The organism is Paenarthrobacter sp. TYUT067 (assembly GCF_023656375.1).
Classification (GTDB): domain Bacteria; phylum Actinomycetota; class Actinomycetes; order Actinomycetales; family Micrococcaceae; genus Arthrobacter.
The window spans coordinates 57672-114296 of the sequence record NZ_JAMOIT010000001.1; the positions used below are offsets into that span (position 1 = coordinate 57672).

General features: G+C 60.4%; 60 protein-coding genes and 1 tRNA gene (2 of these 61 running past the window's edge). 31 read left to right on the plus strand and 30 right to left on the minus strand.

The window, feature by feature from the left end; all coding sequences use genetic code 11:
* Positions 1–15 carry the 3' end of a type 1 glutamine amidotransferase domain-containing protein gene (locus tag MOD31_RS00225; RefSeq protein ID WP_250819544.1) on the plus strand. Its footprint begins 687 nt before the window's first position, so 15 of the gene's 702 nt are visible here — the last part of the coding sequence; the start codon falls outside the window, past its left edge; the stop codon is at positions 13–15.
* Between the two features lie 195 nt (positions 16–210).
* Entirely contained in the window at positions 211–1989 is a 1779-nt protein-coding gene (locus MOD31_RS00230) for a GAF domain-containing protein (RefSeq protein ID WP_250819545.1), read from the plus strand.
* 24 nt (positions 1990–2013) lie between these two features.
* Here the strand turns inward: MOD31_RS00230 and MOD31_RS00235 are convergent, their stop codons facing one another.
* Entirely contained in the window at positions 2014–2460 is a 447-nt protein-coding gene (locus tag MOD31_RS00235; protein ID WP_250819546.1) for a MarR family winged helix-turn-helix transcriptional regulator, read from the minus strand.
* 146 nt (positions 2461–2606) lie between these two features.
* On the opposite strand from MOD31_RS00235, the gene MOD31_RS00240 reads away from it, so the two are divergent.
* The gene (locus MOD31_RS00240) at positions 2607–3830 is read left to right on the plus strand and encodes an MFS transporter (RefSeq protein WP_250819547.1); all 1224 of its coding nucleotides are present in this window, start codon (positions 2607–2609) and stop codon (positions 3828–3830) included.
* A 25-nt stretch (positions 3831–3855) separates the two neighbouring features.
* On the plus strand, positions 3856–4821 hold the full coding sequence (locus MOD31_RS00245) for an LLM class oxidoreductase (RefSeq protein WP_250819548.1): 966 nt from the start codon (positions 3856–3858) through the stop codon (positions 4819–4821).
* Here MOD31_RS00245 and MOD31_RS00250 read toward each other — a convergent pair.
* Complete coding sequence (locus tag MOD31_RS00250) at positions 4818–5612, minus strand: SDR family NAD(P)-dependent oxidoreductase (RefSeq protein WP_250819549.1); 795 nt, start codon at positions 5610–5612, stop codon at positions 4818–4820. The genes MOD31_RS00245 and MOD31_RS00250 overlap by 4 nt on opposite strands.
* Before the next feature lie 141 nt (positions 5613–5753).
* Here MOD31_RS00250 and MOD31_RS00255 point away from each other — a divergent pair, with 141 nt between their 5' ends.
* Both MOD31_RS00255 and MOD31_RS00260 read left to right on the plus strand, forming a co-directional pair.
* Positions 5754–6539, plus strand: a complete 786-nt coding sequence (locus MOD31_RS00255; RefSeq protein ID WP_250819550.1) for an SDR family NAD(P)-dependent oxidoreductase — start codon at positions 5754–5756, stop codon at positions 6537–6539.
* A 210-nt stretch (positions 6540–6749) separates the two neighbouring features.
* Positions 6750–7142: a hypothetical protein gene (locus tag MOD31_RS00260; protein WP_250819551.1), complete on the plus strand. Its 393-nt coding sequence runs from the start codon at positions 6750–6752 to the stop codon at positions 7140–7142.
* Positions 7143–7228: 86 nt separating this feature from the next.
* Here the strand turns inward: MOD31_RS00260 and MOD31_RS00265 are convergent, their stop codons facing one another.
* The 6 genes from MOD31_RS00265 to MOD31_RS00290 form a co-directional block, all read right to left on the minus strand.
* The gene (locus tag MOD31_RS00265; RefSeq protein ID WP_250819552.1) at positions 7229–8263 is read right to left on the minus strand and encodes an ABC transporter permease; all 1035 of its coding nucleotides are present in this window, start codon (positions 8261–8263) and stop codon (positions 7229–7231) included.
* Between the two features lie 35 nt (positions 8264–8298).
* Entirely contained in the window at positions 8299–9828 is a 1530-nt protein-coding gene (locus MOD31_RS00270; RefSeq protein WP_250819553.1) for a sugar ABC transporter ATP-binding protein, read from the minus strand.
* A 61-nt stretch (positions 9829–9889) separates the two neighbouring features.
* Entirely contained in the window at positions 9890–10924 is a 1035-nt protein-coding gene (locus MOD31_RS00275; protein WP_250819554.1) for a substrate-binding domain-containing protein, read from the minus strand.
* 224 nt (positions 10925–11148) lie between these two features.
* On the minus strand, positions 11149–11925 hold the full coding sequence (locus MOD31_RS00280) for an SDR family oxidoreductase (protein ID WP_250819555.1): 777 nt from the start codon (positions 11923–11925) through the stop codon (positions 11149–11151).
* A 1-nt stretch (position 11926) separates the two neighbouring features.
* On the minus strand, positions 11927–12325 hold the full coding sequence (locus MOD31_RS00285) for a NifU family protein (RefSeq protein ID WP_250819683.1): 399 nt from the start codon (positions 12323–12325) through the stop codon (positions 11927–11929).
* A gap of 2 nt (positions 12326–12327) precedes the next feature.
* The gene (locus MOD31_RS00290) at positions 12328–13335 is read right to left on the minus strand and encodes an amidohydrolase family protein (protein ID WP_250819556.1); all 1008 of its coding nucleotides are present in this window, start codon (positions 13333–13335) and stop codon (positions 12328–12330) included.
* A gap of 172 nt (positions 13336–13507) precedes the next feature.
* Between MOD31_RS00290 and MOD31_RS00295 the strand changes: the two genes are divergently transcribed.
* The 7 genes from MOD31_RS00295 to MOD31_RS00325 all read left to right on the plus strand — a co-directional run bounded on the left by MOD31_RS00295 (position 13508) and on the right by MOD31_RS00325 (position 19598).
* On the plus strand, positions 13508–14473 hold the full coding sequence (locus MOD31_RS00295) for a LysR family transcriptional regulator (RefSeq protein WP_250819557.1): 966 nt from the start codon (positions 13508–13510) through the stop codon (positions 14471–14473).
* Positions 14474–14598: 125 nt separating this feature from the next.
* A complete protein-coding gene (locus MOD31_RS00300; protein WP_250819558.1) occupies positions 14599–15486 on the plus strand; it encodes an NAD-dependent epimerase/dehydratase family protein in 888 nt (295 codons plus the stop codon).
* A 272-nt stretch (positions 15487–15758) separates the two neighbouring features.
* The gene (locus MOD31_RS00305) at positions 15759–16553 is read left to right on the plus strand and encodes an SDR family NAD(P)-dependent oxidoreductase (protein ID WP_250819559.1); all 795 of its coding nucleotides are present in this window, start codon (positions 15759–15761) and stop codon (positions 16551–16553) included.
* A gap of 32 nt (positions 16554–16585) precedes the next feature.
* Positions 16586–17035, plus strand: coding sequence for a hypothetical protein (locus tag MOD31_RS00310; RefSeq protein ID WP_250819560.1), 450 nt, complete (start codon positions 16586–16588; stop codon positions 17033–17035).
* A gap of 15 nt (positions 17036–17050) precedes the next feature.
* On the plus strand, positions 17051–17389 hold the full coding sequence (locus tag MOD31_RS00315; RefSeq protein WP_250819561.1) for a Dabb family protein: 339 nt from the start codon (positions 17051–17053) through the stop codon (positions 17387–17389).
* A gap of 40 nt (positions 17390–17429) precedes the next feature.
* Complete coding sequence (locus MOD31_RS00320; protein WP_250819562.1) at positions 17430–18395, plus strand: NAD-dependent epimerase/dehydratase family protein; 966 nt, start codon at positions 17430–17432, stop codon at positions 18393–18395.
* A gap of 126 nt (positions 18396–18521) precedes the next feature.
* Positions 18522–19598 (plus strand): SDR family oxidoreductase, encoded by a 1077-nt coding sequence (locus tag MOD31_RS00325; RefSeq protein WP_250819563.1) that lies wholly within the window; start codon positions 18522–18524, stop codon positions 19596–19598.
* A gap of 85 nt (positions 19599–19683) precedes the next feature.
* On the opposite strand, the gene MOD31_RS00330 is transcribed toward MOD31_RS00325, so the two are convergent.
* From MOD31_RS00330 to MOD31_RS00350, 5 genes are all read right to left on the minus strand, one after another.
* Positions 19684–20736 carry a 1-phosphofructokinase family hexose kinase gene (locus MOD31_RS00330; protein ID WP_250819564.1) on the minus strand — a complete coding sequence of 351 codons (1053 nt, stop codon included), beginning with the start codon at positions 20734–20736 and terminating at the stop codon, positions 19684–19686.
* A gap of 12 nt (positions 20737–20748) precedes the next feature.
* Positions 20749–21690, minus strand: a complete 942-nt coding sequence (locus MOD31_RS22020; protein ID WP_250819565.1) for a transketolase family protein — start codon at positions 21688–21690, stop codon at positions 20749–20751.
* Positions 21687–22574: a transketolase gene (locus tag MOD31_RS00340; protein WP_250819566.1), complete on the minus strand. Its 888-nt coding sequence runs from the start codon at positions 22572–22574 to the stop codon at positions 21687–21689. Before MOD31_RS00340 ends, MOD31_RS22020 begins: the two co-directional genes overlap by 4 nt.
* 218 nt (positions 22575–22792) lie before the next feature.
* Entirely contained in the window at positions 22793–23539 is a 747-nt protein-coding gene (locus MOD31_RS00345; protein WP_250819567.1) for an IclR family transcriptional regulator, read from the minus strand.
* On the minus strand, positions 23511–24332 hold the full coding sequence (locus MOD31_RS00350) for an IclR family transcriptional regulator (RefSeq protein ID WP_250819568.1): 822 nt from the start codon (positions 24330–24332) through the stop codon (positions 23511–23513). The genes MOD31_RS00345 and MOD31_RS00350 overlap by 29 nt, the downstream gene beginning before the upstream one ends.
* 148 nt (positions 24333–24480) lie before the next feature.
* On the opposite strand from MOD31_RS00350, the gene MOD31_RS00355 reads away from it, so the two are divergent.
* The 7 genes from MOD31_RS00355 (at position 24481) to MOD31_RS00380 (ending at position 31038) form a co-directional block, all read left to right on the plus strand.
* Positions 24481–25959, plus strand: a complete 1479-nt coding sequence (locus tag MOD31_RS00355) for an NAD-dependent succinate-semialdehyde dehydrogenase (protein ID WP_250819569.1) — start codon at positions 24481–24483, stop codon at positions 25957–25959.
* 403 nt (positions 25960–26362) lie between these two features.
* Complete coding sequence (locus MOD31_RS00360) at positions 26363–26584, plus strand: hypothetical protein (protein ID WP_250819570.1); 222 nt, start codon at positions 26363–26365, stop codon at positions 26582–26584.
* Positions 26585–26865: 281 nt separating this feature from the next.
* Positions 26866–27498 carry a DUF433 domain-containing protein gene (locus MOD31_RS00365; RefSeq protein WP_250819571.1) on the plus strand — a complete coding sequence of 211 codons (633 nt, stop codon included), beginning with the start codon at positions 26866–26868 and terminating at the stop codon, positions 27496–27498.
* Positions 27495–27908: a hypothetical protein gene (locus tag MOD31_RS22100; RefSeq protein ID WP_374206949.1), complete on the plus strand. Its 414-nt coding sequence runs from the start codon at positions 27495–27497 to the stop codon at positions 27906–27908. The genes MOD31_RS00365 and MOD31_RS22100 overlap by 4 nt, the downstream gene beginning before the upstream one ends.
* Before the next feature lie 165 nt (positions 27909–28073).
* Complete coding sequence (locus tag MOD31_RS00370) at positions 28074–28865, plus strand: DUF4145 domain-containing protein (RefSeq protein ID WP_250819572.1); 792 nt, start codon at positions 28074–28076, stop codon at positions 28863–28865.
* 383 nt (positions 28866–29248) lie between these two features.
* The gene (locus MOD31_RS00375; protein ID WP_250819573.1) at positions 29249–29458 is read left to right on the plus strand and encodes a hypothetical protein; all 210 of its coding nucleotides are present in this window, start codon (positions 29249–29251) and stop codon (positions 29456–29458) included.
* Positions 29459–30453: 995 nt separating this feature from the next.
* Positions 30454–31038 carry an HNH endonuclease gene (locus MOD31_RS00380; protein WP_250819574.1) on the plus strand — a complete coding sequence of 195 codons (585 nt, stop codon included), beginning with the start codon at positions 30454–30456 and terminating at the stop codon, positions 31036–31038.
* A 96-nt stretch (positions 31039–31134) separates the two neighbouring features.
* Here the strand turns inward: MOD31_RS00380 and MOD31_RS22105 are convergent, their stop codons facing one another.
* Positions 31135–31458, minus strand: a complete 324-nt coding sequence (locus MOD31_RS22105; protein ID WP_374206950.1) for a helix-turn-helix domain-containing protein — start codon at positions 31456–31458, stop codon at positions 31135–31137.
* A gap of 610 nt (positions 31459–32068) precedes the next feature.
* On the minus strand, positions 32069–32281 hold the full coding sequence (locus tag MOD31_RS00385) for a hypothetical protein (protein ID WP_250819575.1): 213 nt from the start codon (positions 32279–32281) through the stop codon (positions 32069–32071).
* Positions 32282–32494: 213 nt separating this feature from the next.
* Between MOD31_RS00385 and MOD31_RS22110 the strand changes: the two genes are divergently transcribed.
* On the plus strand, positions 32495–32812 hold the full coding sequence (locus MOD31_RS22110) for an endonuclease domain-containing protein (protein ID WP_374206958.1): 318 nt from the start codon (positions 32495–32497) through the stop codon (positions 32810–32812).
* 1310 nt (positions 32813–34122) lie between these two features.
* Here the strand turns inward: MOD31_RS22110 and MOD31_RS22115 are convergent.
* The 3 genes from MOD31_RS22115 to MOD31_RS00395 all read right to left on the minus strand — a co-directional run bounded on the left by MOD31_RS22115 (position 34123) and on the right by MOD31_RS00395 (position 35290).
* Positions 34123–34548 (minus strand): helix-turn-helix domain-containing protein, encoded by a 426-nt coding sequence (locus MOD31_RS22115; RefSeq protein WP_374206951.1) that lies wholly within the window; start codon positions 34546–34548, stop codon positions 34123–34125.
* Positions 34515–34814, minus strand: a complete 300-nt coding sequence (locus MOD31_RS00390) for a hypothetical protein (RefSeq protein ID WP_250819576.1) — start codon at positions 34812–34814, stop codon at positions 34515–34517. The genes MOD31_RS22115 and MOD31_RS00390 overlap by 34 nt, the downstream gene beginning before the upstream one ends.
* 248 nt (positions 34815–35062) lie before the next feature.
* Positions 35063–35290: an AlpA family transcriptional regulator gene (locus MOD31_RS00395; protein ID WP_250819577.1), complete on the minus strand. Its 228-nt coding sequence runs from the start codon at positions 35288–35290 to the stop codon at positions 35063–35065.
* Between the two features lie 177 nt (positions 35291–35467).
* Here MOD31_RS00395 and MOD31_RS00400 point away from each other — a divergent pair, with 177 nt between their 5' ends.
* The 4 genes from MOD31_RS00400 (at position 35468) to MOD31_RS00415 (ending at position 39059) form a co-directional block, all read left to right on the plus strand.
* Positions 35468–36133 carry a hypothetical protein gene (locus tag MOD31_RS00400; protein WP_250819578.1) on the plus strand — a complete coding sequence of 222 codons (666 nt, stop codon included), beginning with the start codon at positions 35468–35470 and terminating at the stop codon, positions 36131–36133.
* The gene (locus tag MOD31_RS00405) at positions 36120–37265 is read left to right on the plus strand and encodes a site-specific integrase (protein WP_250819579.1); all 1146 of its coding nucleotides are present in this window, start codon (positions 36120–36122) and stop codon (positions 37263–37265) included. Before MOD31_RS00400 ends, MOD31_RS00405 begins: the two co-directional genes overlap by 14 nt.
* A gap of 274 nt (positions 37266–37539) precedes the next feature.
* On the plus strand, positions 37540–37800 hold the full coding sequence (locus tag MOD31_RS00410; protein ID WP_142936577.1) for a helix-turn-helix transcriptional regulator: 261 nt from the start codon (positions 37540–37542) through the stop codon (positions 37798–37800).
* The gene (locus tag MOD31_RS00415; RefSeq protein WP_250819580.1) at positions 37797–39059 is read left to right on the plus strand and encodes a type II toxin-antitoxin system HipA family toxin; all 1263 of its coding nucleotides are present in this window, start codon (positions 37797–37799) and stop codon (positions 39057–39059) included. Before MOD31_RS00410 ends, MOD31_RS00415 begins: the two co-directional genes overlap by 4 nt.
* Here MOD31_RS00415 and MOD31_RS00420 read toward each other — a convergent pair.
* From MOD31_RS00420 to MOD31_RS00435, 4 genes are read right to left on the minus strand one after another with little or no spacing between them, the layout of a single operon-like run.
* On the minus strand, positions 39028–40254 hold the full coding sequence (locus MOD31_RS00420; protein ID WP_250819581.1) for a DUF6226 family protein: 1227 nt from the start codon (positions 40252–40254) through the stop codon (positions 39028–39030). The two genes, MOD31_RS00415 and MOD31_RS00420, sit on opposite strands and share 32 nt — an antisense overlap.
* 28 nt (positions 40255–40282) lie before the next feature.
* Positions 40283–41512 (minus strand): amidohydrolase, encoded by a 1230-nt coding sequence (locus MOD31_RS00425; RefSeq protein WP_250819582.1) that lies wholly within the window; start codon positions 41510–41512, stop codon positions 40283–40285.
* Positions 41513–41555: 43 nt separating this feature from the next.
* The gene (locus MOD31_RS00430; protein ID WP_142936581.1) at positions 41556–42290 is read right to left on the minus strand and encodes a hypothetical protein; all 735 of its coding nucleotides are present in this window, start codon (positions 42288–42290) and stop codon (positions 41556–41558) included.
* Between the two features lie 46 nt (positions 42291–42336).
* On the minus strand, positions 42337–43086 hold the full coding sequence (locus MOD31_RS00435) for a DUF5058 family protein (protein ID WP_142936582.1): 750 nt from the start codon (positions 43084–43086) through the stop codon (positions 42337–42339).
* Between the two features lie 273 nt (positions 43087–43359).
* Here MOD31_RS00435 and MOD31_RS00440 point away from each other — a divergent pair, with 273 nt between their 5' ends.
* Positions 43360–44808 (plus strand): amidase, encoded by a 1449-nt coding sequence (locus tag MOD31_RS00440; RefSeq protein WP_142936583.1) that lies wholly within the window; start codon positions 43360–43362, stop codon positions 44806–44808.
* Here MOD31_RS00440 and MOD31_RS00445 read toward each other — a convergent pair.
* From MOD31_RS00445 to MOD31_RS00480, 8 genes are all read right to left on the minus strand, one after another.
* On the minus strand, positions 44789–45745 hold the full coding sequence (locus tag MOD31_RS00445; RefSeq protein ID WP_250819583.1) for an Lrp/AsnC family transcriptional regulator: 957 nt from the start codon (positions 45743–45745) through the stop codon (positions 44789–44791). The two genes, MOD31_RS00440 and MOD31_RS00445, sit on opposite strands and share 20 nt — an antisense overlap.
* A 143-nt stretch (positions 45746–45888) precedes the next feature.
* Positions 45889–46728, minus strand: a complete 840-nt coding sequence (locus MOD31_RS00450; RefSeq protein WP_026005386.1) for an aldo/keto reductase — start codon at positions 46726–46728, stop codon at positions 45889–45891.
* A gap of 135 nt (positions 46729–46863) precedes the next feature.
* Complete coding sequence (locus MOD31_RS00455) at positions 46864–47304, minus strand: hypothetical protein (RefSeq protein WP_142936585.1); 441 nt, start codon at positions 47302–47304, stop codon at positions 46864–46866.
* Between the two features lie 8 nt (positions 47305–47312).
* Positions 47313–47966 carry a bacterial proteasome activator family protein gene (locus MOD31_RS00460; protein WP_142936586.1) on the minus strand — a complete coding sequence of 218 codons (654 nt, stop codon included), beginning with the start codon at positions 47964–47966 and terminating at the stop codon, positions 47313–47315.
* 91 nt (positions 47967–48057) lie between these two features.
* Positions 48058–48249: a YbdD/YjiX family protein gene (locus MOD31_RS00465; protein WP_011773592.1), complete on the minus strand. Its 192-nt coding sequence runs from the start codon at positions 48247–48249 to the stop codon at positions 48058–48060.
* A 31-nt stretch (positions 48250–48280) separates the two neighbouring features.
* The gene (locus MOD31_RS00470) at positions 48281–50551 is read right to left on the minus strand and encodes a carbon starvation CstA family protein (RefSeq protein ID WP_223941893.1); all 2271 of its coding nucleotides are present in this window, start codon (positions 50549–50551) and stop codon (positions 48281–48283) included.
* Between the two features lie 158 nt (positions 50552–50709).
* Positions 50710–51276: a PadR family transcriptional regulator gene (locus MOD31_RS00475; RefSeq protein ID WP_166842880.1), complete on the minus strand. Its 567-nt coding sequence runs from the start codon at positions 51274–51276 to the stop codon at positions 50710–50712.
* A 49-nt stretch (positions 51277–51325) separates the two neighbouring features.
* Complete coding sequence (locus tag MOD31_RS00480; RefSeq protein WP_142936589.1) at positions 51326–52309, minus strand: NAD(P)H-quinone oxidoreductase; 984 nt, start codon at positions 52307–52309, stop codon at positions 51326–51328.
* 102 nt (positions 52310–52411) lie between these two features.
* Here MOD31_RS00480 and MOD31_RS00485 point away from each other — a divergent pair.
* The 5 genes from MOD31_RS00485 to MOD31_RS00505 form a co-directional block, all read left to right on the plus strand.
* Positions 52412–52499 (plus strand) — tRNA-Ser (locus MOD31_RS00485).
* A 283-nt stretch (positions 52500–52782) separates the two neighbouring features.
* Positions 52783–53727: a colicin E5-related ribonuclease gene (locus MOD31_RS22025; RefSeq protein WP_166842881.1), complete on the plus strand. Its 945-nt coding sequence runs from the start codon at positions 52783–52785 to the stop codon at positions 53725–53727.
* Positions 53715–54047, plus strand: coding sequence for a hypothetical protein (locus tag MOD31_RS00495; RefSeq protein WP_166842882.1), 333 nt, complete (start codon positions 53715–53717; stop codon positions 54045–54047). The genes MOD31_RS22025 and MOD31_RS00495 overlap by 13 nt, the downstream gene beginning before the upstream one ends.
* Before the next feature lie 771 nt (positions 54048–54818).
* Entirely contained in the window at positions 54819–55604 is a 786-nt protein-coding gene (locus MOD31_RS00500) for a VOC family protein (RefSeq protein WP_250819584.1), read from the plus strand.
* A 199-nt stretch (positions 55605–55803) separates the two neighbouring features.
* Positions 55804–56625: the 5' end (the start) of an ExeM/NucH family extracellular endonuclease gene (locus MOD31_RS00505; protein ID WP_250819684.1), read on the plus strand. 3702 nt of this gene lie beyond the right edge of the window; only the first 822 of its 4524 coding nucleotides appear in the window; the start codon lies at positions 55804–55806; its stop codon lies beyond the right edge, outside the window.

The window sequence follows — 56625 nt, forward strand, 5'->3', positions numbered from 1 at the left end:
GCACTCACCGAGTAAACTCAGCCGCTAAGAACCGCCAACGACGGCGACCCGTCCGGACCGCTGTTAACCGCGGCGCGGAGGCGTCGCCGTCGTTTAGCTCTATCCTCCCTACCCAACAATGGCAATACTAAGACTGTGAAAGAGCGGTCAGATCGAGCGTCCGAACGCCTCCGGAATTGGCTGAAGGCGCTCGGATCCATAGGTTCTGCAGTGAACCAGGGAGTATCCGTTGACGAGCTTCTGACCATGGTGGCCAGAACCGCCAGCGAATTGATGAGTTACGATTTTTCCTCGGTGACAGTCCCCGATGCCACAGGTACGGTCCTGCAGATCCGAGGTTCCTACGGCCTCTCCGATGAGTACATCCGGGACGTCAACTCACTCCACCCGATCCGCTTGCGAGGCACGTCCTTGCGCTCCCCGTCCAGCCAGGCCTTCGCTATGGGCATCCCCATCCAAATCCAGGATGCCGGCACCGATCCGTCCATCGGCCCATGGGCCCCGGCAGCGCTGGAGCAAGGGTACACGTCGATGATCGCTATCCCGCTCAACGCCCCGGGCGGCACCTTGGGGATCCTCAATTGCTTCACACGGCGGGCCCATTACTTCGACGCCGACGAAGTTTCGCTGCTTGCGGTCCTGGCAGACCAAGCTGCAATCGCCATCAACACCGCCCGGCTTCGCGCCGAACAAGCCAGCACCATTACTAAACTGAATACGCTGAATCAGACGTTGGAGGAACAATATGAGCTCCAACGACAAGTTGCTGACGTTCACCACCGGCTTACGTCATTGGCTCTCAGCGGAGGTGGCTTGGATGACATAGGAACAGCGCTCTCGGCGCTGCTTTCACGCGCCGTGGTGATTCGAAGCGGCCACGAAACGGTGAAGTGTGGCTCCTCTTTTGGGTCGGACATGCAGTTGGAAGCGCTGATGCATGAGGCAACCCAAGGCGTTAAACATCCCGTAAAAGCCGGCACAGGCCTTTCCAACGTAATGCTATCCCTCGGTGATGGGTCACGAGCCTCTGCCGTTCGTGCTGCAGTGGTGGTCAAGGAAGAAGTCGTAGCCTGGATGTGGACTATCGGCAGCGTAGAAGAATTCACCCCGGTGAACCTGAGAGCGATCGAGCACGCAGCCACAGTTCTTGCTTTGGAACTCCTGAGCGCCCGAAGCGCCGCCGAAGCGGCTTGGCACGAGGCGGGGGAAATCCTCAGGGAGATCCTTACCACCCGGGGTCCGCTGACAGCCTCACTCATCACACAGGCTGCGCGGATGGGGCACGATCTATCCCAACCGCATGCCCTCATCCTTTCGTCTGGAATCCCGAAGAACACCACTGGCCTGCAGGAGCGGGTCGCTGCCGCGGTTCACCACCGGGTGGGGTACACCGGTCCCCAACCGTTGCTGGGCTTTCACCAGGATTTTCTTGTCACGCTGTGGCCTTTAGGGGATAGCCCGATGGAGTCCGTCCGCCCCGTCGCAGAAGGTTTGCGCCTCGTCCTGAGGGACGGCGGTGAGGGAATCGAGAGCTCCCTTTCGGTACTTACGGGGCCGATATCCGGCCTGCAAGGTTACCTCGAGGCGTTCTCCGTGGCCCGCGGTGCGGACCATTTGGCCCGGCTCAGGGGAATCGGCGGGCGAACCCTGCTCGTGTCCGATTTGGGGACGGCGGGGCTATTGCTTCAGGTGCCGGACTCCTCCAAGGTTCGATCCTTTTGCGAGGAAGTCCTGGGGCCCTTACGCCGGCATGACTCGTCCCGACGGACAACACTGCTTCAGACGCTCAGGACCTTGATGCGGAACAACCTGGACGAGGGCGTGACAGCCGCACAGCTATCACTGGACATGGATGCGATCGCCAGGGACCGACGGTTGGTCGAGAAACTCCTGGGTGGGGAGCTGACGAATGTGGCCACCTTGACCCATCTCGCCACCGCTTTGGAGCTGGAGGATGTTCTAACCGCGCTTGATACAGGGGCACACTAAACCTGGTCCCACGAGAGTCACTTGTCACACGAAGGATACTTGCGGCAAAGTGCGCACCAGGGGTGCCAGTTCAGCAATTCCTTCGGCCTCCGTCAGGGCCTGTTCCAGGGCGCATTCATGCACGGGCCGGGCTGAAGCGAGCAATTCGCTCCCTTCGCTTGTGAGCTCGGTGTAGATGCCGCGCCTGTCATCGGCACAGAGGATCCGCCGCAATAGTCCGCGCTGCTCAAGCCTGTTCACCAGGCGCGTCGTTGCGCTGGGAGAGAGAGCCGTGGCCCGCGCCAGCTGCTGCATGCGCATGTGCCATCCGTCTTGCCGGCCCAAAGCGTCCAGGACGGTGTACTCAACCACGGACAGGTCCGCCGTAGTTTGGAGGGCTTGTTCAAGCGCTCCTTCAATCAGCCCATGGAGGGCCGTCAACGTTCTCCAGCCTTGGGTGCGCACCTCTCCGGCGTCGTCTTTGATGCTCATGGTTGTTCCTTTCGAGACGGCGGTGACGCCGAGATAGAGATAGTTGCTTGCGCGCTATATTTTCGTGTGCAATGATTTATCCAGCGCCTGCAACTAACAGCTTACGCGCACTATCCTCTTCAGTACAGTATTTTTGGGAGATTGTTATGCCTATCGGACTAATCGCTTTGGCCTTGGGAGGCTTTGGCATCGGGCTCACAGAGTTCGTCATCATGGGGCTTCTACCCGAAGTTGCCTCTGATTTCAGCGTGAGCGAGGCGACCGCCGGCTGGCTGATCTCGGGTTACGCCCTCGCCGTGGTGGTGGGCGCATTACTTCTGACCCTGGCGATGTCGCGCATGGACAGGAAAACGGCCCTTGCCATACTCTTGGGTGTCTTCATCGTAGGAAACGTCTTATCGGCGTTCGCTCCGGACTACTGGACCATGATGGCGGGCCGGATCATTGCCGCATTGGCCCACGGAGCGTTCTTTGGCATCGGTTCCGTCGTCGCAGCCGGCATGGTGGACCGCACCAAGAAGGCCGCTGCTATTGCCATCATGTTTACCGGCCTCACCGCCGCCAACGTCCTTGGAGTGCCGTTCGGCACCATGCTGGGACAAGCAGCAGGCTGGCGCTCCACTTTCTGGGCCATCAGCGTGATCGGCATCTTGGCTCTCGTGGGAATCCTTACCTTGGTCCCCCGCCCCAAGGACGCCGACTCCACTGAGTCCACGAGCCTTCGCAGCGAGCTCAGGGCGTTCAAGTCGGGGCAGGTTTGGCTGTCCATTGCCGTCACCATCCTGGGATACGGCGGAATGTTTGGAGCCTTTACCTACATTGCCTTCACGCTGACCGAGGTCTCGCACTTCACGGCCGCCACCGTCCCCTGGTTGCTAATCCTCTTCGGTGTGGGACTCTTCGTGGGAAACGCCCTTGGAGGAAAGGCTGCTGACCGAAACGTGGACCGGACTTTGCTGGTGATACTTTCCGTGCTGCTTGTGGTCCTGGTGGCGTTTGCCCTGACCGCGGACAACCAGCCTCTTGCCATCGTGTCCTTGGTACTCATGGGCGGATTCGGCTTTGCTACCGTCCCAGGTCTGCAAATGCGCGTCATGGCCTATGCCAAGAGTGCCCCCACCCTGGCATCCGGGGCAAACATTGGCGCATTCAACGTAGGCAACGCTTTGGGAGCCTGGCTGGGCGGCGTCACCATCACCGCGGGCCTCGGCTATACCTCCCCTATTTGGGCAGGCGCGGGGATCACGCTACTTGGGCTCATCGTCATGGTGTTCGCTGCGATAGCCGCCCGACGCGCCGCCCAGCGAGTGGCACAATCCCCCGCAGAACAGCAAACAACCGAGCAGCACCTCGCGGGATCCCAGCTCTAGCCCTCCCCCGTATCGAGAGATGATCATGACCTTGGAAACAGCCCCCTTCACTGCTCCTTTGCCCGCCCTTGATGCCCTCTGCCGGAACGGCGCCGGCTTGAGTATCGGCGTCGAGTTCCCGCTGGACAACGACTTTGCCCGGCATGGTCGGCCAGGGTCCACCGGACAGTTCGGCATTCCGGACCTGACCCACCAGCGCCGCAGGGCCGAACTGGCGGACCGGCTGGGCTTTAAGGCCCTATGGCTGCGCGATGTTCCCCTTTGGGTTCCAGCCTTTGGTGACGCCGGTCAGGTGTTTGACCCGTTCCCGTATCTGGGGTACCTGGCGGGGGTCACGGATTCGATCCTGCTGGGAACAGCCGCGGTGGTCTTGCCTCTGCGCAATCCGCTGCACGTGGCCAAGATGGCCGCCTCCATTGATCAGCTGTCCGGAGGCCGCCTCATACTCGGGGTTGCCTCAGGCGACCGGCCCAACGAATATCCAGCGTTCGACGCCGATTTCGACTCCCGCGGGGAGCGGTTCCGTTCGTCAGTAAACGCCATCCGGACGGCCTGGCGGGAGAGTTTGGGACCGGAGGACACCGTGAAGGTCCTGCCCCCGCCCGCCCAGGACCCCATTCCATTGGTAGCAGTGGGACGCGCACAACAAACCACTGACTGGATCGCCTCCACCATGGACGGCTACATGACCTACCACCGTCCCGGGCCCCTGATGCAACCAGTCGTGAACCGCTGGAACCACGCAGTCCCGGACGGCCAGCACAAGCCCTTGCTGACAACCATGCTGCTTGACTTGGTGGAGGATCCCCGGGCGCCCGCCGAACCGATCCGGTTTGGCGCCCGCCTGGGTCGCAACTCCCTTGCCCGGTACCTCGAGGAGCTGGAGGCATCCGGCGTCGGGCATGTGGCGCTGAATTTCCGACCCAGCCAGCGCCCCGTCGAAGACGCGCTGGAGGAAGTTGCGAAGCACGTCCTGCCGGCTTTTTCCTAGGGGAAGATCGAGTCGACATATCCACCGTCTACCCTCAAGGCGCCTCCCGTGGTGGCCGAGGCCTGAGGCGAGCTGAGGTAGACCACCATATTGGCAATCTCCAGCGGGTCGATGAGCCGTTTAATCAGGGAGGCCGAGCGCTCGGTGGACATGAATTTCTCCTCGGCTTCATCCCAGGACATATCCGTGCCAAACTTCTCTCCGATGAAGCGGACGGCGCCATCGGTCTTTGTGGGCCCTGCGATCACCGAATTCACCGTCACGCCGGAGCCCGCGGCAACCTTGGCGTAGCCCCTAGCTGCGGCGACCAGGGCAGTTTTGGAAACGCCATAGTGCAGCATGTCATGCGGCACGGAGATGGCTGCATCGCTGGCGAGGTAGAGAACCCTCCCCCATTGTTGACGCATCATGGCTGGCAGGAGGGCCCGCGTCAGCCGAACAGCGGAAAGGAGGTTGACGTCCAGGTACTCTTGCCAGTCCTCGTCCGTAATATCTAACGCATCCTTCGACTCGTAGATACCGAGGTTGTTCACCAGGATGTCCACTCCTCCTACCTCGCTGGCGAGGTACGCAACCCCCTGCTTGGTGCCGAGGTCCCCAGCGACAGTCCTGGGCTTGCGGACATCAGCGACAGCCGAGATGTCGGCAGCGGCGCTGTCCAGCGAATCCTGGCTGCGACCGCTGAGCACCACCGTCGCTCCGGCCTTGGTCAGCTCCTTGGCGATGGCCAAACCAATACCTTGGGAAGAGCCTGTAACCAAAGCGGTCTTACCGGTGAGATCTATCTTCATGGTGAATGGAATCCCTTCGAAACGACTGTCGAGTGAAGTACTCTGTTTTCTATGCTACGGACAAACTGTCCGCATTGCGATAGATGCGTCGCTGATTTCTTTGGCGTTCAGGCGCAGGGCTTGATGAAAGTGGAGTAGGAAATGGATCAGAATCGATTCCTGGGAAAAACAGTCATGGTCACGGGCGCTGGGTCCGGGTTGGGCGCTGCTGTCTTCAAGAGGTTCCTCCTTGAAGGAGCAAACGTAATCGGCGTGGACCTCAGCGCAGAATCAATGGAGCGGTTCCGTGAGCGGAACTCCGTCCTGTCCGGTCAAATGACGCTCAAAGTTGCCGACGTCAGTGACTCCGATGCTATCGAAGCAATCATCAATGAAAGCGTGGAAGAATTAGGCGCGTTGGATGTCTTGGTCAACAACGCTGGAATAGCTCCGACCGGGCCCGCAGCGGCTACATCGAACGAACTTTGGCGGTCCGTCATGAAGGTCAACGTGGATGGTTTGTTTTACGCCACACGGGCGGCACTCCCGCACCTGATCCGGTCCCAAGGCAACATTGTCAATACCGCAAGCGTCTCGGGCATTGGCGCGGATTACAACTATGCCGCCTATGATGCCTCGAAGGGTGCCGTCATCAACTTCACGCGCAGCGTGGCGGTCGATTATGCCCAACGGGGTGTGCGCTGCAACGCCGTGGCACCGGGGCCAGTCCTCACGCCCTTGCTGCAGAAGAACCTCGACTCCACCGCGGGACTGAAGGAGGCATTCGGGCGCTCCATCCCCCTGGGCCGCATAGCGGCATCCGAAGAAATAGCACCGGTCTTTACCTTCTTAGCCTCGTCTGATGCCTCTTATGTCAACGGGCACATCCTCACCGCGGATGGTGGCGTGACGGCCTGGAACGGCCAGCCCAATCCCAACGACCTTTAGACATGACCGCGGCTCCCGGAATCGCATCGGTTACTCCGAGACGGTTCCGGGTGACCTAACGCAATGCGTCAAGGTCCGACGACCCACGCGGGCACGCGGCTAGACTCTCTCTCGGTATATTCGACTGATGCTGGGGGAAGCTTGTCCGATACATCACCTGACACGTCAACAGGGTCTCCACCGGACGCAGGCGCAGGCGCGTGCGAATCTGTGGAAAGTACTCAAACGGAACGGATCTCCAGCGTTATCGCTGGATTGTTCGTACTCGTGGCCGTTCTGATCGCCGCACTTCGAGGGCTCTTGGCCTGGGATGGGAACGAAGACCGAATGCTCGGCCTCGCCTTATGGGTGGTTGTCATTTCGGGAGGCCCCGTGATCATTATGGTTCTCATCCAACGTCTCTGGAGACATCGCTTTCGAGCCCCGAGCGGACGTGAAATCTGGGCCGACTTTTCGATTGGCCTGATCGGAATACCTATCTCCATCCCACTGCTGGTTGTTGGCTTGGACGGGAAGCTCTTCACATGGTCTGATTCCTTGATACCGGCGTTGCTGCTGGTCGTGGCCACGATGACGCCCGCCATTCGCCCTCGCAGCAAGTAGTGCCCCGCTGCGCCCCTATCCGGGTGCCGGAACGAAAAGCTCCCTGCGCAAATCGCGCAGGGAGCTTCGCTGGGTCAAAGTGTCAATCAAGTCCGTTTGAGAGGAAGATTGCCACGGTCGCTGATGACGGCCAGCACAATAACCACTCCAATGACCACGGGTTGGAGATTCGGCGACACGTTCAACAGGGTAAGCCCGTTGTTGAGAACTCCGATGATGAGAAGACCTATGAACGTACTGAACATCGAGCCAACACCACCTGACAGACTGGCACCACCGATGACTACTGCCGCGATCACGCTTAGGAGATCTGAAGCACTGCCCGCGGTTGGCTGGGCTGAATCCAGCCGAGCTCCCACAGCCAGGCCCGCCAATGCGGCCAAAAAACCGGCGATGACGTACACGCGTGCCTGGGCCAGCCTCACACTGATGCCGGAGAGGCGGGCGACCTCTTCATTGCCGCCGATGGCGTAGAGCTGCCTTCCGGAGGGCCGGTACCGCAACCAGAGCGCTGCGAGGACGAAGACCAGCAGCATCAGATACACCTGCAAAGGTATGCCCAGCAGACGCGTCCGAGACAGGCCGAGGAACCACTCAGGGAAGCCGATAACCGGGTTCCCGTTAGTGATGTACAAAGCGAGCCCCGCCCCGGCAAACATGGTTGCCAACGTGGCGATAAATGGCTGGACGTGCCCGAAAGTCACCAAGAGTCCGTTCACCAGGCCGATGAAAGCCCCAAGAATGAGCCCGCAGACCATGGCGAGCCAAAACGGCAAACCTATTTCCTTGTAAAGGAATGCGGTAGCCATGAACGACAATGCCATGGTGGAGCCCACAGACAGGTCAATGCCTCCCAGGATAATGACCAAGGCGGCACCTACGGCCATCATGCCGATGTAGGAAACCTGGCTGAGGACGTTGATGAGGTTGTTCGGCGTCAGGAAGTAGGGCGAGAGCAGGGACATTGCGATGCAGATGACCACAAGCCCTATCACCGGTCCCGGAATATTCTTGGCGAGCTGCTTGATTCTCGTTTGCCATGGCTCCTGGCCAATACCTGAGCCGGTATTCGCCCGGGCGCCTGGCTCGACTTTAGGGCCGACGGTGTTTGTAGAGGGCACAGTCTTATCTTTCTTTTTTGAAGGGTATGGGTGCGCTACGGCACTGAGAGTTCCATGACACGGTCAGGGAGGGCCTCCTCACGGCTGAGAATGCCGCGCTGCTGCCCCCCTGCCATGACGAGTACACGATGAGAGAGTCCGAGGACCTCTTCGAGCTCTGAGGAGACAACGATGATGGCTACCCCGTCGGCGGCCAGTTTGCGAACAATTTCATAGATTGCGGCCTTTGCGCCGACATCCACGCCCCGCGTGGGCTCGTCGAGGATGAGGACCTTTGGTTTCCGCACTAGCCACTTCGCCAGGAGGACTTTCTGCTGGTTTCCTCCGGAGAGGAAAAGGACAGGAATGTCCAGGTTCCCGCGGATGTCCAACTCCTTTGCCTGTGCGCGCTCGACGCGCTTCACGGTCCTACTGGACACGAAACCACTGGGGGTCAGCGTCTTTTCCCACGGCAGGACCATGTTCTCGCCTCCGCTTCTACCCAGGTTCAGTCCCTGGCCTTTGCGGTCCTCGGGAACCATGAAAATGCCTTGTCGAATGGCACTGGCAACGTTGCTGATCTTCACCTCTTTGCCGTCGACGGCAATCGTGCCGGCGTCCGCACGATCGGCACCGGCAAGGGTCCGGACAACTTCAGTGCGGCCTGCTCCTACAAGACCAGACATCCCAAGAATCTCCCCCTTGCGCACAGAAAAGGAGATATCGCTGAACGCTCCGTGGCGAGCCAAGTTCTTGACCTCCAGCACGACATCCGGCTCAGCGGGTTGAGGGGCCTCGTGTGCGTACACGAACTCGCGGCCCACCATGGCGCGGATCATCTGGTCCTTGCTGACATCGCCTGTGTCCCAGGCCATTGCCCTGTGCCCGTCGCGGAGGCAAAGAATTTCGTCAGCTATAGCCGAGATTTCGTCCAAGCGATGGCTGATGTAAATGACGCCCGCACCCCGGTCACGAAGGACCCTGATTTGGTCGAGAACCTTCTCGGTTTCCTCCTGCCCCAAAGAAGCTGACGGTTCGTCAAAGATCACGTATGACGGGTCCCGCAGGATGGCCTTTGCGATCTCTATTTCCTGCTGCGCGGCCATCGAGAGTCCAGCTACGGGCCGCCGCGGATTGATCTTGGCTCCTAAAACGGCCAGGGCCGCCTCGGCCTGCTCAGCCATGGAGGCTGTGTCCACGCGGCCCCGCTTCTTCGGCCATCGCCCCAGGAACATGTTTTCGGCAACGCTGAGCCGCGGGACCATCTTGATTTCCTGATGAATAATGGCCACGCCGCTGTTTAGCGCAGAAGCCGGACCCGTCGGGGCGTAGGGAAGTCCATTCAGGAACATCTCTCCAGCATCCGGTGACTTGATGCCCGCCAGTATGGAGCTGAGGGTGGATTTACCTGCGCCGTTTTCCCCGATGAATCCAAGAACCGTGCCTGCTCTCAGGGTGATGTCCACTCCATGCAGCACAGTGTTGCCGCCGTACTGTTTCGTGAGGCCTATGCCCCGGAGTGCCTTGGGCTCCTCGGTCAGCGATCCTCCATTGAGAGGTACCGGTCCCGTGCTGAGGATTGACATGTTTTCCTTCTTAGTTTGGGTAGCTCCGGCCCGCCCGCGCTGCGGGCAGGCCGGACTTCTGCTATTTCGCGGGGCCGTAGTATCCGGCGGAACGAGCCTCTTCAAGGTTTTCCTTGGTAACCAGGACCGTGGGCTGCAGCTGTTCTTTCTCAATGGACCCGGCCTCACCGTTCATGGCTTTGATGGCCGTGCGGACAGCAAGCTCACCCATTTGATACGGCTCCTGCGACATCGTGGCCAAAACCTGACCGGACTCGATGGCGTCGTAAACCTGCGGGAAGCCGTCCACGCTGACGATCTTGAGGTTGGAGCGGCCGGCTTGGGCTGCCGCCTTAGCCGCACCGAGGGCCATTCCATCGTTCTGGGCGAAGATTGCCTGCAGCTCAGGATTGGCAGTCAGCACGTCTTGTGCCACGTTGTAGGCCTTGTTTTCGTCCCAGTCAGCGTTGGTGGTGGAGACCACTTTGATGTCTGGATTCTTCTCAAGAATGCTTGCGCATCCCTTGGAACGCTCAATTTCAGTGGAGGAACCGAGGACACCCTTGATGATGGCGAGGTTGCCCTTGCCGCCCATCTGCTTGGCCAGGTAGTCACACAGCTCAGTGGATGCCTTGACGCTATCGCTGCCGATGAATGTGGTGACATCGCCTTGAGGGCGCTGGTCGATGGCAATGACGGGGATGTTGGCGCCCTTTGCCTCAGCCACTCCCGCTGCGCCGGCTGTTGCATCCTGCATGGCGAAGATAACTGCGCCGACTTGCTGCGTCACCAGGTTCTGGACCTGGTTGACCTGCTGCGACGAATTGCCATTCGCGTTGAGGACCACAAGCTCGTAGCCTTCATCGGCAGCAGCCTTCTTCATGCCGTCAACGGCTGCAACATAAAAGAGGGAATGAAATTCAGGCATGGAAACACCGATTGTCTTCTTGCCCGACCCGCCTGCGTTGGCGGCGTTGTCCGCACTGCAACCAGTCAGCGCCAAGGCGGCTGTGGCGAGCATGGCCAGGGCGACGCCCAGTGGGCGGCGGGAACGCGGCTTCCTCTGCTGTCCAACGTGGGCTGGTTCTGTTTGCGCTGAGCGGCTTGATTCGTTCATCACGATGGGCCTTACCTCTCTGTAAGAAAATCTCGAACGGTGATGAGTGTTGGGGTGTGGCTCTTCGCAGGGTGGGTGTGTAGCGGGTTGTACCGCGGTGCCGGCGATCAGGCCGGGAACCTGCGAAGATATTTCCAGTCTGTGAGGACCGTCACGATAAGTCCAAGTCAAAGATGCTTGGGTGCCGATAACCGTGGGTTATCGATCCTTCGGCGTTACAGTGCTCACCAAGCGGTGAAGCCGCCATCCACGACGAGGTCCGCGCCCGTGCAAAAACTGGCGGCAGGAGACAGGAGAAACAGTGCTGGCCCTGCCATCTCAAAAGGATCCGCAGGGCGACCCAGCGGCGTGTTCCGAGTTACGGCTTCGTCCAAAATGCTCGCCACTTCGGCGCGATCGTTCATAGGCGTTCGCGTGAAACCCGGAGAGATGGAGTTGACGCGTATGCGGTACGGCGCCCATTCGGTGGCCAGCGATTTCGACAAGTGCGCAACAGCGGCCTTGGAACTGTTGTAGTGAGACTGCAACATCTCCCGGTGGGAAACGATCCCGGAGATGGAGGCCAGATTCACGATTGCACCCCCTCCGTTCTGCCTCATGGCCCGAGCTTGCGCCTGGCAGCTGAGGAAGACCCCGGTGACATTCACACGAAAGACGCGCTCGAACTGCTCCGTGGTCATATCCTCCGCTGGGACCGCACCGGCTATTCCAGCGGAATTCACTGCCGTGGTCAGGGGCCCCAATGAGCCCTCGGTCCGTCGCACGGCAGCCTCCATCTGCTCAGCACTGGTTACGTCGGCAGCGATAAACTCAGCGTTTCTTCCCTCAGCTTCGATTGCCTCCAATGTTGCCGAAGGATCGCTGGAAGGCAGGTCAACCAAGGCCACATGACTGCCCATCTCCGCCAGGGCGATGGCGATGGCACTACCTATGCCGGACGCCCCACCCGTCACCATCGCGACGCCGTCGTCGAGCCTGAACGAGAGCTTGCCATGGCTCATATCAATGTCCTCCCGCCTCGGCGACTGCCTCCGGCCGGCAGGCAGCGGGCTGCTTGCTGCCTAGGGAAATGGACTGCCTTGAGGCCGGCTGGGCCGGTCTGTAGTGCGCCGGGCCTCCGAGTGTGGCGGCGATGCGATCCAGGGCACGCCGCGATGCATGGACTTGCGAAGACTTGACGTCCTTGACGCCGTCCACCTGCATCAGGCGGGAGCGGACCAGACCGGCAAACGTCACCGAGATTGCCGGGCATGAGTGGCAGGCGTTGTGGAAAGCAACCGTGACCACACCGTCCTCAACACCCTCGATTGTCAGGTCGCCTGAGTGGCCCTTAAGCAAGGGACGAATATAGGAGAGCGCCTCCTGAAGATCCTCGTCAAAGGGACCAATGTTCTCGGTCATGGTCACAGCAACCCCAGCTCCTTCTTCTTGAGTTCAAGATCAATCCCAAGTCCCCGGGCGAAATTCAGGCCAAAGACCTGCTCTTTGATCTCAGGGGTCAGCTCCGGGTATCCGTATTTGTCCTGGAGTTCTTCAGGCATCTCGAGGTTGGCCCAAGTGTCGATGTACGTTTGCATGTGAGGCCACAGAAACCCCTCTGATCCATAGCAAAGCTTGTCCGCGCCGACGAAGAGCAACGTCTGGCCGAGGCGGTGCAGCATGGGGTAGGGCTGGAGGTAGTACTGGTTATGCCACAGCGGAAGCATCAGGTAGATGTTGGGAAAGCGCGACGCGATGCTAACAAGTTCATCAACGTACGGATCGCCAAGGTGGTGGATACCAAAGTTCAATTCCGGGAAATCATAGGCCGCCATTTGTATGTCGTTAGGTCGGAATGCTTCCACTGGCTGCATACCCAAGGGGTATCCCTTGTGAAACTGAACCATCTTAATTCCGAGCTCAATGGCCTTCTCCCATAGTGGGTAGGCGATCTCCTTGTCATCTGCTCGCCAGTGATGGTTCTCGTCGTGATACTGGTAGAACTTGAAGCTGACAGCTCCCCATTCCTTGACCTGTCGCTCCATCTCTTCCAGAGCGAAATCCAGCCCCTGCCACACAGGGTCAACGCCACCTGTGAAGTAAAACCGGGAAGGGTTGGAAGCGGCCAGCTGATAATTCAATTCCGCTGGTCCCAAAGAGTTCTGCCACTGCCCGAAGAGCGGAACAGTGCACACCATGGCAATATCTGTGTCCGACTCCTCAAAAAGCGTCTTGTTCGCCCAGTCAACGTCCACTGGATCGTAGAAGTCGGGCTTGTCGGCCGGGCCCTTGGTTGCCATGAGCTTGTTGAACTGCCCCTGATTACTGCGGTGGGCTCGGACCTGGCGGCCGTCCCCGCCGGGCCGCACCTGCCGGTCGGTGAAGTCCTGGGTGTGAACCACGCAGTCGAAGACGAACATACCGTTTTTCATCGTTTTCCCTCCAAGGATTAATGCAGAGCTGCAGCGAAGGCGACACTCGGCATTCGGGCGTTTGAACTGCGGACGCCAAGCCGCTCGTGATCTGATGCCTCCAGCTTGTGGTGCGGCGCACAGGAAAGTCCAAGAGCTATTTCCAGCCGATCGCATAACCTATGCTTATAAGGTGACTTTGAGACAGATGGAGTACCTACTGGTAGTAGCCGAAGAGGGATCCTTTACGCGCGCCGCTGAACTCCTTCGCGTTTCACAGCCGGGCCTCAGTCAACAGATCCGTGCACTTGAGCGCGCGGCTGGTGGAGAACTTATCGAGCGGACCACCGGAACTGTGCGGCTGACGCCCGCTGGCAGGGCCTATGCAGAGCATGCACGAATTGCATTGAAGGCGGCCGAGGACGCCAGGAAGGCCGCCCGCGAGGTCCTAAGTGGAGAAGCGGGAGAACTGGTCATCGCCACGGTACTTTCGATCGCCGCCGGAATCCTCCCTCCGTCCCTGCTCCGTTGGCACACGGACAACCCCAAGATCCCGGTCACCCTATTGGAATACGCCCACAGGAGAACACTGGAAGAGTCGGTGGCCTCCGGTGCCGGCGATCTTGCCGTCGGGCCCACACCAAAGCAGTGGAGTGGCCCCGTGGTCGACCTCGGACATGAAATCTTTGTGCTGTACCTGGCTCCGGATGACCCCATCCTGAAGGAGGTCCAGCCATACGAAGGCAAAGTGCCCCAGGGTGCGCCACAGTCACGGGGAGTCCTCCCGGTGAGCGCCCTCCATACCCACTCGTGGATCACTTTCGAGGGAAACCACGGATTGGGCGAATTCATCCGTGAATACATGCAATCGGCCAACGTGACTCCAAACTTCGTGTTCCACACAGGTCAAATAGACAGCGCTGTGAAGCTTGCCGGCGCGGGTGCGGGCGTTGCCCTGCTCCCGGCAAACGCCCTGCCTCTGGACGGACCTGGGGTCGCTGTGGAGCCTTTTCCAGCTCTTACCCGCGATCTTGCTGTGTACAGCCGCACTAAGCTGTCGCCCACGGCCAAGAGATACGTGGAACTCCTGCAGAAACTTCCCGCCGTTCTTGAGCCGCCCGAAAGTCACCACCGCAAACAGAACCACTCACAGCCATAACCAACGCTCATGGGTGCCAAAACGGAGTTCTATTAGAGGCCCAGCACTTACCATGAAACGATGTTGGCGAACGTACAGTGCAGGATCCGCAGCGTCTGCTAGACGTTCAGCCGAAGGGAACTAGAATGTCTGTACTCGTCACCGGATCAACCGGGTACGTCGGACTGGCCGTTGCGTTGCGACTCAAAGCGGCGGGCCACGAGACGTTCGGGCTCACCGACACCGTCACAGGCACAAAAGTCCTGGAGTCCAGGGGAATAACTCCCATCCTGGCCACTCTCGAAGACGGCGAAACTATCCGAAATGTGACCCAGCTGGTTAGTGCGGTGGTGGATGTGTCCGGTCACCTGCCAGCGGCCAAGTTATTCCTTGCCACCTTGGAGGGCACGGGCAAGCGATACATCCGAAACAGCACCTCGAGAGTCTACGTCGACGCCTCACTCGGTTCGCTAGGCAAGATTGTCCACAAGGAGCGAAAGGCCGTATCTCCCATTCGCGGGCTGGCTGAAATTCTCGAAACGGATGCCCAGGTCCAGCAGGCTGCGGAAAGAGGCATTCACACCGCTGTCTTGCGGCCCGCAATTCCCTACGGAGAAGCCAGTGGACCGGTGATCGGTGGGCTGATTAGGCGCGCAATCAATGCGGGGCGAAGCCTCTACGTTGGCTCAGGCGCCAACAGGCAATCTCATGTGTACCTCGCGGACCTCGCGGAGTCGTTTGTCTTGGCGGTGGAGAAAGCGCCATCCGGAAGCCTGTACAACATTGCTGCCGGCGAATCCTCCGTTGCCGATATTGCTCAGGACATCGCCGCAATCTTGGGGTACCCGGGTGCAGAGTCGTGCACCATGGACGCCGCCTATGAGGCTTACGGCGTGAAATTCGTCGACGGCGTCCTGGCCAGCAACTGCCGGATTGATGCCACCAAGGCGAGAATCGAGCTTGGATGGCTGCCCAAGGGTCCCGGCCTACAGGACGAACTCCGCGAAGGCTCTTACGCCCTGATGTGGTCCTGACCCGCCCGGGTCAAGCGCCGAAAACCGGCCAACAAGAGCCATAAGCAGCGCTTTGGTCAGGCATTGCATTCTGGTCTTGGACGCCCCGCCTGGCTTCGTGGAACCATTGAGGCAAGCCCCGTCGAGGCCTCAGGATTCACCACCACCCACCAGCGCAAAATCACTCCGCCAATTCCTGACCCTCGAACCCGAGACCCGCAGCCACTAGGCAGCTAGGCTCGGTGTCCTCTGCGAATATCTGATTTGCATGAACAGAGGAAGGCATACGGATCATGAACAGAATCTTCAGTGGCAAGACTGTCCTCATTACAGGTGCCAGCCAAGGAATCGGGCTCGCCGCCGCCGAACATTTCCTCAAGGAAGGAGCGAACGTTGTTGGAATCAGCCGAGAACCAGCGGAAACGGAAATCACCACCAGCACGAATGCCGACCATTTCCTCCATATCTCCGCGGACCTGTCTCTTCCCGGGACCCCTGGGGTCGCAGTCCGCCAGGCCCTGCAACGCTTTGGCGGGATCGACGTCCTGGTCAACAATGCAGGGGCCGTAGCCGTCCGGCAGGGCTTCCTTGATGTCACCGATGAAATGTGGGAATCCACAATGGAGCTCAACTTCATGGGCTACGTCAGAATGTGCCGGGAGGTTCTTCCCCACATGCTTGAAACCGGTTCAGGATCAATCATCCATGTGGGCTCGGAAGCAGGACGAACTCCGCTGGTAGATGCTCCGGACTACAGCGTTTCAAAGGCGGCAATTTTGTCCTTGTCCAAGCTCTTGTCCCGGGAATTCGGGCCGAAAGGAATTCGGTCCAATGTTGTTGCTCCCGCACATATTTACACACCCATGTGGGATAGGCCCGGAGGTTTTCTTGACTCCCAAGCACGCAAATTCGATGTGCCACGGGATGAAGCAATCGAGGCCTTCGTGGAGGATTCAGGGCTTCCGGTGGGAAGACTGGGGACAGCCGACGACGTCGCTCCAGTAATCCTCTTCCTCGCCTCACCGGCCGCAGGCTTCATCACCGGGGCCGAATACACCGTCAACGGAGGCGTCACGACGTTTATCTGATCCTCCCTCGCCAGCTACCAAGAGGACACATCGTGACTACCCAGGAAAGCCAAGCCACCATTCCGCACGGAAGCCAGCGGGCAGGGACCGTGGTAGCCCGGAGCTTCCATGACTGGCCCGCCGAAGTTCTCCAAGACTTTCGTGACAACGCCTACAACTTCGCGGTGGGACAGCGCATACTCTCCGAAACGGAGGACGTCAGGGTGTGGGAGATCAGGCTGGATCCCGGCCATAGGCTCCCCGCTCACCGCCACGTCCTGGACTACTTCTGGACCGCTGTCAGCGCCGGACACAGTAGGCAGCACGAAGACGATGGAACCACCAGAGAGGTGGGCTACGCCGTGGGTGATACCCGTCATTTTCGCTTCGGACGCGGAGAATACCTACTTCACGATCTGGAAAACATCGGGGAGTCTCAACTGGTCTTCGTCACCGTTGAGCACAAATCCAATATCGAACAACTAAAACAACAACAGAGATAGGGCGCAGGAAACACGATGTTCTACCAACTTGTCAGCTTCACTTTCCCCGAGGACATCAGAAACGAGGCACGATCCAGTTTCGAGGACGCTTTGCGGGCGCTTCCCGGGAAGATCCCGGAACTGGAAGAGGTACGAGTCATCCGCGCCTACGATGACCTCAACGTCACCGGTTATGTGTCCGTGTTCGATTCGGAAGAGGGATACCAACGGTATCTGGAACACCCCGACCACGCACCGATTGGGGTCTTGGCCGAAAGCGTCTGCTCAGACATTCGCCGCCTCCTCCTGGACGATGACCGTCCCAGCATCCTGGCCCCAGGGCAGCAGCAAGACCCACTAAGCCACTTGGCCTAAGTAGTCCCGCAGAGAAATCACGCAAACAATAAGGAAAACCATGCATATCTTCGTCACTGGTGCCACCGGATACATCGGACAGGCCGTTTCCCAGCGGCTCCTCCAGTCCGGCCACGTCGTTAGCGGTCTCGTCCGGAGCGAAAGCGGTGCCAAGGCGCTGCGCGCCCGCGGGATCACCCCTGTACTCGGAGGGCTCGATGACTCTTCAGTCCTTCGGGAAGCAGCCTTGGCTGCAGATGCAGTTATTGATACGGCAACAGCCGATCATGCTGAATCCACCCAGGTGTTCCTCACAGCGTTGGAGGGAACCGGAAAGAAATTCATCCGCACCAGCGGAACGGGTATCTACACGGACTTGGCACAGGGCGAGCTCAACCCAACGATCTTCACCGAGGAGGTCCAGCACTCCCCCGCTGAGATTGTGGCAACGCGCTATGCCACGGACCTTGCGGTGATCGACGCCGCCAGCAGGGGTATCCACACTGTGGTTCTGCGTCCCTCCATGATCTTCGGCGATGGCGCCAGCGAACAGCTGCCATTGCTGATCCGCCAGGCCATTACGTCAGGGCGCAGCCTGTACGTCGGCCGAGGTGACAACCGTTGGTCCAACGTGTATATCGCCGACCTCGCGGAAGCCTACTTCCTGGCCTTGCACAAGGCTCCAGCCGGCAGCGCCTACAACCTGGCGGCTGGCGAAGCCCGCATGGGCGACATCGCAGAGAGAATAGCCAGGTTGGTCGGGCTCCAGGCCGCTGAATCTTGCACGCCGGAGGTCGCGTACGAGGCTTTGGGCCAGCGCTGGGTGGACGTGGCAATTTCCAGCAACAGCCGCGTTGACTCTGCGAAGGCTCGCACAGAGCTGGGCTGGAGTCCCGCAGGACCTGACCTGCTGGACGATCTTGGATCCGGCTCCTATAAGCGGATCTGGGCTTACAAGGGAGACCCGCATGACCACGTCCAAGCCGTGGCGAGCGACGATGCCCTCGAAGGTGCCGACTCCCACTAAGTGCGAAAGCGGCGTCGAACGCCACAACAACAACGCGCACACTGCGCGTGTATAACGGTTTGGGCCGGGCCATTGGCCCGGCCCAAACCATTTTCAGATGTAAGCAGAGAACCGGGATGGAATGTGATGGAAGAAGTTCGGAACGTGGGGCACGGTCGAGTCATGGTGGTCGGAGCGCATGGAGTCATAGGGCGCGCCGCAGCTCTGCAGCTCGCGGACGCGGGCTGGGACGTGGTGACCGTTGCCAGGCGTGGGCCTTTGGAGGAATTGAAAGCACGGAGCAATGTCCGGCACGTGAGCGTGGACCTACTGGATCAGGACGCGGTGAAGGAGCGTTTCGCGTCCCTGACGGCGGTCACACACGTGGTCTACGCCGCCTACCTCGACATGCCGATGCGGGCAGCCGTGGCGCCCAACACCGCCATGCTGGTGAACACGCTTGATGCCCTTCAGTCCCTAGGGGGCAACCTCACCAGAGTGGTCATGGTGGGAGGCGGAAAGTCCTATGGGGAACACTTGGGCCACTACAAAACGCCCGCGAAAGAATCGGATGCACGTTTCCTGGGGCCCATTTTCTACAACAACCAAGAGGATGAACTGAAGCAGCGCGCTCTCGACCGGAAATTCTCCTGGACGGTCCTGCGTCCCGATGGGGTATTCGGTTTCAGTGCGGGATCTCCCATGAACATCGTCAACGGATTGGCCGTTTTCGCCGCAGTCAGTAAGGAACAGGGTGTTCCGCTGCGTTTCCCCGGCCTCCCCGGAACGTGGAATGCCCTGCATCAAGCCACAGATTCGGCTCTGCTGGCACGCGCCATTTCCTGGGCGCTGACCGCTGACAGTGCACACGCAGAAATCTTCAACGTAACCAACGGCGATAATTTCCGTTGGAGCCAGCTTTGGGTCGACCTAGCCGAGTTCTTCGACATGCCGACGGCGGAACCCCAGCCGGTGCCGCTGCTTGAGCAAATGAGCGATAAGGAAGACCTCTGGCAAACCATGGTCACCCAGTACGGACTGCGTCCAACCCCATGGGCCACCATTGCCTCATGGCCATTTGTCGAAGGCTGGCTGGCTTCCGACTTTGACATGGTGCAAAGCACCATCAAGATCCGCCAGGCCGGTTTCCACGACTGCATCGACTCCCACCAGAGCCTCCTGAACCACTTGAACTTCCTGCGCAACAACCGCTACATTCCGTAGGCACTATCCGCGGCCAAAAGAAGCCAGGGCCCGTGGTTGCGAGACGCGGGCCCTGGCGGATTGTGGATGGTAAGTAGTGGCGAACTTACCGGGACAGAAGGTAGTCGGGGTCCGGGGCGGAAACCGAGATTCCCTCCGGAGAGAAAACTACTCGGGGGAGGATGGTGGTTGGTTCCTGGACGGCGAGCGCGCCCCAGGCAACCGCCCGGGCCAGTGCCTCACGAACCACCTCATGCGTGAAGGGGGCGGCCGAGGCGTGAGGCAACGCGCTGAGATATCCGGCCAAGGCAGCGTCGCCTGCCCCGGTGGTGTTGAGGACTTTAGCGGAGGGTCCCCGCGCCCAGAGGACCTCGTGCTCGTTCACTTCAACGAGTCCGTCACTGCCCAGGCTGGCCAAGACCGTCCGAACTCCCCTTTTCCGGAGCAGGTTCGCTGCGTAGACCACATCCCGCATGGTCCTCAGCTGCGTTCCGGTGATATCTGCGAGTTCCTCCTTGTTTGGTTTCACCAGGTCCACCGGATTTGCTGAGGACGCCCACGCTCTGAGAGTTTCGCCTGACGTGTCCAGGCAGGTTGAGGCACCAGCCCGGCGTGCCGCCCGAAAGAGGTCTCCGGGATCGACTTCGCGGCCCGTGGTGGTGTCCGCCGGCAGGGATCCTCCGAGGACGAGCCAGTCTGCTTTGACTCGTTCGACTTCGTGAAGTGTTGCCGCGCACAGTTGCTGCCACTTTGCAGTGGACAGAGGTGCGGCACTCTCATTGAAGTTCGTGGTCGCGCCGTCCGTGTCGACAATTATCGCGTTCACCCGTGTGGGCGCAGTGACCTCCACGGTCTTGAAGACTTTCTTACGAACGCTTTCGCTGCCCTCGGCCAGTTCAAGGTCCTCGGCGTTGATGGGCACTACAGCGGTGGCGACATTCCCAGCGAGGCTAAGGGCGCGTGCAACATTGATGCCCTTGCCTGCGAGGTACGTTTCCACCCTGGTGGCCCTGTTGACGTGGCCCTCGACCATTCGATCAAGAAAGTAGACCCTGTCTATCGCAGGAGCGGGAGTGAGGGTGACAATACGCGACAAAGATGATAGCGCGGTCTGCTTCACTGTTTCTCGTGGGCCCAGGGTCTGGAGTGGCTTGGACATAATGGCCTTCATTCACTTCCGCGTGTTCAGGCTAGCCTTGATCTGCTGGGCGACCTTGGCAGGAGACAATCCGTATTTATCCAAAAGGAAATCGTTTGGTGCAGACTCGGACCAGCGATCCTCGAGTCCGATCCGGGTCACCCGCGCGGGCTCTGGTGATCCAGCAGTAAGCTCGCAAACGAGCCCGCCGAGTCCACCCAGCACGCTGTGTTCTTCCACTGTGACAATCAACTGAGCGCCACCGAGTTCATGCAGCAACTCATGCTCATCCAGGGGCTTCAACATCGGTACGTGAATGTGTTTCGCCCCAATACCTTCCAGCTCGAGGGAATCCAAGGCTTGCGAAACCCTTGAGGTCTGCACGCCCGTGGAAACTACCGTGAGATCGGAGCCGTCCCGCAGGACGACAGGCTTGTACGGGGTAAAGACGTAGTCGTCTTCAAAGACGGCCTGAACGGCGTCCCGCGCGAAGCGAATGTAAACGGGTCCGTCGTACTCCGCCACCCACTTGATCGCCGCGCGCGCTTCCACAGCATCTGCGGGGGCGATGACGGTCATGTTCGGCATGGCCCGCATGATGGCGAAGTCTTCGATGTCCTGGTGTGTTTTGCCACTGGAACCGTTCAGCAAGCCGGCGTAGGCCGCCGCAATACGAACCGGTGCCTTGGTCTGTGAAACCAGCATTCTCACTTGGTCCAGGGCCCGGTGGGTGAAGAAGACGCCAAACGAGGACAACCATGGCCGGTACCCGACGGTGCTGAGGCCGAAGGCCATGCCAACAATGTTCTGCTCGGCAATGCCGACTTGGATGAACCTTTCGGGGTGAGACTCTGCCAGGATATCTGCCCTCGTTGACGTTGCAAGATCGCCATCCAGAACGAGTATCCGCTCGTCCAGGTCCGAAAGTTCAGATAGCGTCTCACCCCAAACCTGACGCTGCGCTTTGGTGCTCACTTGGCTGCCTCCATGTTCTGGCCGAGTTCTTCGCGGGCGATCCGCAGTTGTTCTTCAGTGGCTATGCCGTTGTGCCACTTGTACGTTCCTTGGGTAAATGAGACGCCGAACCCCTTGGTAGTGTTCGAAATAATCGCTGTCGGCTTCCCGGAAACTCCGCGAAACGACTGGGCAAAACTGAGCGCGTCCGATATCTCCTTCAGGTCGTGTCCGTTGATGCTGATCGTGTTCCAGCCAAAGCCGGTGAACACGGCCTCCAAGTCCACGTGCCCCACGGGTTCGCTGCGGTCGAAGCGGTCCCCCGGCCCCGCCGGCCAGCCATATTGTTGAAGTCCGTTGACGTCCACGATCGCGGTGAGATTGTCGAGCCCAAACCTTGGCGCGGATAGAACCGTCTCCCACACCATGCCTTCTCCGATCTCGCCGTCACCCAGCATCACCCAGGTATGGAAGTCCTTTCCCAGCTTTTTGGCTCCGAGAGCCATCCCCGCACCGCTGGAGAGGCCTTGGCCCAATGATCCGGTGGACGCATCGACTCCGGGGGTCAGAAGCATATCCGGGTGCCCTTGAAGACGAGAGTCTCCGTGATCAAAGCTGGCCAGTTCGTCTACCGAAAAGTACCCGCGCAGGGCTAGCACCGTGTAGAGACCGATCGCGCAATGGCCTTTCGACAGGACGAACCGGTCCCGGTCCGGGTCCTGAGGACTATTTGGATCTATTCGCAGGTGCTTGAAGTACAGCGATACAAGCACGTCCATAGCGGACAAGGGTCCACCGATGTGTCCGGCTTTGCTGGCGGCAACAGTGTCAATGACCCGCCATCGGGCTTCCTGAATGATGCCGCTCAGTTCCAGGTCTGTACGGACCTCGGTTTTTGTATTCATGGGGTGACCTCTCTCAACGACGTATCCTCAATTTACCGCGATATGGACATCTTGTCTACGAGATGAGAATGAAAAAAGGGCGCGAGCATTAGAGGTAGTTGAAAAGATGTGGAGTCGCTGGTTGCCGCAGGACGAAGCGCGGACCGCAACCAAGCATCAAGAAGAATCCCGGGTTAGCTACAGGGGCACTCCGATGGGAGGGATGACGCGGCAGCAGCCTATAGGGGAGCCTTGAGAGCTTCTTGGATCCGGGAGGCGGACACCATCAACTCGTTGGCATACTCCGGCTCGTTCCCCAATATGTCATCAGTCAACCCGGCCAGTGAGATGGCGCAGCTAAGTTCGCCAGCGGGCCCGAAGACCGGAACACCCAATGCCGAAACGCCGAGGGTTACATCTTCGTTTGAGACACTGTAGCCGCGTTCGCGAATCGCCCTGCCGTCGTGTTCCAGCGAGTCCAGCGAGGTCAGAGTTTTGGGCGTCAATTGTTCAAATGGGGTACCGGAAAGCCGAGCAAGCAGGCCGGGAGAATACGCAAGGACAACCCGGCTGGTTGCACCAGCGTTGACCGGCAACGCGCCGCCGGGGCTGAGAGCAAGAAGGGAGACCCGAGTGCCCCTGACCCAATCGAGGCAGGCAACTCGGTTATCTCTAGGGGCGCAAAGATAGACGGTTTGGCCCGTGACCTGATTCAGCCGTTGAAGTTCGCCTTGCGCCGCCCGAGCTTCGGGGAGCGCGTCCAGAACCGCACGAGCTAGGTGAAGTACTTCTACACCAAGCTGACTACGCCCGTCCTCGGCCGTGGAGACCAGACCTACCAGCCTCAGTGCGTCGATCAACCTGTAGACGCTGGGCCGCGGCATATCGAGCTCCTCCGCCAACTCGCTGATTGGCAGGGCTCCCTTCTCAGCCAGGGAATGGAGCAGCTTACTGCTCTTAGCTAGCAACTGGATTGGCTTGGCCATGGTCCACCCCTCCATCACGTAAATCCGAACCGAGTTTTTCACTCACGACCCGCGCCGCTTGCGTCACCAATGCGACGGCATCAAATTCGCCCGAAAAGAGACGGCGCGACAGTCCGCTGATCGACAGCGCACCGACGACATGACCCTTATGGTCAAAGATCGGAGCGCCAACCCCCCCAATCCCATCAACCCAGTCGGCCTCGGCAACAGCCACACCAGTCGCAGCCGTTTCATCCAACAGCTTCACCAACTGAGCGCCATCGGGGGCTATGGCGCTAATGGGAGACTTGGAGGCGAAATCTCGAAGGTATCCGGCCACGAACTCCGGGCTTTCAAAGGCGAGTATCGCCCTAGGGGCAACCCCCTCCCCCAATGGCAGCGACTCGCCCAGCCGAAGGCTGTGTATCTGGACGTCGCGCCCGTCGATTCTCTCGATGCACACGGCCGACATCCCGCGACGAATGCAGAGGAACACGGTCTCCCGGGAAGCTTCATGGAGGCGGATCAGTTCCGGGAGGGCAAGCTGGCGAAGGTCAAGCTGGGCTTCGAGGCGAGATCCCAGCAGGAGGAAGTCCAAGCCAAGGCGGAACATGCCGCGCTTGGCTCCTTGCTCAACCCACCCGATTGCATCCAGCGACGAGAGCAATCGGTACAGCGAGCTCACGGGCTCCCCTGTCGCTGCAGACAACTGCCCAACTGTGAGCTCCCCCGAGGCGGCCAGCGCCTGAAGAACGGCTGCGGACTTAGTCACCAAGCCCATGCCTCCGGCGGAAGCCTCCGAATTCTCAGTCATAATGCTTCTCTCACCCCGCGGACAACCTTTTCACATTGACGATACGGGGCGGGTTAGCCCCAAGCAAGAAACTTGTATTCCCATCATGCAGACATGTGGTCCGTGTGGCGATAGAATTGGAACGACACCACACAGCAAGGAGAACAAGATGACATTTGTCCCGCTTGAGAGCGAGTTGCTCGCCTCGGTACCCACTGGCCTATTGATTGGCGGCGAATGGCGTCAGGCTGCCTCCGGAGCGACATTCGACGTCGAAGATCCCGCCACAGGCAAGGTCCTGGCAAGCATCGCGGACGCTGCCCCCGAAGACAGCTTGGCTGCCCTCGACGCAGCCGTCGCCGCCCAAGAGTCATGGGCCGCCGTGGCACCGAGGGACCGCGGCGAAATCCTTCGCCGCGCTTTCGAGTTGGTCACAGAGCGGGCCGATGATTTTGCCCTGCTTATGACGCTCGAGATGGGCAAACCCTTGGCCGAAGCCAAGGGTGAAGTCGCTTATGGGGCCGAGTTTTTGCGCTGGTTTTCGGAAGAAGCCGTCCGTACATGGGGCCGCTACTCGGTTTCTCCCGATGGGAAGTCACGTCTTCTGGTTCAAAAGAAGCCGGTGGGGCCCTGCCTCCTGATTACACCGTGGAATTTCCCCCTCGCTATGGCCACAAGGAAGATCGCGCCCGCCGTGGCCGCGGGGTGCACCATGGTACTCAAGCCGGCCAGATTGACTCCACTTACTTCCCAGCTATTTGCCCAGGTCATGCTAGAGGCCGGCCTTCCCGCCGGGGTTCTCAACGTGGTTCCGTCCACGAGGGCTGGCGCCACCACCGGACCGCTGATCAAAGATTCCAGATTGCGGAAGCTTTCCTTCACCGGTTCCACGGAGGTCGGTAGGCGCCTGCTTGCCGATGCCTCGGAGACGGTGCTGCGAACCTCGATGGAATTGGGTGGGAATGCGCCGTTCGTCGTCTTCGACGATGCGGACATCGATGCCGCCGTGGATGGCGCCATGTTTGCGAAGCTTCGCAATATGGGCGAAGCCTGCACCGCTGCGAATAGGTTCATCGTCCAAGAGTCAATCGCTGACGAGTTCACGGAGAAATTTGCATCACGCATGGCCTCACTGACTACCGCCCGCGGAACGGAGCCAGGCTCACAGATCGGGCCCATGATCGATGCCAAGAGCAGGGACAAAATTCACTCCTTGGTGACAGAGGCGGTATCTGCCGGCGCAACGGCAGTTACCGGCGGGGCCCCCGTTGATGGGCCTGGCTACTTCTACGCGCCAACAATTCTCACAGGTGTCACCGAGGGGTCTCCCATTCTCTCCGAAGAGATATTCGGCCCCGTCGCACCCATCGTTACCTTCTCAACGGAGGAGGAAGCGATCCGACTCGCCAACAACACCGAGTACGGGCTTGCTGCCTATGTTTTCACTAGGGATTTGAACCGTGGTTTGAGGATGAGCGAGAAGCTTGATACCGGCATGCTGGGGCTGAACGCAGGGATCATCTCTAATGCGGCAGCCCCCTTTGGTGGAGTAAAACAATCCGGACTCGGTCGCGAAGGTGGACTTGAGGGCATTGAGGAATACCTTTCCACCCAGTACGTCGGCATCGCTGTTCCGTCTGGGGCTTAGGAAATCCAAAAGGGGCGGTGACTGCGATCCGCGCATGTCTTGCAAGGCAACCGCGGGTCGCAGCCGGTCCAATCTGATGCGATGAGATGGGCTAAGAGCGATTTAGACGGCCGAGAATGGGAAGCTGAAGAGTTTGACCGTCAGGAACCTGAGATACAGCGACATTTGCGACCCTCATTAGTATGCCTAGGCTGCGGTGCCCCGGCAGCCTTTCAGTCCTCATCGGCCAGGCGAAGACCCACGTTCGGGGCACGCCACCGAACTGGCTGCGTCGTCTGCACTCCAGGGTGGGGCGTGTTTCGGTACCTCACGTGAGACGCCCAAAGTGCCACTCGGCACTCCGTGGCGCCTTTCAACGTTGCAGCAGGATTTGCGACAGCCTTTCCGACAAGGAAGACACAGCATGCAAGAAGTGAATAAGAAGCGAAAATCAGTGACTGTATTTGCCGACAATCGCCACGAACGCGACGACCGTCTCGAGGCTGCAGTCGCATCACTGCGCGACATTGCCACAGAACTCCGCATAGGGATATTGGTGACGCGGGTGAGCCCCCAATCGTTCACTGTGACGGTCAGTCCGTTGGTGCCATTCGGTATGACGCGGGAGGTGGACGGAAACGCGTAGATCCAGTGCCCAGGTTTCCATATCACCCGTGGCGGAGCGACAACGTGCCTTTGCCGCGGCGTTCGCTGCCAAACATGCAGATGTCCAAAGCGGTGCCGCGCGCGAAGGTGGAATGCATATACCGGAGAACGGCCTGAAGGATTCACCCACGTACGCCACATAGGCAGCACCCCCAAGACTGAAGCACCGGTCTTATCGGCGTGCCTGTATGATTCTGTCGGTCTACTCTGGGATCGTTTGACCAAGACAAGGGCTAGTCATTTTACGGGGACGGAGAGGGCATGTCATTTCCAGCTGATCTGACGGCTACTCTCTCGGGCACGTCTGTCCACCAGTTGTACCTCTGGCGGAAGTCCGGGCTGCTGATCCCCGAAGTTAACGCGGGTCGCCCGCCGCTGTACTCTTTCCGTGACGTAACGGCGCTTCGAGCCATGGCCTTCTTGCGGGCGCGCACGTCCCTTCAGAGCATCCGAACTGCGTTCGGCGCCCTCCGGCCCCTGAACTTCAACGATCATCCGTCGGCTTATAGATTCGAGACCGATGGGAGGACGATTGCGGTTACCGACGCTTCGGGTAACTCCGTTGACCTTGTCCGTTACAAAGGCCAGATGGCTGCTTTCACTCTCGCAGATATCTTCCGTCCCTTCGAGAATCTTCAGAATCAGACTGTCGCGGACTTTGAACATCCGCGGCCCCGTTTGGCGGTGAACGGCGAACGCCTCGGCGGTTGGCCAACCATCGAAGGTACCCGCGTTCCCTATGATGTAGTCACCCAGTTCCTGGGCGAGCAGCCTGCCGACGAAGATTTCGATGATCTCCAGTACTACTATCCCAACGTCAGCCGTGAGGCGGCCGAGGACGCCGTCGATTTTCAAGTGGAAGTCAGCGCCGTTAACCGGGGGTCTGCCGCTTGAAGTTTCTCCTCGACGAGTGCGTCTCGGACCGACTCCTGCCTTCCTTAGAGGCTGCCTTCAGAAACTGCCAGTTCCACTCAGTGGCATCCTTGGATTGGCGCGGCACTCTGGACCCGAAACTGTTTGCGGCAGCCGCCGAGGCGTCATTTGATGTGCTGGTCAGCCTCGATCATAAGATCCTTCGCGTGGATCATGAACGGAATGCCCTCCGTAAGGCCGGGCTACACTTCGCTGCCATCGAACGTCCACCTGTTGGTGTCAGAGGCAGAGACTTCAACGCACTCGTCCTGGCACAGCTTGTATCCTGTCTGACGCTTGTTCTCCGTACGTCACCCACAGCGCCAACGCTTTTTCGCCTCGGTGCCGTGCCCCATGACCACACAAAAAGACTGACCGTGGAGCACATTTGAATGCTTCAGGTGGAGCGATCGTCGGGACGCCGGACGCTTTGCCGCCTGTAACCATCTCATCGCAACCAGAAATGTTTGCTTTGGGTATGCTCTTCATGCTGCAGTCCCATCAGCACTTATTTACGGGGCATTGGCTCAGTCCAGGCTAGGGGGATACAAGGAATGGTGAGCTACGACCTCAAGGTCGTCCAAAGGTTCGGCCACGAGATCGAAGGAGGCGCGCAGTGGCCTCGTCCCCACTGCCCCGTCTGCCGAGAAGGCTGTGTCTCGTGGGATAAGCCAACGGCGACTGAGAACAACCAATCCAAGGAGCTGTGGGACTTCCCGGACTGGGAACCTGATTGGATTTCCGGCAGGATGTATGTGACTGGCCACTGCGAGAACGGCGCCTGCGAACAGCTCATGGCTGCCGTCGGAACGTACAGGGTAGGCGTATCAACGGCCATTGAAACTCTAAACAGCCAGCACCATGGCGAGTTCTATTCCGAGTACTACAAACTGGAATATTTCAGCCCGCCGCTTGTCTTACTAACCCTTCCTGAAGTCGTTCCCGGAAACGTTAGAGCTGCCGTCGAGCGAGCATCCCCCATCCTCTTCGCCGATCCGAGCTTCGCAGCAACCGCTCTGCGGGGTTCGGTCGAACGTTTCATGTCAAGCCAGGGAATACGGGCATTCAATCACAAGGGAACCTGGCAGCCTCTTCACACCCGCATTGACACCTGGGAGGCAGAAACGAAGAGCCATCGAGCAGCCGAACTGCTCCGTGCTGTCAAATGGATCGGAAACGAGGGAACTCACGACGGAGAACCACTTACGGTCAACGACGTAATCGATGGATTGGAGTTCATAGAGGCAGCATTTCACGAGCTGTTTGTGGCCCCCGAGATAACCGAAAGGATGCAAGCCGTGAATCAGGCTAAGGGGCGATATCAGGCCAAGGGACCAGCCCCGGCCTGACATGGTATGGCACGGGTATGGAAACTTCTGATCCCGTACGGTACCCCAGCCGCTATCACGGGCGGGCAGGGCGCCCGCGAAACGAGGGTCTCCCCCACCTCGTTGTTGGTAGCTGGTAGCTGGTAGCTGCGATCGAAGCATGACCATGGTGATTGTCACCCATATTGACTGGCTATCGGCCCCGAAGGCTTGGCTGTGATGGCTGATTCCCAGATGCCGCTTGTGTCTCACTCATCAGGCAAGGCGGGTAACACGCCTGTACTAAGTGGGGGGTAGTGCACACATGACTTCTCGAGATCGCCGCCAAGGGCCTTCGCGACTGCTCCATGCTTTACGGGCGGCATGGTCTTTACGGCAGTCACAAGGAAAGAGATGATCATTGCATGGCAGTCGCAGGCGTTGTGCGCGCACTCAAGGTCACGTCGTGGGCACTTGTTGCCCTCGGTTTCCTGCTGCTGGCGACCGGCATCCTGAGTGGCGTGTGGGCTTGGGTCTACATTGCGGTGGTGGTGGCCATGTCGATCACGGAGTGGGTGCTCAGGGACCGAGAGGAAGTTAGGCAGGAACGGGCTCACCAACCGCACGCCGAATAGAACCAAGCCAGCAGGAGACCACTTCTGGCAGGGCCGCCCATAAGAGTTCGTGGCGGCCACGTCGGTACAGCTAGCCAGTCAGCTCCGCCCAGATCCGTCCGAAGCCCGAGAAGCCAACCGTTTACGACCATGGCTGTGGGCTTAGCGCCCTTGTAGGTGGCCTTGTGCGCCGAAATTCTGACGACGCTCCGTTGGGCCCCGGTCGGGGTCGGCCTGGCAGACGGCGCGTCGTTTTTCAGGGCTGACGCGCCCCATCCCTGACACCAAGCTCGGCGGCAGAAGAGGCGGGTGCCTCAAGACGCCGGACCATATATGCCTGCCAAGAGACGCAGGTGCGCTCATGCCGATTCCCAGTGAGAGACGCAGGTGAATTTGGCATCCTACTTTGATATCCGGCAACCTGCCTGCCCCGGCTTCCGTTTGCACGAGGGACGCAGGTGACAGCAGGCACCGACGCCGACATAGCGACAGGGCCACAGGTGCCTCATGGCAAGAAGCTATGAGCCAGCGTCGCCGGGATACGAGCCCCCGGATTCGGGAGCGAACCAGTATCAGAAATCGTGGAAGGCCTGCCTCAGGGGCAGGCCGCCATTCGACCCAGGGAGGCCCCCCTTCCACTGGACGGGGCCCTACGAATAGAGCTCCCAATGGCCCCGCTACTTGCCCTAACTCACCCCACCCCGAACAGGGCAATTCACCGCCGGAACCCCTGGTTTACCGGCCGTGTAGCACTATTGTAGGATTCCCTGACGGAGTTATATAGGACACATCGTGGTGGGGGGAACTACGTCATGCCAAGACCAAAAGATCGGTTCCGGCGCAGCTGCCTCGTCTGCATCGCAACCAACCCCCGTTACATTCCGCCCAATCCCCATTACGCCAAAGGGCTTTGCGAAAAGCACTACCGGCAGGAACACCGGAAGAAGCAGAAGTGCAAGGCCGCCGGCTGTACAACCCGGTTGGAACCCGGACATTCCCGAGAAGGCTACTGCCGCATGGACGAGCCCCTTTTACTAATGGAACCGATCCGCACACCTGAAGCCATGCGCCGAACCCTGGACAAATTCCTGGGACAGATTGCGCCGACCCGCGACGGGCTCGATGGCCTGTTTGGCTGTTGGCCTTGGACCGGCAGAATCAACAAAGTAGTTCTCAGCCCGACAGGTGAAATACGACCAGGATACGGCGTCATCAGCATCGACAACCACGAATGGCTTGCCCATCGTTACTCATACGGACTCTTCATGGGCGGACACGGAAACCGCCTGACGCTCGACCACGTGTGCCGCAACACCCTATGCGTTCGGCCGGACCACATGATGCCCATGACTTCACGCCGCAACAGCGAATTGGAGCACCGTCGCGCTTCAGAAGAACCCGAGGCAGTTATTCAGGACCTCTTCAGCATCAAGCAAATGAGCGATCAGACAATGCTCTGGGCGATGCTGCAAGGATTGCCCATCGGCAGGGCAACCCCCGGTGAAGGGCCCTTTGCCTACGGGCTGGACGGGCAGACCTTCGAACACGTGGCAGGTCCGGCAGATTATCCACCCGTTGTGCAATTGATCCGGCGAAAGTGACGCTGGGCTACATGCTAACCATGGGGGCCACGCCGGCCCCTCGCTTTAGGTCCTTGGACGTCGCCACAACGTCAGGATTGCTCCAAGGCTGTTCGTTCACTGCCCCTCTGGCTTGTTCATCGCCCTACTACCGCCTCGATAGGGGCTGACCGATGGATGGCGTTCAGCGGGTACAAACAGTTCAGTGATGTCACAGCCCAGGACAGCGGCTATATCCCACAGCCGCTCGTAAGCAACGCTCTTCCGGCCCCATTCGATCCCGATAATCATGTTCCGACTCAGGCCTGATTCCAAGGCCAGAGCCTCCTGCGATAGACCCTGCTCCAGGCGAATCTCCCGGATGCGGCCTCCAACGACCGCTCGTCGTTCCGCCCACCGGAGCGTTTGCTCCTTGGAAGACTGCTGCGGGCGAGTGGGCATGTATCAATGCCAACCAATAATGTCAGGGTTGTCTGCTCCACTAGTGATACATGGAAATGATGAGACCGAAGGAGGACTGTGCAAGGTGACGGCAGTCAACGGTGGCGAAGACCAAATGGATTTAGCGAATGAAGGAAGCCAAATGTTGGAAGGAGGTGATCGCCAAAGACCCTTCGACGACGGTGTCAGAGCGCGGACCTGCAACGGCCCAGGGCGTAGCGGCCAACAGTTTTGTGGCAAGCCCACTCATACAAAAGCCTCTGAGCTATGTAGCTCGCATAGACTCCAGCAAGAGAAGCACGCGGCACTGAAGCCGCTCCGAACCAGAACGGAGAAGTCAACCTGCATCGGTCCTGGTCAGGATGGTGGCCCATGTGGTCGGAAGGTGTACTTCCGCCCAGCGGGGCACGACGACGGCGTTTGCAAAGCCCATCACGAACAGATGCAGCGCCGTGGTTTCATGGGACCCATCGAGTTGCGGCTGCCGCCTCTGACGAGCACTTGCACCGGACCCGGCATCGACGGCGAGAAAGTCTGCGGGCGCCCGTCAGAAGCCCGGGATTCGCTCCTGTGCTCGCCGCATGACAGGCAGCTCAAGAAAAATGGGCTCCTAAAACCGATCCGGAGGGTCAACACTCCCGACGGCCCCTGCACTGGTCCAGGACCTGCCGGAAATCTGTGCGGCCGTGCCCTCGCAAACAAAGGCCTCGGCCTTTGCACCGGTCACTACGCCCAGCACCACAAGGGGAAGGACCTGACGCCCCTCAAGGTGGTTCGGAAACGCGGCGAGGTTGCGTCGTGCCTCTTTCCGGGTTGTAGGCACAACGACGCTCCCGGCGGTGAGGGGTACTGTCGCCACCACTGGCGGCAACAAAGGAACGGCCAGCCTCTGACCCCCTTGACGGGGAAGCCCAACCGGGGGCGGTCGGTGCTTGAGCGTGACGAGAACGGCAACAAGCTATGCATTGGCTGCGACGCATGGAAACCTGAAAGTGCATTCTCGAAAGTATCCGCAGCCACGGATGGCCTTAACTACGTGTGCCGCCACTGTCTCTCTTCCAAAAGACGGACTACCGTCTACGGCATTGGTCTTGATGAATACGAGGCTTTGCTGGTCTCTCAGAACGGGCATTGCAGGCTCTGCCCCCATACCCCAACCGCGGAGATGCCTCTTGTGGTAGATCACAACCATAAATGCTGCCCCGGTCCCGCTTCCTGCGGACACTGCATTCGCGGCCTTTTGTGCCAAAGGTGCAACCAAGGCCTAGGACTGCTGCAAGAAAACGCCGACATACTAATGCTTGCTGCCGCATATGTGCTGCTCAACGACTCCGCACTTACGCTTCTTAGCTGAAACATGCGGGAGGCTAGCGACCACCCTCCGCCCCGTTGGCTGACAGGACGATCTGCATGCCGCACTGGATACCCTGTCACCGCCAACCGCGTGAATTGAAGTGACCAGCAGATACGAGGTGGTGGGCATCGGGCCCGCCTCCGCGTCGCGCCCGTGCGAGCGCCTTTGACATGGGCCAGTCGTTCCGAACCGGACCCGTATCTTCCGGTAGGGATGGAAGAGCCTCGTCAGATCACCATCTGCAACGGCAAGCTTTGGTCCACGAGGTCCTACACGCGGATGCCTGACGACATGACGAGGCCTTTTCGCCGGCCCTTTCAGGCCTGGCCTCTCGAGGCTTTCGGCCCTCACGAGGCTGTCCTTACGCAAATTATTTGACGACGGTACTCCGCGTGCAGTCCCGCCCCCAGCTGGGTCACAGTCGTCGTCAGAAATTCGCTGTGTATAGCCTGTGGTGGCCTATACAGCGCGGATGCTGGATGAGAACTTAGCACCATGGCGGGGGCTCCACGAGCGCCACCCATTTGCCCGCCGCGCAGGGAAGGTGTTAACAATTGGCTGACACTGGGCGCAAGGGGGGTACACGCGGGAAAACCCCAGCTGATGACCCCAAGCCGCCTGCGCAGCACAGCGCCGGCACAGCCCCAAACCGACGTAGCGCCTCTTCAGCGTGTCGAAGTACTTGGCTTGACTCGGGCTTTCCACCGAATCCTGCGATGGCTTGGACATAGGCATGATTTCGCCTTCCTTAGTGTTGACGCCGCCACCTTGTGGCAAACTGTTTGGTCGCTGAGAAATGCGCATTAACTAAGCGGAGCTTGCTCCGCCCTTCGGGCTACGCGGCGCTCCGCTGTTCCTTCACAGGCCGAATGCGCAATGGCTGACTAGTGTGTGGCCGTGGCGAAAGCGAGGCCACACTCTCCTTGCCTGAATGTCATCTCCTGCCTGAGCAGGAGGATTGGAATTCACGGTCCCGGCCCCTCTGAGGGCCGGAACGCCGGGCCGCCCTCACCAGCTACAGGCAACGCCCGCGCCTTTCGGGGCAAGGGCGTCGCCTGCGCTTGGCTGGTGAAGGCGCGGCGTGTGTTGCTGAGGTAGTTGAACTGAGGTAGTCCCATAAAAGTAGAACTACTGAGGTAGTTCTACTCTGAGGTAGTTACCCTGAGGTTGTTAGGGAACGGTTTGGTCCGGGTACCTCCTCGTGTCTGTGCGAGGTAGGGATACCTCGACCATTGTGAGGTAGGTACCTGCAGGAGGATCAGCACCCAGTGCGGCCTGGAGCACCTACCCAAAAACCCTGCACGCGTTGCCTACGGCTCTTCAGATGCTTCGTCAAGCCCATGAATAGACCGAAACCAGGCGTCCGAATGCATCTCGGGTTCGCCACTCTTGGCCGTTACGCTGGGCTCCGGCCCATCTGCGACAGGCGTTGCAATGACGTACGCCATGGAGTTGTCGAACCGCTGCTGCTTGAGAAGGTAGCCCCTGGATTCGGCAAGAATTGTGTGCCTCGAAATGGTAGCCTTCGAGAGCCCAGTAGCCTTGGAAAGGGCCCTCAGTGACGGAATGGCCCTGCCCGTTGTGTTGTTGGCGAAACTGGCAATCGCCCAGCACACGGTCCGTGTTGTCGTGGGAAGGTCCGAGTTACTAATCGCCGTCGCGTACTGCAGTGGCCGCGAAGGAATTCCCCGAATCGGAGTCGTCACCCGACCTCCCCAGGAAGGGTCAGCCGCCATCCGGCGGAGTAGCGATAGTCGCTCCCGAAGTACCTCTCCAGGTACCCCGCGGACTGAAGTTCGGCAATTCCGGCAAGGACAACATCATCCCTGCACTCGCGTCCGAGCAGTGAATTCAGCTTCTGCCAGTTCCTGGTGGCAATGCGCCCGATACCCATGGAGCGCCCGACTGCGGCCGCCACCGCGCACGCCCTGGTGCTCACAGTGAAGTCGCCGTTGACGGCCTGAATCCAGTTATCCCTGTACGTATTCACTCCGAAGCTCACTTGCCACCAACTCCGCTGACGAAACCGGGACCCGTGAGGATCGAGGAAAAACTCGGCCACGAACGGTGCGTGGCGGTGAATGGGTACATGCATCTCCTAAATGAATGGGTGTGTCTCGTGGGACTCGGGTTATTTGTGCCGTGCGCCCGGACCGGGCGCGAATGCCTGCGGCTGTGATGCAGAAACGGCGAAATTGGGTGAGGTTCAGGTGAGCCGTTCACCGTTGCTCGTGCTGGGAAATCTGCCAGCTAACGCGTTGCCCTCTGCTGACGTGCCCAGTTCAGGACGTCGTCACGCAAGTAGCGGCATTGGGAGCCGAACTTGTGGAAGCGGGGACCGGTCGCCCGGCCGGACTGCGCCAGCCACTTCTCGGAGACATTGAGATAGGCCGCCACCTGCTTCCTCGTCATGTAGGGCGATGACGGCAGAACGGGATCCGACGCGTAGTGGGGTTCGGTCGAGTAGTGGCTGTTCAAGATTTCCTCCCGGAAAAGTACAATTTGATTGGCAACTTAGCTGTGTAGAACAACGAAGGCTCAGGACGAACTCTGATGGTGCCTTCGGTGTTATTGATTACGTTAACGGCCTAACCCCTGGAAAAAGGGATAAAAAGAACAGTCGCTCTGCCAGGCGACCTGTGTTATCCTTCGGGCATGAACCTTCGCCAGCTGCCACCGCTGGGTCCAAACGTCAAGTTCCTGGGCCAGAATGCCGGGCCGGATGAGGACCTATGCATCCGGGACGGCATCGAGCTCCAACGGCTGTTCGGACGCTACCGTGTAGACAACCTTCTGGTCGAGATCAGCTGGGTCGTCGACCATCCAATGGGCAGTTTCCGTGAGCCCCACGAGTTGAAGATCGAATTCGACGCCGAGCATTTCGGCACAGAGGTTGTTGCCGGGGGGTCCTCTCAACACGCTGCCCCGCTGGACGGAATCACCACGACCCTTTTGCGTTCGATTCCCATGGCACACGCGCGGGCTCTCATGCGTGACCGTCACGAGCAACTATCGGTGGCTTCCATCAAAGATGAAATAACTCCGCTACCGGCCCGCGTCGAGTCGGAAGCCGACTACGTCCATGTCTCGTGTGCCTATGTCGCATTAGGTTCCTGCTCGGTGGAACCGATCAAGAGACTTGCCGAGTGGACCGGGGAGAGTGTGGACACGTGGTCGGCCAGACTGCGGCGAGCTCGAGCCAAAGGAATCCTCGAAGGCCGGGGCCGCAACTCGCGGATTGCGCCGTCCTACTTCAAACAATCGAATGAAATCTGGTCGACCATGCGCAAACGCAAGGACACTTCCGATGGCCGTCACTAAGCTCTCCAGCGGCAGGAAGCGCTGGCAAGCAGACTGGACCACCCCAGATGGACGTCGGCACCGCAAACGCTTCTTCACCAAGAGGGAGGCCGAGGATCATTGGCACGAGATGACGCGCGCCGTCCGAAGCGGCACGTACATCGACCCCAAGGCAGCGACCAAGCTCACCGTCGATGGCCTCTATCAGGAGTGGATCCAAAGGATTTCCACAATAGGCGCAACTGGCCGCAAGCCGGCGAGCCCCAAGACTGTGGACAACTACAAGCGCTGTTATGAGAACTACGTGGCTCCGCGCTGGGAGTCGACGCCAATCAACCAGGTGCGATACGACGATGTTGCGGCATGGGTCGTCAGCCTCAAGGGCCGGGACGGGAAGCTTGCTGGTGTCACCACAAGGCGCGAAGTAGGCCTGTACTTCGGGCGGCTCATGAACCACGCCGTCAAACGACGCCTGCTATCAGCCAACCCGGCGAAGGATGCCCTAGGCCAGACAGATTACATACCGGCACGGGTCAGGCAGCGTACGCACGTGTATCTGACGATGCCTCAACTCGCGGCGCTTGCCACAGCATGCGAAGGCTTTGAACTCATGGTCATGCTTGCCGGAACGTGCGGCCTCCGGTGGGGTGAGATCACGGCCCTTACCCATGGTGACCTCAAGTTGGGCGCGAAGCCCAGCTTGACTGTGGGCAAGGCCTTCTCCGAGATTGGAGGGCATCTGGTCCTCGGCCCCACCAAGAGCGGGGAAACCCGGGCTGTGCCTTTGCCGAAGGTTGTGGCCGAACGTCTTGCAGCAACTATCGGATCCGCGTCCCCTGAAACACGGGTATTCAGCGGCGGGCGAGGAGGGGCGCTCCACAACGGCACCTGGACCAAGCGTCATTACTCGCCGGCCATTGCGCGCGTCCGGGCTCAAGATCCAGACTTTCCCCGCCCAACATTTCACGACCTGCGCCACACAGCTGTCAGCCTAGCCATCAGCTCAGGCGCCAATGTCAAGGTTGTCCAGCGAATCGCCGGGCATGCGAGCGCTACGATGACGCTGGATACCTATGCTGGCCTTTTTGATCACGATCTCCAGGACAGCGCCGAACGTCTGAACCGAGCCTTGGAAGAGATGAACTGGAAGTAGGGTCGTCACTTTTTCGACACCTGCAGAGTTCGGATCCCTTTGCTTGAAAGGCTATTGGTTCTCCCTCGTAATGAAAAGGTCATCAGTTCGATTCTGATAGGAAGCTCAGAGAAAAAAGCCCCGCCGGCTCGTTGAACCGGCGGGGCTTTTCGTTTCCGAGGCCTAGGACAGAGCCGTCCACGCTTACTTGTGATGGAAATATCGAACATTCGCCCAAGTCATTGAATTGTTCAAAATATAGGACATTTGGAGTGTTGAGCCGTATGATCGTTATATGGAACATTCCGATGAGTTGACACCGTTTTACCGGGCCGTCGACGCCGCCTCCCTAGGGCGATCCATCGCTGAGGCACGCAAAGAGGCCGCACTCACCCAGCACGAGCTTGCCGTGAGACTGGGCGTCACCCGCGGCACCATCGTGCGCCTTGAAGCCGGCGAAGCAGTCTCCATGGTCGTGGCTATGCAAGCCATCAGGGCCGTGGGCCGCGACGTGGCCCTGGTGCCGCGCTTTTCGAAGCTGCAGGTTCGGCCATGAGCCCCCGCAAGACCCTTGATGTGTACCTGCGCGGGGACCGAATCGGTGAGCTGCGCGGCAACGGCCTCAAGCTGTCCTTCCAGTACGCCCCGCAGGTGCTGGCCGCCTACGGTGCCGGGTCCATCCTGCTATCACTGTCCCTGCCGCTGACCAGAAAGCGCTTGGACGGGGTGGAAGTCTACAACTTCTTTGACGGTCTCCTGCCCGAAGGCCAGGTCCGTTCCAACCTGGCCAAAGAACACGGTGTCACCGTCCCGGACGCTTTTGGGCTGCTCCGCGTCCTGGGCGCCGACTGCGCCGGGGCCGTCCAAGTCCTGCCGCCAGGGGAACCCCCCGCCCGGGAGGACGCTGCAGCGCCCATGACCGCAGAAGAGGTCATCAACGTGGTCGAATCCCTGCCTACGTGGGACCTGCCGGAGCATTTCCTGGTCACTGCGTCCTTGGGCGGCGTCCAGTCCAAGGTGCTGCTTTCCCAACATGGCGACGGCTGGGCCTGGCCAGGCAGTGGTTCGGTGTCGACCCACATCATCAAGCCCGAACCACTCGAGTCCACCATCCCGGAGCTGCTCCCCGCCGAGGACTGGGCTTTGCGGACAGCAGCCGCGGCAGGGCTTCCCGCGGCCAAAGCCCATCTGGAAAGCTTCGGATCCCGTCGGGCCATCATCGTGGAGCGCTTCGACCGCACAGGCGAGGGCAGCCGGTTGCACCAGGAAGACTTCACCCAAGCCTTGGCCCTGGCCAGTGAAGCGAAGTACGAAGGCACCACCGCACCGCCCTCGCGCCTGACCCGGCTGGTCAACGCCGCGGCGCCGCACACCCGCGACGAGGCCGCGTTTCGCCGTGACCTGTTGCGCGCCGTGACGTTCAACCTGCTGATCGGCAACGGCGATGCACACTCCAAAAATTACTCCCTCATGCTGCGCGACGGTGGAGAAGTGCTGCTGGCTCCGCTCTATGACGTTGCGCCCACCCTGCTGCTGTACCAGCCGAGCGGCCTTGCCGGGCACGCCGTCAGCGGCCAGATCCGGCTGGGCTACATCACCTTGGAACATCTGGTCGCCGAAGGGGCAGCCTGGGGCATGGACGACGACGATGCCCGTCAGACAGTGGCTTCAACACTGGAGAGGGTGGCGGCAGCGGCGGCGGAAACAGCGCCACCTGAGTCCCTCGGCTTCCTGTCCGAGCTCATCGCGGTCCGCGCCCAGGACCTACTGAACGGCGGCACAGCTAGGCGGGTCCTGGCGCCGAAACTCGAGTAGACGTTCCGCCCCTCCTGAGTGACCATGGCCTCCACCCATCCGGGACGGCTTGGAGTCGCTCCTCAGCGGCGGCTAGTTGAGCGGGCGTGGCTCCCACGGGGCCACGCCCGCTACGGTTGCCGGATCCATCAGCAGCGAAGAGCGCATACTCCGCCCACCGCTTCCGGCCCACGGGGTAGCGTTCGCCGTAGCCGCCTGCTGCAACGCCAAGGACCAGCTCCTCCATGCGGGACGCTTCGCTCTCGGCGGTCTCGTCACAAGCATCGCAACCGCAGATAGGGAACGCAAAGTTGTGCAGCGCACCGGCGTGGAGCACCACCCCCGGAGAACAGGTCACCACGAACGTCAGCGGAGCGGCGAGCGGGTCCCGAGGGGTCAGCCGCGCGACGTCGATCACCTCAGCGATGTTCATGGCCGCATCCGCCGCGTGCGCCGGATCCCAGCTGACATCGACGTCGTACTCGCTCTCCAGATACTCAACCAACGCCCGGGCCACCGTATGGAGCCCTTCAAACCGTTCCCTGTGAGTTTCCACGCTGTAGGAGTCCTCAGGTGGGCTATCTGCGCCCCATCGGTTCCCGTATCCGATCGCTTCGCCGTCAGCATTGCGATAGTCACGTGAGGGCAGCTCCGGCCGCACAAAAGGTTCACGGAATTGCCCACTGGGAACCGGCCGCAATTCGGGGAGCGCGGGGCCGTCCGGCTCGTCGGCCGCCCACTCCGTAAGGTGCGTGAGGAGGCCGGCCACCATCCCGTCGTCGGCCTCCCCCAGACCGTCCATCAAGCGGTCCACCGTGATCATCATGTCGCGGTCGCCTACTTCGCGGGATCCGTCCGCCATCACTGTCCAGTGCGCTTCCGGCCGCATGGCCGCAATGACGTTTCCAACGAAGATGGTGGCGGCTTCATTGAGGCCAGGGTCGCCCGGGATGCCGTCTATGTTGGTGCGCAGGAATGCCAGCAACGCGCTCACGTCGGAGGCAAGCTGCCCTGCGGGAACTCCTCTGCTTGCGCAGAACGCCACGAAGGGCGCGTACCCGGCAAGGTGCTTGACCGGGGCTGCGTCCTCCGCCGCTGGCCTATATTGAGCACTCCGTCGAGACAGCGCCGTCTGTCCTTTCAGCACGGCTTTGTTGGAAAGCGGTGCTGACAATCCAGATGCAGGCCCACCAAAAAGATCTTCAATTTCCCCCATGGGCAACATCCTAGGGCCGACCCGGATGTTAGTGGCCCAGCCGGGACATCAACACGGCGACGGCGGCGGAGACTCCCCCGGCCAGCGAACCTTCCAGCTCGAGAGCGAAGAACGGCGAATGGTTGACGGGGATGGGACCAGGCCCTTCATGTCCGTCCAGCGGTGCGCCACCGAACATCCAGAACACGGACGGCACTCCGATGGCGGTGCCCAGGTGCCCAAAGTCCTCGCTGCCCATCATCGGTGGGGTGATTTCGACGGCCTCATCCCCCAACGCAAGCCGCATGGCCTCAACAACGGACGGAACGGCGTCGGGATCGTTGAAACATTGCGGGAAGCGGTACATCTCCTCGATATCCGGCCGCGGCGCCCCGGAGGCGGCGGCTTCGGCCTCGATGATGCGTCGAACGGCGGCGAGGACCTGGCCGCGGACATCCTCGTCGAATGTTCGGATATTGAGGGTGAACTCGGCCAACGCCGGGATGATGTTTTCCTTGAGGCCCGCATGGAATGTCCCCACCGTCACGACGGCGGACTTCCGCGGGTCCAACTCGCGGGACACAATCCCCTGCAACCGCGTGACCATGTGGGCGGCCATCACGATGGGGTCGATGGAATCCTGTGGCTGGGAGCCATGGGACTGCTGGCCGTGAACCGTGACCCTGAGCGAATCCGCCATGGCGGCTACCGGCCCACTGGAAATCGCAACCGTACCTACCGGGCGGGGCATGACATGCTGCCCGAAGATCACTTCCGGCCGCGGCGCTCTATCCCACAGCCCGTCGTCGAGCATTGCCAAGGCACCGGCGGCAGTCTCCTCGCCGGGTTGGAAGATCAACACCAGCGTTCCTGACCAGGCATCCCGGTTGCCCGCAAGCAGTTCGGCGGCGCCCAGCAGGCTGGCCACGTGGGTGTCATGGCCACAGCCGTGCATGACCGGGACTACCGTGCCGTCCGGCAGTGTGCCTGTATCCCTGCTGGCGTAGTCCAAGCCGGTAGCTTCCTCGATGGGCAAGCCATCGGAATCGGCGCGGAAGGCCACCACGGGTCCGTCGCCGTTTCGCAGGATTCCCACCACCCCGGTGCCGCCGCAGCGGAAATGCTCAATGCCCAGGCCGTCCAGTTGCTCCTCGATCAGGGTAGCTGTGGCGAACTCCTGCATGGAGAGTTCCGGATGTGCGTGAAGGTGCCGGTACAAGGCATGTAGTTTGGCGGTCTGGCTGGTATCGAGCTGGAGGGCGGTAGCTGTTGACGTCATGGGTCCTGTCTTCCTGGTGGATGCGGGCTTGTTCCGGGCGTTGCTACTCGATGTGGATAGGCTTCGCCTCGGCAATGGTGGACTTACCGCGGAAGAACCATGCCAGCAGGATGGTGCCCAGCACAGCGATAGCGGTGGACACCATGGCGAGCGAAGGCACCAGCGGAAGCACGACGAACACGACCACGGCCGAGATCAACAAGGCGAACACAGTAGTGCGGGGCTGCTTCATGGAAACGATGGCCTGCACCAGTACGGCTCCCAGGACGGTGGGCAGCACGTACAGCCGGGTGACGAGCAGCACCGACGGCGGGATGACGCTGATGAGCCAGCTGCCCAAGAGACCGACGAAGATCGCCAAGGAGACCAAGTGGACTACCGCTGCGCCGCAGATAGCAACGACGGCGGCAAGTTCCGCCCGCTTGCTGCCCGGCTTTGCGCCGATGTTGGTTTGGGCGATCAGTGCCGCCGGCAGGAGCTTGTTGGAAATGTTGCCGATCATGAACGCTTGGTACATCGCTGCCGGGCCCAGGATCGGGTAGTACGTGAGCGGCTCGACGATCCAGATGATGCCGAATGTTGCGGCTACTGCCGCGAAGGCGATCCACAGCTGGGCGGGTGCAATATCCAGCCCGGTAGCGAAAACCAGGTACAGCGGACCCGCCACGGAAACCAGGAGGCCTGCGATCATGGTGATCTGGCCCCAGCGGGACGTGGTGCGGCTGAAGTCCGCCATGGCGGTGTTGTTGGCGGTTGGAGCAGAAGTGATGGAAGACATGGGGTGTTCCTTTCGGACCTAAAGAATGACGACGTCGGCAGGCGGCTTAGGCGCTGACGGCCAGGTAGGCGGCACTGAGGCCAATGACGATCGAGATTCCGAGCCCCCATTCCCGCAACCAGCTCTTGCCGATTTTCTTGGCCAGCAACAGGCACGTGCCCATGACCGCTGCGGAGACTGCGAAGGACAGCACATGGATTCCAGATTTGGGCAGCTCTGTGAGACCCAGGCAGGAGAAGGCACCGATCAAGGCCGCCGCAGGGACGATCGCCATGGCTGCTGGATTCACCGAGCGGATCTTGGCGTCACCCTTGCGCAGCAGAGGCGTCAGGATCAAGGTAGCGAGCATCCACATCGCCCCGCCGATGCTCATGGCAAAGAACGCCACCGCGAAGACACTTTGCGTGTAGCTGGCATCGCCGAGCTTGGCTCCCATGGAACCTGCTGCGATGCCCGCGGCCGAAACATCGTAGGCAGCCGAGCCGATCAGGCCGATCCGGGACAACACAGCCGGTGCCCCGAAGAGACCCAGCAAAGCAATGGCCACCAGCGATACCGCCAGGGAGGGACCGATGGCCGAGACAGCGCCTGAGCGGAACGAGGTCCTGATGTCTTGCACACTCATGTCCACTGAGGGAGCAGCGCGTCGGGCTGCCTTCATGAAGATGACCGATTGGATGATGATGACGCCAAAGACGCCGGCCACGCAGATCCAGAGGACGGGATTGTTGGCAATTGCCATGATGTCGGTGGAGTCGGTGGGTGCTAGCGGTTGAAGAGCCAGGGGTTGGTGCATGGGAACCTCCCAGGTGTTGGCCCCCGGCAAGCCAACATCCGGACGACGCTGTGCGGTATGTGGTGCCGTGGGGCAAATCCTTACCCATCGACCAGATCGGCCAGTGGGTTACCAACACCCTCTGCTATGAGCCGGATCACACACAATAGCTGACGGAATCAGCCTCAGAAGTGGCCGAATTGTTCAAAGCTTGCCATTGGTTGATTCGGGGCTTCCCCCCGTCAAAGTGACCCGGCACACTTTCAGGCAGTAGCAATCCAGCAAAGGAGCACCATGTCTGACACCCTTGGCGAGCTGTCCGCCGTCGAACTTTCCGCAGCCATTCGCCGGAAGGAAGTCTCGGCGCGCGAAGCGTTGACCGAACACCTGGAGCGCATTGCCGAGATTAATCCCGTAGTCAACGCAGTGGTCACCCTCGACGCTGAAGGTGCACATGCCCTGGCACACCGGGCAGACCAGCTCACAGCATCCGGAGCGGAACTGCCACCCCTTCATGGGATTCCCATGACCCACAAGGACACCAACAACACAGCCGGGATGCGCACCACCCAGGGCTCACTGGCCTTGCGTGACTTCATCCCCGACGCCGATGACCTCATCATTGCGCGCCTGAAGGCAGCCGGCGTGGTCAGCACCGGAAAGTCGAACGTCCCCGAGTTCGGCGCCGGCTCCCACACGTTCAACGAGCTCTTCGGAACCACCACCAACCCCTACGCGCCAACATTGAGCGCCGGCGGCAGCAGCGGCGGAGTGGCCGCCGTCGTCGCATCCCGCGTCCAGAGCATCGGCGACGGCAGCGACATGGGCGGATCACTCCGCATTCCGGCCTCCTTCTGCAACGTGGTGGGTTTCAGGCCGTCGACGGCGGTCATCCCCATGCCGTCCGACGTCAACGCCTACGCGTGGCTGGGGAGGACAGGGCCCATGGCCCGGAGCGTGGAGGACATTGCCCTGTTCATGTCCGTCACGGCGGGAAAGGATCCCCGCGTTCCGCATCCGGCCGGCCTGGACCCGGAGGTATTCCGATCCACCTTGGAAACCGACATGCGCGGTGTGCGAATCGGGTGGTCCCGCGACTTCGGGATCGGGGTCCCGGTGGACCCGGAGATCGTGGATCATCTTGAGCGGCAACTGGCCATCTTCGAAGATCTCGGAGCGATTGTGGAGGAAGCCACCCCGGATTTCAGCGAAGCGGACCTGGTGTTCGGCAATACCCGAGCCCTGGACTTCGCCGCCGGCCTCGGACCGATCCTGGAGCGTGCCGGTGACGTCATCAAGCCTGAAGTCCACTGGAACGTTGAGAAGGGGTTCGCGCTGACGGCGCGGGATGTCATTGAGACCGCGGCCGCCCGGACCCGGCTGGAATTGAGTGTTCAGGACTTCTTTGGACGGTACGATCTTTTCGCCAGCCCCTGCGCCCAGGTTCTCCCCTTTGACGCAACGCTGCGGTACCCCGCGGACATTGCCGGGACGGCCTCGGAGACGTACTTGGATTGGATGCGATCAGCCTGCCTCCTGTCCGCAACCGGCCTGCCTGTGCTCAGTGTTCCCGCGGGATTCAGCTCTGCCGGACTACCTATCGGCCTGCAGCTCGCCAGCAACCATTTCACGGACATGCAGTTGCTTCGCTATGGCCGCGCGTTCGAGCAGCAGACGGGGTACGCCGCCGTCGCCCCTGTTGTCTCGGCCGGCCACAAGCCGCTCACGACTGTGAGCGCATGACCCTGCCACCGCGCTTCCTCGCATCAAGGAGGATCGAAACATCCACGCCAGCGGCGTTTTGTGCCCACTCCGAGGTGGTGATGAAGCGGTAGAGCGCAGCCATGTCCTCCACGGTCACGTCCGCCATGATCTGGTAATTGCCTGCGATCGCAGCGGCATAGCGAACCGTGGGAAGCTCAGCCAAGCTCTTCCCCACGTGTTCAACATGTTGCGGCGAGGCACGGATCCACAGCAGCGCTTCAACGCCAAGGCCAAAGGAAGCGGGCTCTACGATGGCCCGCAAGTGGACCTGGTTGTTGGCAAGCAACCATTCGCTGCGGCGGCGGGCAGTTGCCTCTGAAACGCCCACCCGGCGGCCTAAAGCCTCAAAACTCATCCGGCCATCGGCACACAGCGCGTCCACGAGTTCGTTGTCCTGGCGACTCAAATCCTGCCGCGGCACCAAGGCACCCGAATCCTGGGTGAAGGTGGAGCGGAGTGCCTCCGCTTTGTCGGCGGTGAGAATCTCCGGCCGCCAACCGCGGATGGTCCGGAAATACCGAAGCACGGGGTAGCTGGTGGAATCGCGCAAGCCAAGCGTGGCCGGCAGCTCGTCAGAGAGGACCTCCGCCATGCGAGAGGGTTCAGTGAGTACCTCAGCTACACAGTCACCGGTGCCGGTGGTGGTGTAAACGAAAGTGGTGTCGGAGCGTTGCGAGAGTGCGTGAACTGCGGCACGTACCGTCCCGGGCATGCACCGCATTTCCACCAGCACTACCGACGGCTTGGGCCGGATGCCCACCACAGCCACCGCACCGGATTCCAGCAACTGCGATCCCCTGCGGGCAACAGTTCGTTCGGCTTCTCCCAGGACGGCGGCAATCTTCCGCCACGGGCAGCGCGGATCCAGTTGCAGGGCAGCCACAATCTGCCGCTCCAATGCGTCAAACACCACCATGCCAACTCCGTCCGTCTGCGTCGCTCAATTTCATCACGGACACCGGCGGCGACGCGTCGCGGACGCGAGTGGCGTTGACGAGCGTTAAAGGCAGGTGCCCCGCACCCATGAAGGGTACGGGGCACCAAAGTGAGACTTCGCGTTTAGGCGAAGTCGGAGACTGCCGGGTCCGGGCCGATGCGGCCTTCAGCACCACGGTCCAGGCCGTTGATGGCCTCCACGTCGGTAGCGTCCAGCGTGACGTTGAGGGCCGCGAAGTTCTCCTGGATGCGGGACTCCGTGACGGACTTGGGGATCACCACGTTGCCGATGGCCAGGTGCCAGGCGATGACCACCTGAGCCGGTGTGGCGTCATGCTTGGCGGCGATCTCAGCCACGGTAGCGCTTTCAAGTAGCTCGCCGCCTTGGCCCAGCGGCGACCAGGCCTGAGTCAGGATTCCCTTGGACGCGTTGAATTCGCGCAGATCAGCCTGGTTGAAGAACGGGTGGAGCTCCACCTGGTTGATGGCCGGAACAACACCGGTCTCATCGATGATGTGCTGCAGGCCTTCCTTGGTGAAGTTGGAAACACCGATGGACTTGACCCGGCCGCGCTTTTTCAGCTCGATGAGGGCCTTCCAGGTGTCAACGTACTTTTCCTGCTTGGGCTGCTGCCAGTGGATCAGGTACAGGTCCAGGGTCTCCAGGCCGAGGCGGTCCATGGACTCCTCAAAGGCAGCGAGAGTGGATTCGTAGCCCTGGTCCGCGTTCCACAACTTGGTGGTGATGAAGATTTCCTCGGCAGAAAGACCGGAGGATGCAATGGCGCGGCCGACGCCTGCCTCGTTGCCGTAGATCTTGGCGGTATCGATGTGGCGGAACCCGGCTTCAAAAGCCTGGCGCACCACCTTTTCGGCTACATCGTCTTCAACTTGCCACACCCCGTAGCCGAGCTGGGGGATGGTGTTGCCGTCGTTGAAAGTAAGTGTTGGTGACGAAGTCATGCCTGCCATCCTGCCAGCCCGCGGTTATCAAAAGCGCCGAATATTACGCAGATAAGCTATGCGCTTAACTTCTTGCGCGCAGGGAATAGAAGCGCACGCCGGTAGTTGCGCACGCGCCCCATTGGGATGTGAGGGTCAATCTCCGAGTTGGCGCTCAGCGTCGGCTACCTGCTCGAATACCGACTCCGCCCGGCGCCGAACCGACAACGCGCCAACAGGGACGGGCCCCACGGCCAACCTCAACATCGCCGCAGCCTCAGCCGTAGTGGCCAACGAATTTCCTGCCTTGGACAGGGCGCGGTGGACTCCCGCTAGTGCTCCCGGGACATCCAGACCATCACTCGGGGACCGCTTCTGGGCCTCGACACAGATAGTCCTCACCCGTACCGACAATTCGGCAAGCTCGTTGGCTATCTCCACCAGCTCGTTATAGAGCTGCTCATCATCAACACCCTCAAGGACCTGGTGGTACCGGTCCAGTCCCCGATGGAAACGGTCATGGGCGCGGCGCCACAAGCCCTTGCCAAGCTCCACATCGTCTTTCCGTCCTTGACGGACGGCCCCAAAGAAACCCACGTGCGAACTCAGAGGTACTGACCCGGACCGTGGTCGGGGTCTTCCGGTCGGCCTTGCGGAGCAGCGCCGCCAGCACCCTGTGCGGCAGCCCGCTGCGGTTGGCCGTTTTCGCCGATCACAATGCCCGGTGCGATGACAGTTCCCGGCGGGAGTTGACGGAGCTGCATCTGCGCTGCAGCGTGTTCCTTGGCCGCTTGCTGCGCCGCAATTGCCGCCTGAATGCCATGGAACAAGCCCTCCAGCCAACCAACGAGTTGTGCCTGCGCGATGCGAAGCTCCGCATCGGAGGGCGCTTTATCGTCAGGGAAAGGCAAGCTGATTCGCTCCAGTTCCTCAATGAGTTCCGGAGCCAGCCCATCCTCAAGTTCCTTGATGGACCGCTCGTGAATCTCGGCAAGGCGATTGCGGGCAGCGTCGTCCAATGGTGCGGCTTTCACTTCCTCCAGGAGCTGGCGGACCATAGTGCCGATCCGCATCACCTTGGCGGGCTCGTCCACAAGATCGTGAAGGCTACCTCCCTTGGGTTTGGCATCCTTGGCCACCCCTTCCGTAAAAGGCTCCTGTCCGGCGGGCTTCTCAAGGCCCTCGTCCAGCGTGGTTCCCTCCACAGGGGTGTCGTCCGAAGCCTCATCCGTGGGCTGAATGTTGTTCAGATCGCTCATCCGTTCATACTCTCACGCGCTTCACGCGAACTTCTGTCCCAGCCCCGATTTTGGACTTCGTTCGTAGCGAAACCTCGTTCCGGCCGCCGCCTCAGCAGCACCTGCCCTGCGGGTTGCTGTCCTGCCGGTCCATCCGGTCCCGCCAGAACTCGCGTTCAGTCATGGCGGGCCCGGAATGGCCGCTTGCTTCGAAATGCTCAAGGTACTTCCGGTACGCGTCAGCACCCATGAGCGAGCCCATATAGGTGGCGAAGCCGCGGAGACCCTTCACTACGGTGTTCATCAGCGGCGTTCTTCAGCAGTTGTGTTGTTCATCAGTGGTGGCCGGCCTTCTGCGTCCGTTTCTCCGCAGGCAGGGCGTTCCACTCTGCGAGCAACTTTTTCTCGGCAGGAGTGGGGAACAACCCCGCCGGTGCGTACACCTTGGACGGCACCGCCGGGTCTTCATGATCCTGGCCGCCACCCGCGCGGATTGCCTTGACGGTTGCCAGGAGGGCGGCGACGATCACGATGATGCTCAACGTCACGAAGATGACCGAAAGTACGCCTTGGATCATGGTGTTGCGGACCACGGCTTCCATCGCGGCGACGGTCTTGGCAGTGCCGAACTCCGTCTTTCCATCAGCCAATGCCTTGGAGAACGCCTGGTTGTTGGCGAAGTAACCCACGGCCGGGACCGGCGAGAAAATCTTGTGGAAGCTGGCGGTGATGGTCACAACAGCTGCAAAAGTCAGCGGAACAGCTACGATCCACAGCCATTTGAACACTCCACGCTTTGCAGTGATGGCAAGGCACACAGCCAGTGCAATGGCTGCCAGCAACTGGTTGGCGATGCCGAAGAGCGGGAACAGCGTGTTGATGCCACCCAGCGGATCAGTGACGCCCATGAGGAGCACGGCACCCCACGCACCCACCATGATGGCAGTGCACAGCCAGGCACCAGGACGCCATGAGGCTTCCTTGAACTTGGGAATGAAGTTGCCGATGGAATCCTGAAGCATGAACCGGGCGACGCGGGTTCCTGCGTCCACGGCGGTGAGGATGAACAGTGCTTCGAACATGATGGCGAAGTGGTACCAGAAAGCCATCATTCCGGGTCCGCCGATGAACTGCTGCATGATGTGGGCCAAACCGACAGCCAAGGTGGGAGCGCCGCCCGAACGGGAAATGATGCTCTCCTCGCCCACGTCCTTGGCAGTCTGGGCCAGCACGTCCGGGGTGATGTTGACGTTGGCCAAGCCAAGGCTGTTGACCCATTGCGCCGCAGATTCCACGGTGCCGCCGGTGAGTGCCAGGGGTGCGTTCATGGCGAAGTAGATGCCACGGTCGATCGAGATCGCGGCTACCAAAGCCATAATGGCCACGAAGGATTCCATCAGCATGCCGCCGTAGCCGATAAAGCGGGTCTGCCGTTCCTTCTCGATCAGCTTGGGGGTGGTACCCGAGGAGATCAGGGCGTGAAAGCCGGACAGGGCGCCACAGGCGATGGTGACGAACAGGAAGGGGAACAACGCCCCGGAGAAGACCGGGCCGTTTTCCCGGCTGGCGAACTCGCTGAACGCCGGGACTGTGATCTCCGGCCGCACCACAATGATGGCGAGCGCGAGCATCACGATCACGCCGATCTTCATGAAGGTGGAGAGATAGTCGCGCGGAGCCAGGAGCAGCCAGACGGGCAGGATTGCGGCGATGAAACCGTAAATGATGATGCCCCAGGCAATGGTGACCTTGTCCAAGTGGAAGAAGGCTGCACCCCACTCGGTACCGGCAACAGCGCCGCCTCCGATGATGGCTGCCATCAGGAGCACGAAGCCGATGATGGATACCTCCATCACCTTCCCCGGCCGGATGAACCGAAGATAGACGCCCATGAAAAGCGCGATGGGGATGGTCATGCCCACAGAGAACACGCCCCAAGGACTTTCACCCAGGGCATTGACCACTACCAAAGCAAGGATGGCCACAATGATGATCATGATCAGCAGCGTGGCCACTAGGGCTGCCGTACCGCCGATGACGCCGAGTTCCTCCCGCGCCATCTGGCCAAGTGAACGGCCACCACGGCGCATAGAGAAGAACATGACCAGGTAGTCCTGCACGGCGCCGGCGAGAACGACGCCGATGATGATCCAGATAGTGCCGGGAAGGTAGCCCATCTGAGCCGCAATGACAGGTCCAACCAGCGGTCCGGCACCGGCAATGGCGGCGAAGTGGTGCCCGAACAGCACGTTCCTGTCAGTGCGGACGTAGTCCTTGCCATCAGCCTTGTACTCAGCAGGAGTAGCGCGGCGGTCATCCGGCTTGAGCAAGTAGCGCTCAATGACCTTGGAGTAGAAGCGGTAGCCGATCAAGTAGGTGCAAACGGCCGCGAAAACGAACCAGATGGCATTGACGGTTTCGCCGCGCACCAGTGCGAGCATGAACCACGCCACCGCTCCCAGCAGCGAGATGGCAATCCAGAGACCAATCTTGACCGGGGTCCACTTACGTTCCTCCGCTTCACGCACGGAGTCCTCCACAGCCGGAGGAGGCAGCGTGGGATCCAATCCTTCCGCAAGCTTGGATTGGTCAGAAATCTTGCCCATATCTCCTCCTTGAGAACTGCTGCGGTGACGGATGGTGCGGTGGGGGCCGCTGCGTCGGGTACTTCTCCTCACCTTAACAACCGACACGGACAGGATAGGGCCGTACACGGCAAACGTCTGCAGGTACGCGGTGAACGGTCACTACCCTGCGCCGGACGTCAGCTCAACCGTTTGGGAGCAGCTTGGCTCGATCCCCCGTTTGCCTGGCCTTGCACCATGCGGGCCTCGCAAAGATCCAACCACCGGACTTCCGCTTCGGCCTGGAAAATCAAGGAATCGAGCACCAGCAGCCACGCGGTATCCGAGGACCGCTGATTGGCCGAGACGGCTTTTCTGGCCTGCGTGTGCTCTTGCAGGGCCTTGACAGATACTTCTCTTTGGGACTGAATCACCGCAGAAGTGTCCACGCCCGGAAGGGTCACTGCGAGCGCCAACTTGATGGCAATCTCATTCCGAGGAGGATTGCCCCGGTCCACTGCACCGGCGAACCACGCTTCGACTTCCCCAGCCCCGGCGTCAGTGATGCTGTAGATGACGTGCCCGCCGCCGTCGTCGCCGTCTTTACTCACCAAGCCGTCGCGCTCAAGCCTATCCAAGGTGGTGTAGACCTGGCCGATGTTCAACGGCCACGCGGCGCCCGTGCGGTCTTCGAATTCGACTCGCAGCTCGTAACCGTACCGCGGCTGATCCTGGAGCAGGGCCAGCAGGCTGTGCCGGATGGACATGTGGCTCCTCGCTGCAGTGGGTCGAATGGACGGCGGGCGAACGGGCTTACTAGAGGAGCAGGAGGACTTTGCCCACGTGCTCGCCGGAGTCGAAGTACTGGTGTGCTTCCTGGACTTGCTCAAGGGGGAAGGACTTGGCCACCAGGGGCCTGATCCTGCCATCGGTCAGCATGGGCCAGACGAACTCGCGGACGCCAGAGATGATGATTCCCTTTTCAGCCACCGGTCGCGGCCTCAGCGCTGTGCCAATGACAGCAGCCCTCTTGCTAAGGAGTTGCCCGAGGTTGATCTCGGCTTTTGCGCCACCTTGCAGGCCGATGACGATCAGTCGGCCATAGTCTGCGAGAGCATCAATGTTCTGTTGCAGATATTTGGCACCCACGACGTCGAGGATAACGTCCGCGCCTTTGCCTCCGTTGCGTGCCTTGAGACTTTCAGCGAAGTCCTCTTCGGCATAATTGATGGCGATATCGGCGCCGAGGAAGGCCTTGGCTGTACCGACTTTCTCATCCGTGCCGGCCGTGGTTGCCACGTGCGCGCCATAGGCCTTGGCCAGTTGGATGGCCATGGTGCCGATGCCGCCCGTTGCACCGTGGATGAGTACAGTCTCGCCGGGTTGCAATTGTGCGGTCATGATCAGGTTCGAATACACAGTGGCTGCAACTTCAGGCAGGGAAGCCGCAGTTATCAGGTCCACGCCTTCGGGCACCCGCAGGACTTGCTCGGCCGGAACTGCCACTTGCTGGGCGTAGCCGCCACCAGACAACAGTGCCACCACTTTGTCTCCCACGGAGAACGCTTTAGTGACGCCGGGGCCGAAGGCGGCTATGCGACCGGAAACTTCCAGGCCCGGAACTTCCGATGCCCCCGGGGGCGGCGGGTAGAACCCTCTGCGCTGCTGGACATCGGCGCGGTTCAGTCCCGCGGCCACGACGTCGATCAGGACCTCGCCCTCGCCGGGCACCGGAGAAGGGACCTCGCGGATTTCGAGGACTTCGGGCCCGCCCGGCTCTGAGATGTAGACGGCTTTCATGACGAACTCCCGGTTTCTTGCTTGTCCTCCAGACCCCGGGGCAGGGGCTGGAATACGTGATGTTTTGGAACAGCCAACTCCCTATGAAACACTACTAGGCGAGGAAGGTTGTCCGAGCGGCCTAAGGAGCTGGTCTTGAAAACCAGTGTGCGGTAACCCCGTACCAAGGGTTCAAATCCCTTACCTTCCGCAAAGGCGGGACCCCCGGTTAGCGAAAGCTGCCGGGGGTCCTACTTTTTTGGGCCCTTTGTCGGCCTCGTTGCCCCATCGCTGGGCCCTGCTGCGCCGTGGGCCACCTCACCGCCCGGTAGTGGGGTTCCCATCATTCCCGTTCTTGCCGCGGGTTGACCGGCAGGCCCCCAATTGCTGTCCTTTGAATCGACGGTCAATCGGTTCCTTGGACTTATGGCGTCACGATACGTCCTTATGCGGCTCTCAATAGGTGGAACTGCGCTCTCGATTCGTGGAGCGCCGTGTCCATCCACCGGGACTCAGACCTCAACTACACCGGCCAACCCACCAACCCCACATTTGGAACCCACGAGTTCCACTCCCGCACCCTCGACCCCACCACCGGGACCTGGGCGGGGCTAGACAAATGGCGCGGCCTACTCAGCGCACCCCAAACCCTCAACAGGTACACCTACGTCACCAACAACCCCGCAACCCTCATCGACAACCTCGGCTACGACCCCGTGAGAGTCATCGGGGGCACCTCCTACGATTACCTGCCCGCGTCGCAAAGCTGGGAGCCTATCCCAGCCACCACACCGGCATTCTTCCCCGCTCCGCCCCTCCCCCCTTACTCCATCCACAGACCCGCCTACACACCACCAACCACTAACTCCTACTTCAATCGCTTCATTCAACAGGTCAGCTTCTCTACACCTGCCCGCGTCAGCGCCCCACAGATCAGCGCAAGACACACTGCCCTCGACTGTGTCGGCGACATGAAAGTCGGGACGAGCCCCCGGCAGCTCGCGATCAACGAAGCCCGCGGCAAAGCACTTGCCGAGGCCAACCTCCAAACCAAACCCCAATGGGTGCAGGACCTTAACCATGCCAACCAGGCATTCGCGGAGAAGGCTAGGCCACTCATTATGCTGGGCTTTGCCGGACTAGGCGGGACAGCCACCAAAGCGGAGTTGACTTATACTTTGGAAACTAAAGCTGCGGGCCAGATGTCTGGACGAGGTTGGTCAAATGATTTAATTTCCAACGCCATTAATCAGCCCACACGCACGGTCATTACACGTGACACGCGGTGGGATCCCGCAATCAATGCAAGGAGGGACGATCCCGCAACTGCCTATTACGCCACTGACGGCAGTTATGTTGTTAGGAACGACGTCAACGGTACAGTTGTCCAAGTAAGTGACAAATTCAAGCCCACCTGGAAGGCGCCTTGGGAAAAATAGAGCAATTTGAGGAGAGAATTGCGGCGGAATTTCCATCAACCGCCGTCCGTTCTGGCCGGACGCTGCTAATTGACTTTTCCATTCTCGACGAAGTGCTTCAGAAAGCACAAAGCCAGGGCTTCGGATTGTTGGGGCTGGACGGTTTCAAGGTGGCAGGAAAATCCCTTGTACCGATGATGGACTACATCGTCGATTTCTCGTCGGCAGTGGCACGCGGAAGTTCAATTTCTTACCTATACGATGCCACCAAATCATTTATTCGCGACTGCCAAAACAAACCTGATCTGGTTGAAATCGTACTTTTCGATCCGGCGGGCTGAAATCTTCAAGGTCAATTGCGTCCCCTAAGATGGTGGCGGCCGTGGTGTGTGTAGTTGCCTCTGGCTTCACGACTCAGTTCGACACCCTCCAAAGAACGTCCTTCGAACCAGCCCTTCGGTGAGTAAGGGTTCAGGCAAGGGCGCTCGGCCCCTTTACTCTGACATTTGCTGGATCTGGCCAAGCGGCGGGCACCTCGTCAGACCACCACGGGTGTCCTAATCCCGACAAGTAGCCGCCGGTTACCCAAACTAGTATTTCGCCGTCCTCAACTCCATCCTGCGATACAACGCAGTGTTTATCGGGACCGAACCATTACGACTAACGCTTCTCGGCTGGTCCGTGTCAACGAGTAGATCAATGAGCCTAGGTCAATCACCAATTAGCGCCTCGGTGTGTTCCAGCTGGGCAGGGGGAGGTCTCCGCTGGGACCGCGTTGGATGGAAAAGCGGACTGCGTAAGTTCTGGGAGCAATGCCGTTGTTAGTCAACCGTGCCTTGCCCCGCCATATGCTGTCTTCATCGGCAGCGCGCAGAGGAAACCACTCAATGCGTATGGACCTGCGGTCGGCCTAATGGTGACTGCAGCTGCCACTGTTGCCGTCGCTGACTCTTAGCGCAGCCCGTGAATCCGGCCTCCGGGTGGCCGATCTGAGATCCCACACCCGGAAGATCATTGAAACTGTCAGAGCCCCCGCATAGTGTTCTTCCTGTCTTCACATCGCAGACATCAGTCGCAGCTTTTGCCACGGCGTAACAACAGGAGCTTCATCTATGCCCAAGCCTGACATCACTCCCGGTTCCCCTTGCTGGATCGACCTCATGACGTCCGATACTGAGAAGGCCAAGGCCTTCTACACGGCACTTTTCGGCTGGACCTATGAGACCGGAGACCAGGAAAAGTACGGTGGCTACATCACCGCTTTCAAGGACGGCGGGATGGTGGCAGGCATCATGGAGAAGCAGGCGGACATGGGTGCCATGCCGGACGTTTGGTCCACTTACCTGCGCACCGATGACATCGCAGCCACCACTGAGGCAGCGGCAGCCAACGGCGGACAGGTGCTCCTGGAACCCATGGAGGTGCCTGAGCAGGGCAGCATGGCCATGTATGGGGATGCCTCGGGCGCCGCCATCGGCGCCTGGCAGTTCGGCGAGATGAAAGGCTACGAGGTCGCGGCAGAAGCCGGGGCTCCGGCCTGGCACGAACTTCTTGCCAAGGACTACGAGTCCGCTGTCACCTTCTATCAGAAGGTCTTCGGCTGGGACACGGCAGTCATGAGCGACACCCCGGATTTCCGTTACGTAACGCTTGGGGCCGGTGACGACGCCAATGCAGGCATCATGGACGCCTCCGGTTTCCTGCCCGAACAGGTCCCCTCCATGTGGAGCGTGTATTTCGCGGTGGAAGACACCAATGTCAGCGTGGAGCAAGCCACGGCTCTCGGTGCCACCGTCATGCAGCCCGCGGAGGACACACCTTTCGGCCGGCTGGCCACCTTGTCGGACCCCACGGGAGCCGTCTTCAAGGTCATTCAGGACCTGGGGCAAACCAGCTAGTCGCGGAACTACCGGGCCGTTGCTCGGTCCCCCATTGTTGACCCCGGGTCAACCCTCCATTCATCCGTTCGTGTTCAGCTAGGTCCGAGGCAGCTTTACCCGGGAGTAACTTCCGGCATTCGCCCACTTCACAAGACAGTGGGCGCCATTCATGGAGCTCCACAGAGCTCACTGATGAAAGTTCAAGCGGATGAAATTTATGCATAGGAAATCCTTGGCGGGAACGGTCCTGTCAATGGGGTTGCTCGCGGCCCCGCTGACGGCCCTCCCGGCCATGGCAGCGGACGATCCTGCCGCCGCCGGTACCTCCCCGGTGGTGATCAACGAGGCCTACCTCAGCGGCGGGAGCAACGGCGCGGCCTTCAAGAACAAGTTCGTGGAGCTGTACAACTCCTCGGACGCGCCGGTCAGCCTGGCCGGATGGTCCCTGCAGTACAGGTCTGCCACGGCTACGGCAGCACCCACGGGTGTCACCCCATTGACAGGCAGCATTCCCGCCAAGGGGTACTTCCTGGTCAAGGGTGCCACCAATAGCGGCACATCAACGGCGCCGGATCTACCCGCTGCCGATGTTCAGGCAACCGGCACGCTTAACCCCAGCGGAACCACGGGAACCCTGGTCCTGGCCAAACAGGCCACTGCCGTCACTCCCCTTCCAACGGGGTCGGTGACGGGCAACGCAGCCATCGCTGACCTTCTGGGCTACGGCACGTCCAACACCTTTGAGACCGCCGTTGCCACCGCACCCACGGTCAACTCGGACGTTAGGAGCCTCAACCGCATCAATGGTGCGGACACCGACTCCAACGCGGCGGACTTCAGCCTCAGCGCCACCATCACCCCCACCGCCTCCAACGGCGGCGGAACACCGCCCGTCGACCCCCAGCCCGAGCCCGGGGTTAAGGCCATCGCCGAGATCCAGGGAACCGGCCCGGCCAGTCCGTTTGTGGGCAGCACCGTGACAACCAGCGGCAAGGTCACTGCTGTCTATGCGACCGGCGGTTTCAACGGCTACTACGTC

Coding starts and splice junctions, on each gene's coding strand:
- MOD31_RS00360 (WP_250819570.1), top strand. CDS start 26,363: ATGCAAGAAGTGAATAAGAAGCGAAAATCAGTGACTGTATTTGCCGAC.
- MOD31_RS00475 (WP_166842880.1), bottom strand. CDS start 51,276: ATGTCCATCCGGCACAGCCTGCTGGCCCTGCTCCAGGATCAGCCGCGG.
- MOD31_RS00305 (WP_250819559.1), top strand. CDS start 15,759: ATGAACAGAATCTTCAGTGGCAAGACTGTCCTCATTACAGGTGCCAGC.
- MOD31_RS00465 (WP_011773592.1), bottom strand. CDS start 48,249: ATGAACACCGTAGTGAAGGGTCTCCGCGGCTTCGCCACCTATATGGGC.
- MOD31_RS00300 (WP_250819558.1), top strand. CDS start 14,599: ATGTCTGTACTCGTCACCGGATCAACCGGGTACGTCGGACTGGCCGTT.
- MOD31_RS00435 (WP_142936582.1), bottom strand. CDS start 43,086: ATGCACCAACCCCTGGCTCTTCAACCGCTAGCACCCACCGACTCCACC.
- MOD31_RS00330 (WP_250819564.1), bottom strand. CDS start 20,736: ATGTCCAAGCCACTCCAGACCCTGGGCCCACGAGAAACAGTGAAGCAG.
- MOD31_RS00280 (WP_250819555.1), bottom strand. CDS start 11,925: ATGAGCCATGGCAAGCTCTCGTTCAGGCTCGACGACGGCGTCGCGATG.
- MOD31_RS00410 (WP_142936577.1), top strand. CDS start 37,540: ATGGAACATTCCGATGAGTTGACACCGTTTTACCGGGCCGTCGACGCC.
- MOD31_RS00420 (WP_250819581.1), bottom strand. CDS start 40,254: ATGGGGGAAATTGAAGATCTTTTTGGTGGGCCTGCATCTGGATTGTCA.
- MOD31_RS00445 (WP_250819583.1), bottom strand. CDS start 45,745: ATGGTGGTGTTTGACGCATTGGAGCGGCAGATTGTGGCTGCCCTGCAA.
- MOD31_RS00440 (WP_142936583.1), top strand. CDS start 43,360: ATGTCTGACACCCTTGGCGAGCTGTCCGCCGTCGAACTTTCCGCAGCC.
- MOD31_RS00365 (WP_250819571.1), top strand. CDS start 26,866: ATGTCATTTCCAGCTGATCTGACGGCTACTCTCTCGGGCACGTCTGTC.
- MOD31_RS00415 (WP_250819580.1), top strand. CDS start 37,797: ATGAGCCCCCGCAAGACCCTTGATGTGTACCTGCGCGGGGACCGAATC.
- MOD31_RS00355 (WP_250819569.1), top strand. CDS start 24,481: ATGACATTTGTCCCGCTTGAGAGCGAGTTGCTCGCCTCGGTACCCACT.
- MOD31_RS00255 (WP_250819550.1), top strand. CDS start 5,754: ATGGATCAGAATCGATTCCTGGGAAAAACAGTCATGGTCACGGGCGCT.
- MOD31_RS00400 (WP_250819578.1), top strand. CDS start 35,468: ATGAACCTTCGCCAGCTGCCACCGCTGGGTCCAAACGTCAAGTTCCTG.
- MOD31_RS00290 (WP_250819556.1), bottom strand. CDS start 13,335: ATGAAAAACGGTATGTTCGTCTTCGACTGCGTGGTTCACACCCAGGAC.
- MOD31_RS00245 (WP_250819548.1), top strand. CDS start 3,856: ATGACCTTGGAAACAGCCCCCTTCACTGCTCCTTTGCCCGCCCTTGAT.
- MOD31_RS00405 (WP_250819579.1), top strand. CDS start 36,120: ATGGCCGTCACTAAGCTCTCCAGCGGCAGGAAGCGCTGGCAAGCAGAC.
- MOD31_RS00450 (WP_026005386.1), bottom strand. CDS start 46,728: ATGACTTCGTCACCAACACTTACTTTCAACGACGGCAACACCATCCCC.
- MOD31_RS00250 (WP_250819549.1), bottom strand. CDS start 5,612: ATGAAGATAGATCTCACCGGTAAGACCGCTTTGGTTACAGGCTCTTCC.
- MOD31_RS00460 (WP_142936586.1), bottom strand. CDS start 47,966: ATGAGCGATCTGAACAACATTCAGCCCACGGATGAGGCTTCGGACGAC.
- MOD31_RS00275 (WP_250819554.1), bottom strand. CDS start 10,924: ATGAACGAATCAAGCCGCTCAGCGCAAACAGAACCAGCCCACGTTGGA.
- MOD31_RS00350 (WP_250819568.1), bottom strand. CDS start 24,332: ATGACTGAGAATTCGGAGGCTTCCGCCGGAGGCATGGGCTTGGTGACT.
- MOD31_RS00380 (WP_250819574.1), top strand. CDS start 30,454: ATGGACGAGCCCCTTTTACTAATGGAACCGATCCGCACACCTGAAGCC.
- MOD31_RS00320 (WP_250819562.1), top strand. CDS start 17,430: ATGCATATCTTCGTCACTGGTGCCACCGGATACATCGGACAGGCCGTT.
- MOD31_RS00270 (WP_250819553.1), bottom strand. CDS start 9,828: ATGTCAATCCTCAGCACGGGACCGGTACCTCTCAATGGAGGATCGCTG.
- MOD31_RS00470 (WP_223941893.1), bottom strand. CDS start 50,551: ATGGGCAAGATTTCTGACCAATCCAAGCTTGCGGAAGGATTGGATCCC.
- MOD31_RS00235 (WP_250819546.1), bottom strand. CDS start 2,460: ATGAGCATCAAAGACGACGCCGGAGAGGTGCGCACCCAAGGCTGGAGA.
- MOD31_RS00315 (WP_250819561.1), top strand. CDS start 17,051: ATGTTCTACCAACTTGTCAGCTTCACTTTCCCCGAGGACATCAGAAAC.
- MOD31_RS22105 (WP_374206950.1), bottom strand. CDS start 31,458: ATGCCCACTCGCCCGCAGCAGTCTTCCAAGGAGCAAACGCTCCGGTGG.
- MOD31_RS00345 (WP_250819567.1), bottom strand. CDS start 23,539: ATGGCCAAGCCAATCCAGTTGCTAGCTAAGAGCAGTAAGCTGCTCCAT.
- MOD31_RS00480 (WP_142936589.1), bottom strand. CDS start 52,309: ATGAAAGCCGTCTACATCTCAGAGCCGGGCGGGCCCGAAGTCCTCGAA.
- MOD31_RS00500 (WP_250819584.1), top strand. CDS start 54,819: ATGCCCAAGCCTGACATCACTCCCGGTTCCCCTTGCTGGATCGACCTC.
- MOD31_RS22115 (WP_374206951.1), bottom strand. CDS start 34,548: ATGGCGGCTGACCCTTCCTGGGGAGGTCGGGTGACGACTCCGATTCGG.
- MOD31_RS00430 (WP_142936581.1), bottom strand. CDS start 42,290: ATGTCTTCCATCACTTCTGCTCCAACCGCCAACAACACCGCCATGGCG.
- MOD31_RS00425 (WP_250819582.1), bottom strand. CDS start 41,512: ATGACGTCAACAGCTACCGCCCTCCAGCTCGATACCAGCCAGACCGCC.
- MOD31_RS00325 (WP_250819563.1), top strand. CDS start 18,522: ATGGAAGAAGTTCGGAACGTGGGGCACGGTCGAGTCATGGTGGTCGGA.
- MOD31_RS00375 (WP_250819573.1), top strand. CDS start 29,249: ATGGCAGTCGCAGGCGTTGTGCGCGCACTCAAGGTCACGTCGTGGGCA.
- MOD31_RS00285 (WP_250819683.1), bottom strand. CDS start 12,325: ATGACCGAGAACATTGGTCCCTTTGACGAGGATCTTCAGGAGGCGCTC.
- MOD31_RS00340 (WP_250819566.1), bottom strand. CDS start 22,574: ATGAATACAAAAACCGAGGTCCGTACAGACCTGGAACTGAGCGGCATC.
- MOD31_RS00240 (WP_250819547.1), top strand. CDS start 2,607: ATGCCTATCGGACTAATCGCTTTGGCCTTGGGAGGCTTTGGCATCGGG.